The organism is Nitratireductor sp. StC3, assembly GCF_003015025.1.
Taxonomy (GTDB): domain Bacteria; phylum Pseudomonadota; class Alphaproteobacteria; order Rhizobiales; family Rhizobiaceae; genus Mangrovimarina; species Mangrovimarina alexandrii.
Genome location: NZ_PYBP01000001.1, coordinates 616514 through 672091, shown reverse-complemented (window position 1 = coordinate 672091; position 55578 = coordinate 616514). Strand labels below are relative to the sequence as shown.

Annotated in this window: 57 protein-coding genes and 1 tRNA gene (1 of these 58 running past the window's edge); 29 read left to right on the top strand and 29 right to left on the bottom strand. The window is 66.6% G+C overall.

Features of this window, described 5'->3' with window-relative positions; genetic code table 11:
• On the bottom strand, positions 1-99 hold the 5' portion of the coding sequence (locus C7T96_RS03355; protein WP_106569717.1) for an aldehyde dehydrogenase family protein. Its footprint begins 1374 nt before the window's first position; the window shows 99 of its 1473 coding nt (coding positions 1-99); the start codon lies at positions 97-99; its stop codon lies beyond the left edge, outside the window.
• Positions 100-163: 64 nt separating this feature from the next.
• The gene (locus C7T96_RS03350) at positions 164-1093 is read right to left on the bottom strand and encodes a LysR substrate-binding domain-containing protein (protein ID WP_106569716.1); all 930 of its coding nucleotides are present in this window, start codon (positions 1091-1093) and stop codon (positions 164-166) included.
• Positions 1094-1222: 129 nt separating this feature from the next.
• Between C7T96_RS03350 and C7T96_RS03345 the strand changes: the two genes are divergently transcribed.
• The 6 genes from C7T96_RS03345 to C7T96_RS03320 are packed head-to-tail and all read left to right on the top strand — an operon-like array spanning position 1223 to position 7453.
• Complete coding sequence (locus C7T96_RS03345; protein WP_106569715.1) at positions 1223-2293, top strand: ABC transporter ATP-binding protein; 1071 nt, start codon at positions 1223-1225, stop codon at positions 2291-2293.
• 50 nt (positions 2294-2343) lie between these two features.
• Positions 2344-3459, top strand: coding sequence for an ABC transporter substrate-binding protein (locus C7T96_RS03340; RefSeq protein WP_106569714.1), 1116 nt, complete (start codon positions 2344-2346; stop codon positions 3457-3459).
• Between the two features lie 4 nt (positions 3460-3463).
• A complete protein-coding gene (locus tag C7T96_RS03335) occupies positions 3464-4312 on the top strand; it encodes an ABC transporter permease (RefSeq protein ID WP_106569988.1) in 849 nt (282 codons plus the stop codon).
• Positions 4309-5130 (top strand): ABC transporter permease, encoded by an 822-nt coding sequence (locus C7T96_RS03330; RefSeq protein ID WP_106569713.1) that lies wholly within the window; start codon positions 4309-4311, stop codon positions 5128-5130. The genes C7T96_RS03335 and C7T96_RS03330 overlap by 4 nt, the downstream gene beginning before the upstream one ends.
• A 56-nt stretch (positions 5131-5186) precedes the next feature.
• On the top strand, positions 5187-6338 hold the full coding sequence (locus C7T96_RS03325; RefSeq protein ID WP_106569712.1) for a Xaa-Pro peptidase family protein: 1152 nt from the start codon (positions 5187-5189) through the stop codon (positions 6336-6338).
• Positions 6338-7453, top strand: a complete 1116-nt coding sequence (locus C7T96_RS03320; RefSeq protein ID WP_199190397.1) for a class II histone deacetylase — start codon at positions 6338-6340, stop codon at positions 7451-7453. Before C7T96_RS03325 ends, C7T96_RS03320 begins: the two co-directional genes overlap by 1 nt.
• A 59-nt stretch (positions 7454-7512) precedes the next feature.
• Here C7T96_RS03320 and C7T96_RS03315 read toward each other — a convergent pair whose 3' ends face one another.
• Together C7T96_RS03315 and C7T96_RS03310 are read right to left on the bottom strand one after the other, a co-directional pair.
• A complete protein-coding gene (locus tag C7T96_RS03315) occupies positions 7513-7872 on the bottom strand; it encodes a cupin domain-containing protein (RefSeq protein WP_106569711.1) in 360 nt (119 codons plus the stop codon).
• A gap of 15 nt (positions 7873-7887) precedes the next feature.
• Positions 7888-9321, bottom strand: coding sequence for an FAD-dependent oxidoreductase (locus C7T96_RS03310; protein WP_106569710.1), 1434 nt, complete (start codon positions 9319-9321; stop codon positions 7888-7890).
• A 133-nt stretch (positions 9322-9454) separates the two neighbouring features.
• On the opposite strand from C7T96_RS03310, the gene C7T96_RS03305 reads away from it, so the two are divergent.
• Entirely contained in the window at positions 9455-10285 is an 831-nt protein-coding gene (locus tag C7T96_RS03305; RefSeq protein WP_106569709.1) for an SgcJ/EcaC family oxidoreductase, read from the top strand.
• Between the two features lie 96 nt (positions 10286-10381).
• Here C7T96_RS03305 and C7T96_RS03300 read toward each other — a convergent pair whose 3' ends face one another.
• Entirely contained in the window at positions 10382-11080 is a 699-nt protein-coding gene (locus C7T96_RS03300; protein WP_106569708.1) for a cyclic nucleotide-binding domain-containing protein, read from the bottom strand.
• Positions 11081-11324: 244 nt separating this feature from the next.
• Here C7T96_RS03300 and C7T96_RS03295 point away from each other — a divergent pair, with 244 nt between their 5' ends.
• The 10 genes from C7T96_RS03295 to C7T96_RS03250 all read left to right on the top strand — a co-directional run bounded on the left by C7T96_RS03295 (position 11325) and on the right by C7T96_RS03250 (position 25046).
• Positions 11325-14063 (top strand): MFS transporter, encoded by a 2739-nt coding sequence (locus C7T96_RS03295; protein WP_106569707.1) that lies wholly within the window; start codon positions 11325-11327, stop codon positions 14061-14063.
• Between the two features lie 14 nt (positions 14064-14077).
• The gene (locus C7T96_RS03290) at positions 14078-17833 is read left to right on the top strand and encodes a nitrate reductase subunit alpha (RefSeq protein ID WP_106569706.1); all 3756 of its coding nucleotides are present in this window, start codon (positions 14078-14080) and stop codon (positions 17831-17833) included.
• Positions 17830-19368 (top strand): nitrate reductase subunit beta, encoded by a 1539-nt coding sequence (gene narH / locus C7T96_RS03285; RefSeq protein WP_106569705.1) that lies wholly within the window; start codon positions 17830-17832, stop codon positions 19366-19368. Before C7T96_RS03290 ends, narH begins: the two co-directional genes overlap by 4 nt.
• Positions 19368-20078: a nitrate reductase molybdenum cofactor assembly chaperone gene (gene narJ, locus C7T96_RS03280; protein ID WP_106569704.1), complete on the top strand. Its 711-nt coding sequence runs from the start codon at positions 19368-19370 to the stop codon at positions 20076-20078. The genes narH and narJ overlap by 1 nt, the downstream gene beginning before the upstream one ends.
• Positions 20079-20090: 12 nt before the next feature.
• Positions 20091-20810, top strand: coding sequence for a respiratory nitrate reductase subunit gamma (gene narI / locus C7T96_RS03275; protein ID WP_106569703.1), 720 nt, complete (start codon positions 20091-20093; stop codon positions 20808-20810).
• A 3-nt stretch (positions 20811-20813) separates the two neighbouring features.
• On the top strand, positions 20814-21722 hold the full coding sequence (locus C7T96_RS03270; protein WP_106569702.1) for a peptidylprolyl isomerase: 909 nt from the start codon (positions 20814-20816) through the stop codon (positions 21720-21722).
• 10 nt (positions 21723-21732) lie between these two features.
• Positions 21733-22311 (top strand): hemerythrin domain-containing protein, encoded by a 579-nt coding sequence (locus tag C7T96_RS03265; protein ID WP_199190396.1) that lies wholly within the window; start codon positions 21733-21735, stop codon positions 22309-22311.
• Positions 22312-22389: 78 nt separating this feature from the next.
• On the top strand, positions 22390-22932 hold the full coding sequence (locus C7T96_RS03260) for a DUF2478 domain-containing protein (protein ID WP_106569701.1): 543 nt from the start codon (positions 22390-22392) through the stop codon (positions 22930-22932).
• Positions 22933-23070: 138 nt separating this feature from the next.
• Positions 23071-24075 carry a tRNA dihydrouridine(20/20a) synthase DusA gene (gene dusA / locus C7T96_RS03255; RefSeq protein WP_245414045.1) on the top strand — a complete coding sequence of 335 codons (1005 nt, stop codon included), beginning with the start codon at positions 23071-23073 and terminating at the stop codon, positions 24073-24075.
• Between the two features lie 152 nt (positions 24076-24227).
• A complete protein-coding gene (locus C7T96_RS03250; RefSeq protein WP_245414059.1) occupies positions 24228-25046 on the top strand; it encodes a sulfite exporter TauE/SafE family protein in 819 nt (272 codons plus the stop codon).
• Positions 25047-25050: 4 nt separating this feature from the next.
• On the opposite strand, the gene C7T96_RS03245 is transcribed toward C7T96_RS03250, so the two are convergent.
• Positions 25051-25746: a TIGR02281 family clan AA aspartic protease gene (locus C7T96_RS03245; protein WP_106569698.1), complete on the bottom strand. Its 696-nt coding sequence runs from the start codon at positions 25744-25746 to the stop codon at positions 25051-25053.
• 3 nt (positions 25747-25749) lie between these two features.
• Positions 25750-25983, bottom strand: a complete 234-nt coding sequence (locus C7T96_RS03240; protein WP_106569697.1) for a DUF1289 domain-containing protein — start codon at positions 25981-25983, stop codon at positions 25750-25752.
• A 166-nt stretch (positions 25984-26149) separates the two neighbouring features.
• On the opposite strand from C7T96_RS03240, the gene C7T96_RS03235 reads away from it, so the two are divergent.
• Positions 26150-27148 carry a nicotinate-nucleotide--dimethylbenzimidazole phosphoribosyltransferase gene (locus tag C7T96_RS03235; protein WP_106569696.1) on the top strand — a complete coding sequence of 333 codons (999 nt, stop codon included), beginning with the start codon at positions 26150-26152 and terminating at the stop codon, positions 27146-27148.
• 4 nt (positions 27149-27152) lie between these two features.
• Here C7T96_RS03235 and C7T96_RS03230 read toward each other — a convergent pair whose 3' ends face one another.
• Complete coding sequence (locus tag C7T96_RS03230) at positions 27153-28673, bottom strand: HAMP domain-containing sensor histidine kinase (RefSeq protein WP_106569695.1); 1521 nt, start codon at positions 28671-28673, stop codon at positions 27153-27155.
• Between the two features lie 69 nt (positions 28674-28742).
• On the opposite strand from C7T96_RS03230, the gene C7T96_RS03225 reads away from it, so the two are divergent.
• The 4 genes from C7T96_RS03225 to C7T96_RS03210 all read left to right on the top strand — a co-directional run bounded on the left by C7T96_RS03225 (position 28743) and on the right by C7T96_RS03210 (position 31248).
• Positions 28743-29363, top strand: coding sequence for a thermonuclease family protein (locus C7T96_RS03225; protein ID WP_106569694.1), 621 nt, complete (start codon positions 28743-28745; stop codon positions 29361-29363).
• 49 nt (positions 29364-29412) lie between these two features.
• Positions 29413-30024 carry a glutathione S-transferase gene (locus tag C7T96_RS03220; protein ID WP_106569693.1) on the top strand — a complete coding sequence of 204 codons (612 nt, stop codon included), beginning with the start codon at positions 29413-29415 and terminating at the stop codon, positions 30022-30024.
• Positions 30024-30662: a uracil-DNA glycosylase family protein gene (locus C7T96_RS03215; RefSeq protein ID WP_106569692.1), complete on the top strand. Its 639-nt coding sequence runs from the start codon at positions 30024-30026 to the stop codon at positions 30660-30662. The genes C7T96_RS03220 and C7T96_RS03215 overlap by 1 nt, the downstream gene beginning before the upstream one ends.
• Before the next feature lie 97 nt (positions 30663-30759).
• Complete coding sequence (locus tag C7T96_RS03210) at positions 30760-31248, top strand: Lrp/AsnC family transcriptional regulator (protein ID WP_106569691.1); 489 nt, start codon at positions 30760-30762, stop codon at positions 31246-31248.
• A gap of 12 nt (positions 31249-31260) precedes the next feature.
• Here C7T96_RS03210 and C7T96_RS03205 read toward each other — a convergent pair whose 3' ends face one another.
• The 11 genes from C7T96_RS03205 to moaA form a co-directional block, all read right to left on the bottom strand.
• Complete coding sequence (locus C7T96_RS03205) at positions 31261-31986, bottom strand: DNA alkylation repair protein (RefSeq protein WP_245414044.1); 726 nt, start codon at positions 31984-31986, stop codon at positions 31261-31263.
• Between the two features lie 2 nt (positions 31987-31988).
• On the bottom strand, positions 31989-32858 hold the full coding sequence (locus tag C7T96_RS03200) for an NAD(P)-dependent oxidoreductase (RefSeq protein WP_106569690.1): 870 nt from the start codon (positions 32856-32858) through the stop codon (positions 31989-31991).
• Positions 32859-32912: 54 nt separating this feature from the next.
• A complete protein-coding gene (locus tag C7T96_RS03195) occupies positions 32913-33743 on the bottom strand; it encodes an ABC transporter permease (protein WP_106569689.1) in 831 nt (276 codons plus the stop codon).
• Positions 33740-34453, bottom strand: coding sequence for an ABC transporter permease (locus C7T96_RS03190; protein WP_106569688.1), 714 nt, complete (start codon positions 34451-34453; stop codon positions 33740-33742). Before C7T96_RS03190 ends, C7T96_RS03195 begins: the two co-directional genes overlap by 4 nt.
• A gap of 103 nt (positions 34454-34556) precedes the next feature.
• Positions 34557-35345, bottom strand: coding sequence for a transporter substrate-binding domain-containing protein (locus tag C7T96_RS03185; protein WP_106569687.1), 789 nt, complete (start codon positions 35343-35345; stop codon positions 34557-34559).
• Between the two features lie 160 nt (positions 35346-35505).
• Positions 35506-36024, bottom strand: coding sequence for a molybdopterin-guanine dinucleotide biosynthesis protein B (mobB, locus tag C7T96_RS03180; RefSeq protein WP_106569686.1), 519 nt, complete (start codon positions 36022-36024; stop codon positions 35506-35508).
• On the bottom strand, positions 36021-36644 hold the full coding sequence (gene mobA / locus C7T96_RS03175; protein ID WP_106569685.1) for a molybdenum cofactor guanylyltransferase MobA: 624 nt from the start codon (positions 36642-36644) through the stop codon (positions 36021-36023). The genes mobB and mobA overlap by 4 nt, the downstream gene beginning before the upstream one ends.
• 3 nt (positions 36645-36647) lie before the next feature.
• Complete coding sequence (locus C7T96_RS03170; RefSeq protein ID WP_106569684.1) at positions 36648-37865, bottom strand: multidrug effflux MFS transporter; 1218 nt, start codon at positions 37863-37865, stop codon at positions 36648-36650.
• A gap of 58 nt (positions 37866-37923) precedes the next feature.
• Positions 37924-38844: a DMT family transporter gene (locus tag C7T96_RS03165; RefSeq protein WP_106569984.1), complete on the bottom strand. Its 921-nt coding sequence runs from the start codon at positions 38842-38844 to the stop codon at positions 37924-37926.
• Positions 38845-38978: 134 nt separating this feature from the next.
• A complete protein-coding gene (locus C7T96_RS03160) occupies positions 38979-39452 on the bottom strand; it encodes a hypothetical protein (RefSeq protein WP_106569683.1) in 474 nt (157 codons plus the stop codon).
• 25 nt (positions 39453-39477) lie between these two features.
• Entirely contained in the window at positions 39478-40488 is a 1011-nt protein-coding gene (gene moaA, locus C7T96_RS03155) for a GTP 3',8-cyclase MoaA (RefSeq protein WP_106569682.1), read from the bottom strand.
• Positions 40489-40666: 178 nt separating this feature from the next.
• Between moaA and C7T96_RS03150 the strand changes: the two genes are divergently transcribed.
• Positions 40667-41011: a DUF971 domain-containing protein gene (locus tag C7T96_RS03150; RefSeq protein WP_106569681.1), complete on the top strand. Its 345-nt coding sequence runs from the start codon at positions 40667-40669 to the stop codon at positions 41009-41011.
• A gap of 18 nt (positions 41012-41029) precedes the next feature.
• On the opposite strand, the gene C7T96_RS03145 is transcribed toward C7T96_RS03150, so the two are convergent.
• The 3 genes from C7T96_RS03145 to C7T96_RS03135 all read right to left on the bottom strand — a co-directional run bounded on the left by C7T96_RS03145 (position 41030) and on the right by C7T96_RS03135 (position 43134).
• Positions 41030-41356: a hypothetical protein gene (locus C7T96_RS03145; RefSeq protein ID WP_106569680.1), complete on the bottom strand. Its 327-nt coding sequence runs from the start codon at positions 41354-41356 to the stop codon at positions 41030-41032.
• Between the two features lie 35 nt (positions 41357-41391).
• Positions 41392-41739 carry an SH3 domain-containing protein gene (locus C7T96_RS03140; protein WP_127597461.1) on the bottom strand — a complete coding sequence of 116 codons (348 nt, stop codon included), beginning with the start codon at positions 41737-41739 and terminating at the stop codon, positions 41392-41394.
• Positions 41740-41928: 189 nt separating this feature from the next.
• On the bottom strand, positions 41929-43134 hold the full coding sequence (locus C7T96_RS03135) for an MFS transporter (RefSeq protein ID WP_106569678.1): 1206 nt from the start codon (positions 43132-43134) through the stop codon (positions 41929-41931).
• 136 nt (positions 43135-43270) lie between these two features.
• Here C7T96_RS03135 and C7T96_RS03130 point away from each other — a divergent pair, with 136 nt between their 5' ends.
• Positions 43271-44107 (top strand): helix-turn-helix transcriptional regulator, encoded by an 837-nt coding sequence (locus C7T96_RS03130; RefSeq protein ID WP_106569677.1) that lies wholly within the window; start codon positions 43271-43273, stop codon positions 44105-44107.
• Positions 44108-44146: 39 nt separating this feature from the next.
• Here C7T96_RS03130 and C7T96_RS03125 read toward each other — a convergent pair whose 3' ends face one another.
• Positions 44147-44599, bottom strand: a complete 453-nt coding sequence (locus tag C7T96_RS03125) for a MarR family transcriptional regulator (protein ID WP_106569676.1) — start codon at positions 44597-44599, stop codon at positions 44147-44149.
• A gap of 48 nt (positions 44600-44647) precedes the next feature.
• Between C7T96_RS03125 and C7T96_RS03120 the strand changes: the two genes are divergently transcribed.
• Positions 44648-45559 (top strand): alpha/beta fold hydrolase, encoded by a 912-nt coding sequence (locus C7T96_RS03120; protein ID WP_106569675.1) that lies wholly within the window; start codon positions 44648-44650, stop codon positions 45557-45559.
• 22 nt (positions 45560-45581) lie between these two features.
• Here C7T96_RS03120 and C7T96_RS03115 read toward each other — a convergent pair whose 3' ends face one another.
• From C7T96_RS03115 to C7T96_RS03105, 3 genes are all read right to left on the bottom strand, one after another.
• Positions 45582-45977 (bottom strand): rhodanese-like domain-containing protein, encoded by a 396-nt coding sequence (locus tag C7T96_RS03115; RefSeq protein WP_106569674.1) that lies wholly within the window; start codon positions 45975-45977, stop codon positions 45582-45584.
• A 25-nt stretch (positions 45978-46002) separates the two neighbouring features.
• Positions 46003-46623, bottom strand: coding sequence for a L,D-transpeptidase (locus C7T96_RS03110; RefSeq protein WP_245414043.1), 621 nt, complete (start codon positions 46621-46623; stop codon positions 46003-46005).
• Positions 46624-46788: 165 nt separating this feature from the next.
• Positions 46789-48408 (bottom strand): fumarate hydratase, encoded by a 1620-nt coding sequence (locus C7T96_RS03105; protein ID WP_199190395.1) that lies wholly within the window; start codon positions 48406-48408, stop codon positions 46789-46791.
• A gap of 343 nt (positions 48409-48751) precedes the next feature.
• Here C7T96_RS03105 and C7T96_RS03100 point away from each other — a divergent pair, with 343 nt between their 5' ends.
• Positions 48752-50557 carry a L,D-transpeptidase family protein gene (locus C7T96_RS03100; RefSeq protein WP_245414058.1) on the top strand — a complete coding sequence of 602 codons (1806 nt, stop codon included), beginning with the start codon at positions 48752-48754 and terminating at the stop codon, positions 50555-50557.
• An 87-nt stretch (positions 50558-50644) separates the two neighbouring features.
• Here the strand turns inward: C7T96_RS03100 and C7T96_RS03095 are convergent, their stop codons facing one another.
• The 3 genes from C7T96_RS03095 to gph form a co-directional block, all read right to left on the bottom strand.
• A complete protein-coding gene (locus C7T96_RS03095; RefSeq protein ID WP_106569672.1) occupies positions 50645-51499 on the bottom strand; it encodes a polysaccharide deacetylase family protein in 855 nt (284 codons plus the stop codon).
• Between the two features lie 182 nt (positions 51500-51681).
• A tRNA-Val gene (locus tag C7T96_RS03090) sits at positions 51682-51756 on the bottom strand.
• A gap of 71 nt (positions 51757-51827) precedes the next feature.
• Positions 51828-52520, bottom strand: a complete 693-nt coding sequence (gph, locus tag C7T96_RS03085) for a phosphoglycolate phosphatase (protein ID WP_106569671.1) — start codon at positions 52518-52520, stop codon at positions 51828-51830.
• A gap of 167 nt (positions 52521-52687) precedes the next feature.
• Between gph and rpiA the strand changes: the two genes are divergently transcribed.
• From rpiA to gor, 3 genes are all read left to right on the top strand, one after another.
• A complete protein-coding gene (gene rpiA / locus C7T96_RS03080; protein WP_106569670.1) occupies positions 52688-53383 on the top strand; it encodes a ribose-5-phosphate isomerase RpiA in 696 nt (231 codons plus the stop codon).
• A 19-nt stretch (positions 53384-53402) separates the two neighbouring features.
• Positions 53403-53951 carry a DUF2059 domain-containing protein gene (locus tag C7T96_RS03075; protein ID WP_106569669.1) on the top strand — a complete coding sequence of 183 codons (549 nt, stop codon included), beginning with the start codon at positions 53403-53405 and terminating at the stop codon, positions 53949-53951.
• A gap of 156 nt (positions 53952-54107) precedes the next feature.
• On the top strand, positions 54108-55499 hold the full coding sequence (gor, locus tag C7T96_RS03070) for a glutathione-disulfide reductase (RefSeq protein WP_106569668.1): 1392 nt from the start codon (positions 54108-54110) through the stop codon (positions 55497-55499).
• Positions 55500-55578 lie beyond the last annotated feature (79 nt).

Sequence of the window (55578 nt, the reverse complement as noted above, 5' to 3'; positions counted from 1 at the left end):
CTGCGCGAAGCGCTCTTCGCGCGCCGGATCGACGACGTCGAGATAGGTTCCGCTGCGCGGCGCGCGGAAGGCGCCGTCGATGAAGAGATGGTGCGGCATGAAGTCTCCTTTGGATGGGCATGAACCGCGGTTCGGCGGCCAGGCTTGGTCCGGCGTCGGGTGCTCAGTCCGGGCCGTGATCGATGAAGCGCGGTGAGGGCAGGTTAAAGGCGGTGTTGAGGTTCGACAGCACGTCGATCTCGCGCTGCAGCCACTCTACAAAGGCCCAGGCAAGAGGCGATTCGCGCCGCGCGGGGGTGATGATGAAATAGGGATGCGGAGCCGGCACCTCCACGTCGAACAGCCGTACGAGCTGTCCGCGTTGCAGGGCCCCGCCGGCAAGGATCGTGTCGCTGATGGCGATCCCGACACCGTTGATGGCGGCATGCAGCGTGAGATAGGCGTCCGGCAGATACAGGTTCTTGGCGCTGGTCAGTCCGCTGAGCCCGGCGGCCAGAAAATAGCGCGACCAGTCGGTTCGGCTCAGTTCATGGATCAGGACATGTTTGGCCAGATCCCGCGGCCGGCGCAGCGGTTCGCCCTGATTGAGCAGCCGCGGGCTGCAGACCGGAAAATACTGAATGTTGCCCAGCATGGCGAGCCGAGACCCCTCGAAGCGGGAATCGCCGAAGGTGATGATCAGGTCGACCTCGTCTTCGCGCGCCTCGCTCAGCGGCAGAAGCCGCAGCGAGATCGCGCTGCTGTGGACCAGGAAGCGGTCGAGCATGGTGGCGATCCGCGACAACAGCCCCGGCGCGCAGGCAATCCGCAGGACGCGCGGCTCATTGTCCTCCGGTGCGCTGAACTGCAGATTGTCCAGGATCTCGAAGGCCGGGCCGATCTGGCGCATCAACTCGCGTCCTGCCTGGGTAAGTTCGGCACCGCTGCCGCTGCGTTCGAGCAGCTTGCAGTCCAACTCCTCCTCGAGCCTGCGCACCTGATGGCTTACCGCGCTGTGCGTCACGTTCAGCGTCTGTGCGGCACGGCCGACCGAGCCCTGCCGGCCGACAGCGTGGAACGCGCGCAATGCGGTCAGGGAGGGGGGATGGGTCATTCCGGGCGCAAATCATCATTTGTGACAAAAACTCACATAAAAACACGAAAAATTTTCGCTTGATGTGAGCATGACTCACGAACATGGATAGGACAAACCTATGGACGGATCAAGGGAAGCCCCCATTCGATGACTGCGCCTTTCGTGAAACTGGACGGGCTCGGCAAAATCTACGGCCGTATCGCGGCTCTGGACGACGTGTCGCTGACAATCCGGGAAGGGGAGTTCCTGACCTTTCTCGGCCCGTCTGGCTCTGGCAAGAGCACCACGTTGATGGCGCTGGCCGGCTTTATCGACCTCAATCGCGGCCGTGTTCTCTTGGAGGGGCGCGACATTACCGGCCTGCCGCCGGAAAAGCGCGATTTCGGCGTGGTCTTTCAGGGGTATGCGCTGTTTCCCCACATGACCGTGGCGCAGAATGTCGCCTATCCGCTGAAGATCCGGCGCGTCGCCGGCGCGGAGGCCGACACGCGCGTGCGCGAGGTGCTCGAGCGGGTCGGCCTGGCGGCGATGGCCGACAGGCCGGTGGCACGCCTGTCCGGCGGCCAGCAGCAGCGCGTCGCGCTGGCGCGGGCCTTGATCTTCCGGCCGAAAATGTTGCTGCTCGACGAGCCGCTTTCGGCGTTGGACCGGCGTTTGCGGCAGGAGATGCAGCAGGAACTGGCCAGGTTGCACCGCGATTTCGGCACCACCTTTTTGTTCGTCACCCACGACCAGGAAGAGGCGTTGGCGCTGTCGGATCGGATCGTGGTCTTCAACCAGGGCCGGGTCGAGCAGATCGGCACGCCGCAGGAAGTCTACGACCGGCCGGCCAACCGGTTCGTGGCCAATTTCCTCGGCGACATGAATCTGATTCCGGTCCGCGCCGAGGCGCGCGAGGGCGATGTCACGATCTGTCTTTCCGGAACCCGCCGGCTGCGGGTGCGCGAGGAGGTCGCGCCGGGGGCGCAGGGCTGGCTGGCGTTGCGCCCCGAACGCATGGGCCTCAGCGAAACGCAACCCGGCGGCAACGCGCTTCCGGCCACCGTCACCACCATCACCTATCAGGGTACGCATCTCATCCTTCAGCTCGAGGCCGAGGACGGGCTGGCGCTCGATGCACGGCTGGCGGTCACCGATCCGCTCGCCGCGCGGCTCGCCGCCGGCATGGCGGTCTGGTGCCACTGGCCCGAGGAGAGCGGTCACGTCATGACCGAATGAAGCGGGAGCCGACATGGCGACCGCGAACGATCAAAGAGAGGAGACAGGACATGAAGGAAAAGCAGGAATTTTTGGAGGACGCGCTGATGGTCGCGGCGGAGCGCATGAAGCGCGGTCGCCTCAGCCGCCGCGGCTTCAATGCCGGCCTGGCGGCGCTGATGGGCAGTGCCGTGATGGGCGCGGCGCGGCGCGCGCACGCCGACACAGGGCGGGTGGTGGTCGTGAACTGGGGCGGCGACGCCGTGCCGGGGTTCCAGAAAGCCTATGCCGGCTTCGGCGAGGCGTCGGGCCTGGAGCTTCTGGTCGATGGCAGCGGGCCCTCCGAGGGCGCGGTCAAGACCCAGGTCAACAGCGGCGCGGTGCGTTGGGACGTGTGCGACGGCGAGATGTATTCCGCCTACCGCCTCGGCCGTGACGAACTGCTCGAGGCGCTGGACTACGACGTGATCGACAAGTCGCTGATCGATTTCGGTGACGTGCACGACCACGGCGTGGCCAACTACACCTATTCCTACGTCATTGCCTTCGACACCGAGGCCTTCGGCGACCGCCGCCCGACCTCCTGGAAGGATTTTTGGGATGTCGAGACCTTCCCCGGCAAGCGTACTTTGTACCGCTGGATGAGCGCCAATCTCGAATGCGCGCTGCTGGCCGACGGCGTGGCACCGGAGGAGCTCTATCCGCTCGACGTCGACCGCGCACTGGCCAAGATCGAGGAATTGCTGCCGCACATCCTGACCCATTGGGCCACCGGTGCGGAATCGCAGCAGCTTCTGCGCGACGGCGAGGTCGCCATGGGGCAGGTCTGGAACACGCGCGCGGCCCTGATCAAGGAAGACACCGGCGGGCGGGTCGACTGGACCTTCGACGGCGGCATCATCTCGCCCTCGGTGTGGATGGTCCCCAAGGGCAATCCGGGCGGCGCCAAGGCGGCGATGGATTTCATCGCCTACGCACTGCGCCCCGAGGTGCAGGTCAAGCTGATGGAGGCCTATGCCATGGGGCCTGTCAGCGCTGCGGCGAACGATCTTTTGTCGCCCGAACTCGCTTTGGCCAACCCCACCTCGCCGGAAAATTTCGGCAAGCAGGTCCTGCTCAACAACAAGTGGCATGCGGACCATTACGGGGAGACGCTGGAGCGTTATCTCGCGCTGATCGGAGCCTGACTTGATGGCCAGCCCGACCTCCGAAACCCTGAAAATCTGGGTTTTCCTGATTCTGCCGCTGCCGGTGCTCGTGGTGCTGGGATATGTCGTCCCGACCGCGGGCGTGCTGGGCTGGAGTTTCACCCTGCCCGAGCCGGGGGTGCAGAATTATGCGGCGGTTTTGGAATCGCAACGTCTGCAGACCGTGATCTGGCGCACGTTGCGCATCTGTCTGCTGACCACCGTGATCAGCGTCGGGCTGGCCTATCTCATTGCATATCGCTGGCGTTTCGCCACACCGCGCGGCCGGCAACTGATCGAACTGGTCGTGCTGGTCTCGTTCTGGCTGTCGATGCTCATCCGCGCCTTTGCCTGGCTGGTGCTGCTGCGTGGCGACGGGGTCATCAACCAGACATTGCTTTGGCTCGGCTTGATCGAGGCGCCGCTGCCGCTGGTGCGCAACGAGTTCGGCGCGGTGCTGGGCATGGTGCATTTCATGGTGCCGTTCGCCGTGCTGCCGATGCTCAATTCCTTCCGCGAGGTCGACGACCGGGTATTGAACGCGGCCCGTTCGCTGGGCGCCACGCCGGGCCAGGTGCTGCGCGACATCTTCTTTCCGCTGACGCTGCCCGGCATGGCGGCGGCCTCCGGCATCGTCTTCATCTTTTCCCTGGGTTCTTTCGTCACGCCGGCGCTGCTCGGCGGCGGCCGGGCCGTGATGCTGGCCGAATATATCTATCTGCAGATGTTCCAGCTTTCCAATTGGGGCATGGGCGCGACGCTGGCCATCGTGCTGATGGCCATGGTGGTGGTCACGGCGCTGATCTTCGGACGCCTGTTCGGCTTCAAGAACATCGCGGGAGGGCTGAAATGAGCCAGGGTCGTCACTCCTGCTTGCGCCCGGGCCTGCTGCTCAGCCGGCTCGCCCTGGTTCTTGCCTGCGTCTTCCTGCTCTTGCCGATCCTGATCGTCATCCCGCTCTCCTTCGGCGATCAGCGTTATCTGGCCTTTCCGCAAAACGGGCCGTCGCTGCGCCACTACCAGGCGCTGACGGTCGATCCCTGGCTGGGCTCGATCCTGCAGAGCCTGTCGATCGCGGCGACGGTGGCGCTGGTCTCGACCCTGCTGGCGGCGATGTTCGTCACCGGGATCTGGCTCAGGCGTCGTTTCGGCACGCTGTTGACCGGGGTCGTTTTGCTGCCGATCATCGTGCCGCAGGTCGTTTCGGCGATGTCGTTTTATTATCTCGGCGCCCAATTGGGCTTGCTCGACAGCTTCGCCGGCGTCGCCTTCGGCCATCTGTTGATGGTGTTGCCCTATTCGGTCATCACCCTGCTCGTTGCCTATAATCGCATCGATCCGGCCATGTTCCGTGCCGCCCGTTCGCTCGGCGCCTCGGTCGGCAGGGCCGTCTACGACATCCTGCTACCCAATCTGCGTCTCGGCCTCGCCTCCAGCTTCTTCATGGCCTTCCTCATGTCCTGGGACGAGGTTGTGGTGACGCTGTTCATCAGCGGGCTCGACGTCATCACCCTGCCCAAGCGGATCTGGGACGGCTTGCGCTACAGCCTCGACCCGGCGATCGCCTCGGTCTCAACGACAATGGTGGCGCTGACCCTGATCGTCATGGTGGCGCGCCTGATACTGGCCGAGCGGACCGAGCGGGCGCGGCGCCTCGACCCCGACGATTGACGTCGGCCATCTCTTCCATCCTTACGCAACTGCTTTTTTCTGAAGGAGCACCAACGATGCTGACCGCGTTTCCCGCGCATACCTACCGCGCGCGTCTCGAAGCCGTGATGAAACGCATGGAGTCCCGCGGGCTCGATGCGCTGGTGGTCAACTTTCCCGACAACATCAACTATCTCAACGGTTTCGACAGTCTTGGCTTCCTCTGGTACCAGGCGCTCATCCTGTCGCCTAAACTGGCTGCGCCGGTCTTCATCACCCGCACCAGCGAGATTCCCACCACCTGGGAACTGTCCTGCGCTCAGGAGGCCGTCTTCTACGACATCGCCACCCAGGACCCGTTGGAGATCGTCGCCAACATCTTGAAGGATTGCGGGCTCGGCGCGGGGCGTATCGGCCTCGAAATGACCGCCTTCACCTTCACGCCGGCGCAGTACAACGCCCTGCGCGGTCATCTGCCGGAGGCCGACATGCAGGACGCCTCGATCGTGGTGGCCGAGGAGCGCCTGATCAAGTCCGACGAGGAACTGATGTTCCAGCGCAGCGCCGCGCGCATGGCCGACGTCGGCATGCGCGCGGCCTTCGAGGCGCTGCGGCCGGGCGTGTCGGAGATCGAGATATCGGGCGTGGTCGCCCAGGCTCTGGCCGAGGCCGGCAGCGAATACGCCGCCATCAGCCCGATGTGCGCCACCGGCCGCCGTTCGACCATGACCCACGCCATGCCGCATCGCCAGGTGATCAGCGAAGGCGACATCGTCATTCTCGAACATGCCGGCGTCTGCAACCGCTATCACGCCATCCTGATGCGCACCGCCGTGATCGGCAAACCCGCCCCGCGCGTCAGGGAGGTTGCCGACCTGTTGTCGGAATCCTTCCGCGCGGCCATCGACGCGGCCAAGCCCGGCACGCCGGTCGGCAAGGTCAACACGGTCTGCAACGAGATCCTCGACCGTCTCGACCTGTCGCGCACCCGCGTCCACCGGATCGGCTACAGCCTCGGTCTCGCCTATCCGCCGACCTGGCTTGAGGCGATGATGCTCGACGAAGCCGACGACCATGTTTTTGAAAAGAACATGTCCTTCTCGGTCGAGCCCAACCTGTCGCTTTACAGCGAGGGGTTCGGGCTCAAGCTGGGTGATACGGTGGTCTGCGGCGAGACCGGTTCGCAATCCATGTCCGAGCTGTCGCCCGACCTGGTGGTGATCGACTGATGGCCGGGGAGGCGAAGCTGGCCGTGTTCTGGCACCCCGCGGTGCTGGAACACGACACCGGGGAGGGGGTCTTCGAGGCCCCGCCTTCCGCGCTTCTGGCCGAGCAGGTGCGCCATCCCGAAAGCGCGCCGCGGCTCGCCAACATGAAATCGCTTTTGGAACGCGGCCCGGTGCGCGAGCGGATCGCCTGGCACGACGGCCGGCTGGCGACCGACGCCGAGTTGACGCTGTTCCACGCGCCGGCCTATCTGGACGAAATCCGCGCGGCCGATCGCGAGGGACGGCGTTTTTCCGCAACGACGCTGATGTCCAAAGGCAGTTTGCGCGGGCTGCTTGCGGCGGCCGGCACGACGGTGGCGGCGCTGGAACATCTGTGCGACACCGGTCAGGTCAGCATGGCGCTGATCCGCCCGCCGGGCCACCACGCCGCCCCGGCCATGGCGGACGGCTATTGCTTCTTCAACAATAGCGGCATCGCCGCGCGCGTGGCGCAGCGCCGCGGCCTGGCGCGCGTGGCGGTGATCGACTGGGACGTGCATCACGGCAACGGCACGCAGGAGGGTTTTTACAACGATCCGGACGTGCTCACCGTTTCGCTGCATATGGATCACGGCGCCTGGGGGCCGACCCATCCCCAGACCGGCGGCACCGAGGAGACCGGTCGCGGCGCCGGCATGGGCGCCAATCTCAACCTGCCGCTGCCGATGGGGTCCGGCGACAAGGCCTATCTGGCCGCCTTCGACCGTTTCGTCCTGCCCGCGCTCCAGCGTTTCGGCCCCGATCTGATCATTGTCGGCAACGGCCAGGATCCCGGCCAGTTCGATCCCAACGGGCGTCAGATCGTCACCATGGCCGGCTTCAACACGCTCGCGCGCCGGGCCCGGGCCGCGGCCGACAGGCTGTGCGGCGGCCGCTTGCTGGTCGTCCAGGAGGGCGGCTACAACCCCGCCTACGCGGCCTATTGCCTGCACGCCACCGCCGAAGGTTTCCTGGACCTGCCGTGCGGCCTCGCCGACCCGCTGGCCTTCATGCCGGAGCCGGATGCGCGCGTGGAGGCCGATATCGCAGCGCTCGCCGAACGCCTCGCCGCCAGCGGCTGGCGTTTCGATCCGTGAGCGGGCCGGGGCGAGCCGACGCGATCGCGCGGCCGGCCCCGTGCGGTCGCCTGACCGGCTCAGCGCAGGATGAAAAACACTTTGCGCACGAAACTCAGATTTTCCCATGTGCCGCGAAAGCCGCGCTCGACCACGAAACTGTCGCCGGGGCCGAAGCGTCGCGCCCGGCCTTCGGCGTCGGTCAGCCGCACCTCGCCTTCCAGGATATGGCAAAGCTCGTCATAGTCGCACACGCAGCGTTCCAGATGCGGCTCGGCTTCCCAGATGCCGGCCAGCGCACCGCGCTCGGGCGCGGAAAAATGCCGCCAGCTCGTGCTGCGATAGGGCGTGTCGACCGCCTTCGGGTCGTCGGTGAGCGTTTCCACCGGTGCGGTACGGCCGGGCTCGAAAGTCAACACATGGGTTGGCTGGTCGGTCATGGTGATGTGCTCCGTTCAGGAATCGAAACCGATGCCGAGCCGGTCGAGGCCGCGCAGCAACAGCGCGCGCCGGCCGGTCTCGTCCTCGCGCGCCAGCAGCGTTTGCACCAGTGCGACCGACAGCGCCCGCAACGGCTCGGGAGGAAAGGGGACCGGGCGGGTGGACAGCATCGCCAGGCGCGTGCGCTCGGTGCTCTGGCCGTCGAGATGGTCGAGCATGGTCAGCGCGGCGAACCGGCTCGCCGAGACGCCCTGGCCGGTAAAGCCCATCGCGTAGGCGATCCTGCCGCGCGCCGCCAGGCCGGCGAAGAAGGTCGTGCGCGCCGAGGTGTCGATCACCCCGCCCCAGGCATGTGTGAAGGGAACATCGGCGAGCGGCGGGAACGTTTCGGCGAATTGCCGCGCCAGGAGGTCGAAGCTCACCGGCCGCTGCGTGCGCGCCTCGTCGCGCGCCCCGCCGAAATGATAGATCGCGTCGTAGCCGCCCCACAGGATGCGGTTGTCGCGGGTCTTGCGCGCATAGTGGAACCGGTTGCCGGCATCGGCCACGCCGTAGCGTCCGAGCCAACCGATCGAGGCCAACTCGTCCGCGCTCAGCGGACGCGTCACGATGGCGTAATCGTAGACCGGGATTACCGCCCCGGCGAGACGGCGCAGCAGCGGTTTGGCCACGTTGGTCGCCAGCGCCACCCGCGCGCAGCGCAGCGCGCCCGCCTCGGTCTCCAGCACCACCGCTTCGCCGGTGCGTATCGCGCTCACCGCCAGCCCCTCGCAAATCTCCACGCCCTGACTGAGGGCGGTGTCGCGCAAGCCGGCGACCAGCTTCGCCGGGTTCAGAACGGCGTAGTTCGGTTCGAACAACCCGGCTTCGAACAGCGGCGAAACGAGCTTTTCGCGCAGGGCATCGCCTTCCAGCGCCATCGTCTCGATGCCGAACGCGGCACAGGTGCGCGCGGCCGCCCGCAGCCCCTCGCGCTGCCAGGGAAACTGCGCAACCGTCAGTTTGCCGCAACGTTCGAACTCCGCGTCGATGCCCAGCCGTTCCAGGTCGGCCTGGAGTTGGTCGAGATTGTCGCGTCCCAGCCTGACCAGTGTCTCGGCCTCGCGCGGCCAGCGTTGTTTGGCAACCGACGGTCCGTGCGAGATCGACGGCGCGCAAAATCCGCCATTGCGTCCGCTCGCCCCCCAGCCGCAGAAATCGCGTTCGATCACCACGATGCGCCAGTCGGGGTGGCGCCGCCGCGCTTCGATCGCCGTCCACAGCCCGGTGAAGCCGCCGCCGACGATCGCCAGGTCGCAGCGTTCCGGCAGCGGCGCCGCGCTGGCAGGCAGCGGGGCGAGCCCGCTATCATGCGTCCAGAACGGTGTCGCCAGGGCGCCGGCAAGGCCTGGGTGCTCGGTGCCGCGAACCAAGGCCGGTTCGGCGGCGAGGGCGGGTTTTTGGGTCATGGCGTCGGAGCTCGTGGCTGGACCTTGATGGCGCGTCTCTTGTCCGAGCTAGCCGCATCTCCGCCCGCCGCCAAGCGGCCAGGCGTGTCAGCGGTCCCGCAGCCCCGGCAATGCCGGCGACGGGGAGGCGCGCATGGAAGCTGACGCCGGACTGCGCGCCGACGGAGAGGAGACCGCACGATCCGCGCTGACGCGGCGCGTGGTCGCCGCCTATCGCGCGGCCTGGCGGCAACGCGACGCCGCCGCGATGGCGGCGCTGTTTGCGCCGGACGCCGTTTATGTCGACCATTTCCAGCGCCGCCGCGTGCCGGGGCCGCAGATCGAGGCCTATTTGCGCGCCGCCATGCCGCCGCCGCGCCGCGCCCCGCTTCAGCTTTACCGCGATCGATTGCGCGTCGACGGCGACACCGCCTTCTTGCGGTATCGCATGGCCATCCCGGACATGGCGGCACACGGCCAGGCCGGGATCGAGATTTGCGAGATTTTCGAGCTGAGCGGCGAGCGGATCGTGGCGGTCGAGGAAATGTGCAGTCTTGCCCTGCCGGATCTCGACGGCGGGCAGGCAGACCGACGCGCCGCTCCCCGGCCGGCCGCCTTGCGGCTCGGCCTGTCGCTGCCGCAGATCGGCGCGCTTGCCGCCGATCTCGACGACTATTTTACGGGAGACGGTCCGGTGCGCCGGCCCGATTTGCAACTGGCCGATGTGGCGCGCGAGACCGGCTACACGCGCAACCAGATTTCCTATTATTTCAACACGATCTTGGGCACGCGCTTTCTCGATTTCGTCAATGCGCGCCGCCTGGCGGTCTATGAGAGCTTGCGGCGCGCCAGGCCGCGAGCGCCGGCGGGCGGGTTGGCGAAAGCCGCCGGCTTTGGGTCGCTCTCGACCTTCTACCGGGTCCGCCAGCGGCTGCACGGCTCAGGCGCGCCTTGCCGTGCGACGGGAGAGGGGGATGCGCCGTGAGAGCCTGCCCGTCGCCCAGGCCGGACGCATTGATCCGGTCGGTGCGTCTCGGTGCCAAGCGGTCGCCACCGACGGGGAACGGTCGGCGCAGGCGGATCATGTTCCCCGGTCGTCGATCAGCGGGTTGGGTTTGGCCAGCGTCACCAAACCGTCGAGATCGTTCAGCCGCACGGCCGCTCCGTCGACGTCGACACCGTAGGGCTTGAGCGTGTTGAACGCGCGCGAAAGGTTCTCCGGCGTCATGCCGAGCAGCGAGGCGATGGTGCGCTTGTCGTAGGGCAGTTCGAGCGAGCCGGTCGCGCCCTGTTCGCTGTGATAGCGCAACAGCCGGTTGGCCAGGCGCTCGACGGCGGTGCGCAGCTTGAGGTCCTTGTGCTCCTTGACCACGCCGCGGTAGCAGCCGGCCAGGTCCTGGACGATGGCGCGCGCGAAGGCTTCGTCGCGCTCGAAGGCGGCGCGGACGTTCTGGGAGGGAATGAGCAGAATGCGCGACTTTTGCACCGTGCGCGCCGACATCAGATAGACCGCATCCTTCAGCACAGCCGCCAGGATGAAGGTGCCGACCGGCCGCACCAGCGCCATCGTCGTCTCCCGGCCGTTGGAACGGGCATAGAGCTCCACGCACCCGTCGGTCACGACATAGAGGAAGTCGGCCGGATCGCCTTCGGTAATCAGGTCGAGTTGGGCGGGAAAGGTCTGCAGATAGGCGGCCTGCATCAGCGTCTCGAAATTCGATTCGCCCATGCTTTCGAACAAGGGCAAAGACCGCATCTGGGGCAGGTCGCTGGTTCGCAAGCTTTCAATCCTTGATAATTGTCAAGCCGCCGATTGAACTAGTAGCAGCGGTCAATTCGCTGTTCAACCGGCCGGCTTGATGCAGGGTCGTGCACTTGTTGCCATTTGCCTGCGCGCGCTTTGTTTCTCATTGAACGGAGCCGCGGATTGATCCGGATCAACTGCGCCGGCCCCGATCACCCAAAACTTGATCCGTCGTTTCGAAATTGCGGCGCTTTCGTTCGCAGGAGAAGGGGACGGGATCATGCATTCGCTCTCAGGCGTATCGGCCGGACAACAGACCCGGATGCTCGGAATGAGCACGATCGCTTTCACCACGTGTTTCGCGGTCTGGACCATCTTTTCCATCATCGGCGTCAGGATCAAGCAGGAGCTTGGTCTCACCGACACCGAGTTCGGCCTGCTGGTGGCGACACCGATCCTGACCGGCTCCCTCAGCCGCATCTTCCTGGGCATTTGGACGGATCAGTATGGCGGCCGGATCGTCTTCACATTGGTCATGCTGCTGACTGCCGTTGCGGCCTGGCTTTTGTCCACCGTTTCCACCTACGGGATGTTTTTGGTCGCGGCCCTCGGCGTCGGTCTTGCCGGCGGGTCGTTCGCCGTCGGCATAGCCTATGTGTCGCGCTGGTTCCCCAAGGAGCGCCAGGGAACCGCGCTCGGCATTTTCGGGGTCGGCAATGTCGGCGCCGCCATCACCAATTTCGGGGCGCCGTTTCTTCTCGTCGCCATCGGTTGGCAGTCGACGGCAAAGGTCTATGCCGTGGTGCTGGCCATCATGGCGATTGTCTTTTTCCTGTTCACCAAGGAGGATCCCGCGACCGCCGCGCGCAAGGCGAGTGGCGAAAAGGCCCGTTCGACGCTGCTGGAGCTCGAGCCCCTTCGCAATCTCCAGGTCTGGCGTTTCGCACTCTATTATTTCTTCGTCTTCGGCGCCTTTGTCGCGCTGGCGCTGTGGCTGCCGCGTTATCTCGTCGGCGTCTACGGCCTCGACATCAAGTCGGCCGGCATGATCGCTGCCGCCTATTCGGTGCCGGCTTCGATCTTCCGCGCCTATGGCGGTCACCTGTCCGACAAGCACGGTGCGCGCTCGGTGATGTACTGGACCTTCGGCGTGTCGGCGGTGCTGACCTTCATGCTGTCCTATCCCGATACCGACTATATCATCCACGGCACCCAGGGCCCGATCCAGTTTTCCACCAGCATGAGCCTGGCGCCCTTCGTCGTGGCGATCTTCGTGCTGGGCTTTTTCATGTCGCTCGGCAAGGCGGCGGTCTACAAGCACATTCCCGTCTACTATCCCGACCATGTCGGTGCGGTGGGCGGCTTGGTCGGCATGATCGGCGGCCTTGGCGGTTTCGTCCTGCCGATCGCCTTCGGCGCCATGCTCGATCTCACGGGTGTGTGGACGACTTGCTTCATGCTTTTGTTCCTCATCGTGGCCGTGGCGATGGTGTGGATGCACTTCTCCATCCGCGCGATGGAGCAGAAGGCCCTTGCCGAGGGCGTGGTCGATCTTCCCCAGCTTCCCGAGATGCAGCCGATCCACGAGGGCGAAAAACACGCCGGTCTGGCCGGCGTGCTCGACGACTGGCGGCCCGACGACGACGCCTTCTGGAACGACCGGGGACGCCGGATCGCGCGCCGCAATTTGTGGATTTCGATCCCGGCCCTGCTTCTGGCCTTCTCGGTGTGGATGGTTTGGTCGGTCGTCGTCGCCAAGCTGCCGGGAATAGGTTTCGACTACTCGACTGACCAGCTCTTCTGGCTCGCCGCCCTGCCTGGCCTGTCGGGGGCGACGCTGCGCATCTTCTATTCCTTCATGGTGCCGATTTTCGGCGGCCGCCTGTGGACGACGTTGTCGACGGCCTCGCTGCTGATCCCGGCTTTCGGCATTGGCTATGCGGTCCAGAACCCGGACACGCCGTATCTGATCTTCCTGGTTCTGGCGCTGCTGTGCGGTTTGGGCGGCGGCAATTTCGCCTCTTCCATGGCCAACATCTCCTATTTCTTCCCCAAGAAGGAGAAGGGCAACGCCCTGGCGCTCAACGCCGGCCTCGGCAATCTGGGCGTCAGCGTCATGCAGTTCCTGGTGCCGGTCGTCATCTCCACCGGAACTTTCGCCTTCGCCTTCGGCGACGGACAGACGGCCACCGACGGCTCGATGATCTGGCTGCAGAATGCCGGTTTCGTGTGGGTGCCGTTCCTGATCGTGGCCACGATCGCCGCCTGGCTCGGCATGAACGACATCGCCGCCGCGCGGGCCTCCTTCGCCGAACAGTCGATCATCTTCTCGCGCCTCCACAACTGGGTGATGTGCGTTCTCTACACCGGCACGTTCGGCTCCTTCATCGGCTATTCGGCGGGTTTCCCCTTGTTGATGAAGACGCAGTTCCCGGATGTGAACGCCTTGTCCTATGCCTTTCTCGGGCCCCTTGTCGGTGCTCTCAGCCGTGCCGGAACCGGCTGGGTGTCCGACCGGTTCGGCGGCGGCCGCGTGACTTTGTGGACCTTCGCCGGCATGATCGTGGCGGTCTGGGGCGTGCTGCAGTTCCTGCCCGAGCAGGGTGTCGGGGGCAATTTCTGGGGGTTCTTCGCCTGCTTCATGGCGCTGTTCTTCCTGACCGGCGTCGGCAACGCCTCCACCTTCCAGATGATCCCCTCCATTATGCGCCTGGAAGTCCCGCGCCTGATGCCGGAGCTGGGCGAGGCCGCCCGCCTCAAGCAGGCCGAGCGTGAATCGGCGGCGATCATCGCCTTCACCTCGGCCATCGCCGCCTACGGTGCGTTTTTCATTCCCAAGGCCTACGGCACGTCGATCACCATGACCGGTGGGCCCGAGATGGCGCTGTGGGGCTTCCTGGTCTTCTACGTGGTCTGCACCGTCCTGACCTTCATCTTCTACACGCGCCGCGGCGGCCTCTTATACGCCGCGGAACGAACCCCGGCGACGCCGGCAACCCAACCCACGCCGGCCGAGTAAGGAGCGCGAAAGCCATGTCACATCTTCTCGATCGCCTGAATTTCCTGGCGCGCAAGAACACCGGCACCTTCTCGCAGGGGCACGGCGTGACCACCAGCGAGAACCGGGACTGGGAGGAGGTCTACAGAAAGCGCTGGCAGCACGACAAAGTCGTGCGCTCCACCCATGGCGTGAACTGCACCGGTTCCTGTTCGTGGAAAATCTACGTCAAGGGCGGCATCGTCACCTGGGAAACCCAGCAGACCGACTATCCGCGCACCCGGCCCGATTTGCCGAACCACGAGCCGCGCGGCTGCTCGCGCGGCGCCAGCTACTCCTGGTACATGTATTCGGCCAACCGCGTGAAATACCCGCTGATCCGGTCCCGGCTGCTGAAACTGTGGCGCCGGGAAAGAGCGGTCAAGACACCGGTCGGCGCCTGGGCCGCGATCCAGGAGGATCCGGCCAAGCGCGCCGACTATATCAAGGTCCGCGGCCTCGGCGGCTTCGTGCGCGCCGAATGGGACGAGGTCAACGAGATCATCGCCGCTGCCAACGCCTATACGGCGAGAAAATGGGGCCCCGACCGGGTGATCGGGTTTTCGCCGATCCCGGCCATGTCGATGGTGTCCTACGCGGCCGGCTCGCGCTACCTGTCGCTTCTGGGCGGCGTGTGCATGTCCTTCTACGACTGGTATTGCGACCTGCCGCCGGCATCGCCCATGACTTGGGGTGAGCAGACCGACGTGCCGGAATCGGCCGACTGGTACAATGCCGGCTTCCTGATGCTGTGGGGGTCGAACGTGCCACAGACGCGCACGCCCGACGCCCATTTCTACACCGAGGTCCGCTACAAGGGCACCAAGTCGGTCGTCGTGTCGCCGGATTATTCGGAGGCTGCGAAATTCTCCGACCTGTGGCTGCATCCCAAGCAGGGCACCGATGCCGCACTCGCCATGGCGATGGGCCACGTCATCCTGCGCGAGTTCCATCTCGACCGCCAGGCCGAGTATTTCGAGGATTATTGCCGCCGCTACACCGACCTGCCGATGCTGGTGCGCCTGGTCGAGAAGGATGGCCGCTACGTTCCAGACCGCATGCTGCGCGCCGCCGATTTCAAGGGCGGGCTCGGCGAGAAGAACAATCCCGAATGGAAGACCGTCGCCATTGACGGCAAGACCAAGAAATGCGTCGCGCCGGCCGGCTCGATCGGTTTTCGCTGGGGCGAGAAGGGCAAGTGGAATCTCGAGGCCAGGGACGGCAAGGGCAAGGATGTCGAGCTCGACATGAGCCTGATCATGGACGAGGATCACGACGAGGTCGCTGCCGTCGCGTTTCCCTATTTCGGCAATCGTGAGCACGATCACTTCCAGGGCACTGACCATGACAGCGTGCTTGTCCGCTCGGTACCCGCCAAAAAGATCAGGCTGGCCGAGGGCGAGGCGCTGGTCGCCACCGTGTTCGACCTGTTCGTCGCCAATTACGGGCTCGATCGCGGCCTGAACGACAAAAGCTGCGCCACGTCCTACGACGACGACCAGCCCTATACCCCGGCCTGGGCCGAAAAGATCACCGGCGTGCCGCGCGCGCAGATCATCGCGGTGGCGCGCGAGTTCGCCGCCAACGCCGAAAAGACCAATGGCCGGTCGATGGTCATTCTCGGCGCCGGCCTCAACCATTGGTACCACATGGACATGAACTACCGGGGGATCATCAATCTCCTGGTCATGTGCGGCTGCGTCGGCCAGTCCGGCGGCGGCTGGAGCCACTATGTCGGCCAGGAGAAGCTGCGCCCGCAGACCGGTTGGCTGCCGCTCGCCTTCGGTCTCGACTGGGGCCGGCCGCCACGGCAGATGAACTCGACCTCGTTCTTCTACGCCCATACCGATCAGTGGCGCTACGAGACGCTGAAGGTCGACGAGATTCTGTCGCCGACGGCGCCCGAGGGTCCGTGGGACGGCACGCTGATCGACTACAATATCCGCGCCGAGCGCATGGGCTGGCTGCCCTCGGCACCACAGCTCAAGGCCAACCCGCTCGACATCGCCGCCGCCGCTGCCAAGGCGAAGGAGGAGCCGAAGGACTATGTCGCCGCCCAACTCAAGGCCGGCACGCTGGAAATGGCCTGCGCGGATCCCGACGACGAGGCCAACTGGCCGCGCAACCTGTTCGTCTGGCGGTCAAACCTGCTCGGCTCGTCGGGCAAGGGGCACGAATATTTCCTGAAACACCTGCTCGGCACGTCGCACGGCCTGTTGGGCAAGGACCTCGGCGAGGAGGGCCGCCAGCGGGGCACCGACGTCGTGTGGCGCGACGAGGCGCCGGAAGGGAAGCTCGACCTTTTGGTCACGCTCGATTTCCGCATGTCCACCACCTGCGTCTATTCCGACATCGTGCTTCCGACCGCCACCTGGTACGAGAAGAACGACTTGAACACCTCCGACATGCATCCGTTCATCCACCCGCTCACGAGTGCGGCCGACCCGGCCTGGGAGGCCCGCAGCGACTGGGACATTTTTAAGGGCATCGCCAAGGCGTTTTCCGAGGTCGCGCCGGAAGTGCTCGGCGTGGAAAAGGATGTCGTTCTGGTGCCGATCCTGCACGACACACCGGGCGAGCTCGCCCAGCCGTTCGACGTCAGGGACTGGAAGAAGGGCGAGGTCGACCCCGTCCCCGGCAAGACCATGCCCGCGGTCGCTGTCGTGGAGCGCGATTATCCCAATCTCTACAAGCGCTTCACCGCGCTTGGGCCGCTGATGGACACGCTCGGAAACGGCGGCAAGGGCATCTCGTGGAATACCGAGCACGAGGTCGAGCTGCTCGGCCGCCTCAACGGTGTCGTCACGGAGGAGGGCGCCACGAAGGGCCGCCCGCGCATCGACAGCGACATCGACGCGACCGAGGTGATCCTGTCGCTGGCGCCCGAAACCAATGGCGAGGTGGCGGTCAAGGCCTGGGAGGCGCTGTCGGCCAATACCGGCCGCGACCATTCCCATTTGGCGGTGCCGAAGGAAGACGAGAAGATCCGCTTCCGCGACATCGTCGCCCAGCCGCGCAAGATCATCTCCTCGCCGACCTGGTCGGGGCTTGAATCGGAAAAAGTCTGCTACAATGCCGGCTACACCAATGTCCACGAGTTGATCCCGTGGCGCACGCTGTCCGGTCGCCAGCAGCTCTACCAGGACCATCTGTGGATGCGCGCGTTCGGCGAGGCGTTGTGCGTCTACCGGCCGCCCATCGACACCAAGACGATCAATCCGGTCATCGAGGCCAAGTCGAACGGCAAGCCGCAGGTGGTGCTGAATTTCATCACGCCGCACCAGAAATGGGGCATCCACTCCACCTATTCCGACAATCTGATGATGCTGACGCTGAACCGCGGCGGCCCGGTGGTGTGGATCTCGGAGGTGGACGCGGCCAAGGCCGGTCTGGTCGACAATGACTGGGTCGAGGTCTTCAACGCCAACGGCGCCATCGTCGCCCGGGTGGTCGTGTCGCAGCGCATGAAGGAAGGCACCATCTTCATGTATCACGCCCAGGAGAAGATCGTGAACACGCCGGGGTCGCAGATCACCGGCCAGCGCGGCGGCATTCACAACTCGGTGACCCGCGCCATCACCAAGCCGACCCACATGATCGGCGGCTACGCCCACCAGGCCTACGGCTTCAACTATTACGGCACGGTCGGTTCCAACCGCGACGAGTTCGTCGTCGTGCACAAGCTGGACAAGGTCGACTGGCTCGAAGGCCCGTACGTTGAACCCGCTGCACACAAGGAGGCGGCAGAATGAAAGTTCGTGCGCAAATCGGCATGGTGCTCAATCTCGACAAATGCATCGGCTGTCACACCTGTTCGGTCACCTGCAAGAATGTGTGGACCAATCGAGAGGGCGTCGAATACGCCTGGTTCAACAATGTCGAGACCAAGCCGGGCATCGGTTATCCCAAGGAATGGGAAAACCAGAAGAAGTGGAACGGCGGCTGGACGCGCAAGGCGAACGGCAAGATCGAGCCGAAAATGGGCGCCAAATGGCGCATCCTGGCGAAAATCTTCGCCAATCCGGACCTGCCGGAGATCGACGATTATTACGAGCCGTTCGACTTCGACTATGGCCACCTGCAAACGGCCGGCGAAAGCCGGGCCTCGCCGACCGCGCGTCCGCGTTCGCAGATCACCGGCGAGCGGATGGAAAAGATCGAATGGGGCCCCAACTGGGAGGAAATCCTCGGCGGCGAGTTTTCCAAGCGGTCTGTCGACACCAATTTCGAAGGCGTCGAGAAGGAGATCTACGGCGAGTTCGAAAACACCTTCATGATGTATCTGCCGAGGCTGTGCGAGCACTGCCTCAACCCGACCTGCGTGGCGGCCTGTCCCTCTGGCGCGATCTACAAGCGCGAGGATGACGGCATCGTCCTGATCGACCAGGAAAAATGTCGGGGCTGGCGCATGTGCGTCTCCGGCTGCCCCTACAAGAAGATCTACTACAACTGGTCGTCGGGCAAATCCGAGAAATGCGTGTTCTGCTATCCGCGCATCGAGGCCGGGCAGCCGACCGTGTGTTCGGAGACCTGCGTCGGGCGCATCCGCTATCTCGGCGTCGTGCTCTACGACGCCGACCGCATCGCCGAGGCCGCCTCGACGGCCGACGAGCGTGATCTCTACGAAGAACAGCTGAAAGTCTTTCTCGACCCCAACGATCCGGCCGTGATCGCCCAGGCGCGCGCGGACGGCGTTCCCGATGCTTGGCTGGAGGCCGCCAGGAAATCGCCGGTCTACAAGATGGCGATGGACTGGAAGGTCGCCTTTCCGCTGCATCCCGAATACCGGACCCTGCCGATGGTCTGGTACATCCCGCCGCTTTCTCCGCTCCAGTCGGCGGCGGAGGCCGGCAAGATCGGCCTCGACGGCGCCATGCCGGACGTCCGCTCGCTGCGCATTCCGGTCCGTTATCTCGCCAATTTGCTCACCGCGGGCAAGGAGGCGCCCGTCGTCTCGGCGCTCGAGCGCATGCTTGCCATGCGCGCCTATATGCGCGCCAAAACGGTCGACGGCGTCATCGACGAGGCCGTCGCCGACAAGGTCGGCCTGACGGGAGAGATGATTGAGGAGATGTACCACGTGATGGCGATCGCCAATTACGAGGACCGCTTCGTCATCCCGACCTCGCATCGCGAGGTTTCCGAGGATGCCTACGACGTGCGCGGTTCCTGCGGCTTCTCCTTCGGCAATGGCTGTTCGGGCGGGTCCAGCGAGACCGATTTGTTCGGCGCCAAGCGCACGCGCACCGTGCAGACGCCGACCGACCTTTTCAAGGAGCGGGTGTGATGAACAAGACCCTCAAGATCGTCTCGCTGCTGCTCGCCTATCCGAGCGCCGAACTGCACGCGGCTTTGCCCGAACTGAAGGCGGCGTTGGGCGAGGCCGGCCTCGACGCCAGGCGCGGCCGGTTGCTCGAACGTCTCATCGACGACCTCGCCGCGTGCGACCTCTACGACGCCCAGGAGCGTTACGTCTTCCTGTTCGACCGGACCCGCTCGCTGTCGCTTCATCTGTTCGAGCACGTGCACGGCGAAAGCCGCGACCGCGGCCAGGCCATGGTCGACCTGCTGGCCATGTACGAGGCCGACGGTTTCGAGATCGATGCGAAGGAATTGCCCGACTACCTGCCTTTGTTCCTGGAATATCTGTCGGTCAAGCCGGCCGACGAGGCGGGGGAGCTGCTCGGCCAGACGGCGCATATCCTTGCCGTGCTGCGCGAGCGGCTGAAGAAGCGCAAATCGATCTACGCCAATGCCTTCGCCGTTCTAGAGGCGCTGACGCGGGCAAAGCCGGATGCCGGGCTCACCCGTGACCTTCTGGCGATGCCGGAGGACGACCCGGCCGATCTGGAGGCGCTCGACCGCGTCTGGGAGGAGGAGGTCGTCACCTTCGGCGGCAATGCCGGCGAGGGCGCCTGCGGCCCCGACCGGCTGCAACGCCAGGTCCGTGCCGCGCGCCGCAATCCCGCCGGCGCGCCGCAAGCGCCGAACGCCTGAGAGGAAACCGCCATGCCTGATTTCTTCAACACGCTGCTTTTCGGGATCTATCCCTATATCGCGCTTGCGGTGCTGATCCTGGGCACCGTCGTGCGCTACGACCGCGAACCCTACACGTGGCGGTCCGGCTCTTCGCAATTGCTGCGCCGCAAGCAGCTCGTCTGGGGCTCGGTGCTGTTTCATGTCGGCGTTCTGGTGATCTTTTTCGGTCACCTGTTCGGGCTGTTGACCCCGATCGCCATCTTCGACGCGCTTGGCATCAGCCACGGCGCCAAGCAGCTGCTGGCCATCGTCGCCGGCGGCGTCGCCGGCATCATGGCGATTGTCGGCGCGACGCTGCTCGTCCACCGCCGCCTGTTCGATGCGCGCGTGCGCGCCGCGTCGAGCCCGACTGACACCATGATCATCGTGCTTTTGTGGATCCAGCTCGCGCTCGGCCTGCTGACGATCCCGATCTCGCTGCAGCATCTCGACGGCGAGGAGATGGTGAAATTCATGAACTGGGCGCAGGGCATCTTCACTTTCAACGGCGCCGCGTCGGCCTACGTCGCCGATGCCTCCATCATCTTCAAGCTTCACCTGGTGCTCGGCCTGACGATCCTGCTTTTGTTCCCGTTCACGCGCCTGGTGCACATGCTGAGCGTCCCGCTGCGCTATCTGTGGCGGCCGGGTTACCAGGTGGTGCGCGAGCGCAACCGCCGCGCGGCCCAGACGCGCCTACCCGCGGAGTGAACCATGACGACGCTTTATCGCAATCCCTCGCTCGACAAGCCGGAGACGGCCCAGGACGGCGGCGACACCAGCTACCGCGAGCCCGACGCGCGGGTTCCGGCCAAGGCCGCGCCGGTCATCGCTGAGATCGCCGTCAACGGTGTCGCGATCCCCGAAAACGATGTTTTGGCCGAGGCGCAGAACCATCCGGCCGAAAATCCGGGCGCGGCCCTGCGCGCCGCCGCCGAGGCGCTGGTGGTGCGCGAACTGCTCTGGCAGGAGGCGCAGCGCCTCGGGCTCGACAGCGCGCCCCGGCGCGACGAGGCCGGTCGGGCCGAGACGGCGCGCGATGCCGCCATCCGCGTCCTGATCCAGCGCGAGATCCAGGCGCCAAGCGCCTCGGCCGCGGAATGCCGGCGCTATTATGAACGGCATCCAGAGAAGTTCGTCACGCCAACGCTGCTGGAGGCTCGTCACATCCTTGTCGCCGCGCCGCCAAACGACCGCGAGGCCCGTGCCGCCGCGCGCGGCCGCGCGGAGGCGTTGTGCGCGGCGCTTGGCGAGGAGCCGGCGCGGTTCGCGGTCCTGGCCGCCGAGCATTCCGATTGTCCGTCGCGCCAGCAAGGTGGCAATCTCGGCCAGCTGACGCGCGGCAGCACGGTGGCCGAGTTCGAAGAGGCCGCGGCGGACATGCGCGAGGGCGAGATCTCGGCCGCGCCGGTGGAAAGCCGTTTCGGCTTCCACGTCATCGCCCTCGACCGGCGCATCGAGGGCGAGGCGCTGCCCTTTGAGGCGGTCGCCGGGCGCATCGCCGCCTGGCTCGAGGCCTCTTCCTGGTCGAAGGCGGTATCGCACTATATCGCCGTGCTGGCCGGACAGGCCGAACTGCGCGGCATCGCCTTGAACGCGGCCGAGGGACCGTTGCTTCAATAGGGAGGACGCAATGGACACGCATGACGAATCCTTGCGCATGGCGTTGGAAACGCTGGCATCGCCGCCCCCGGCGGACCAGCTTGCCGCACCGCTGGACTATCTGTTCGCCGAACATTTCCGCCAGCGCATATTGTGTTGGATGGTCGACCGCGTCGCCGACGCGCCCGAAACGGACCGCGCGTGCGCTGGCGCCATCCTGCGCTTCCTGCGCGAGGATTTCGGCATCCATGTGCTCGACGAGGAGGAGGATTTGTTTCCGCTGATACGCCGGCGGGCCGAGCCGGAGGATCGCGTCGAGGATGTGCTGGACGAACTGAGCCAGGAGCACGCCTCCGACCATCTTGACGCGACGGCCATCGTCGCGGGACTTTCGGCGCGGCGGACCACGCGCCTCGCGGCGGCCTTCCGTGGCCTGCTGCACCGCTTCGCGGCCAATGAGCGCCGGCATCTGATCGTGGAGAACGCGATCGTCCTGCCGCTCGCCCGCGCGCGGCTGACCCTTGACGATTTGGGCAGTCTCGGCCGGCGCATGGCGGCGCGCCGCGGCGTCGACTATCCGCAAAATGCCGGTGCCGCGCGGCCTGCCTGACCGCGATGTCCGCCGGGCGGCGGACACCTGTCTTGCCGCTCGACCGTCGACCGGCGCAATCGGCTGAGGAGACCTGCCATGACCGATCAGACCATTGCTGTCGCCGCGGTCCGGTTCGCGGCCGGCGAACACATCGACGACCTGCTCGAAAGCGTCGCCCGTGCCGTCGGGGCGCGCGGCTTCCGGGTGGCGGGGTACCTGCAGCGCGAGACGCCGGACGGGCCGGGCTGCTGTGGGGTGACGTATCTGGAAGACCTCGCCGGCGGCGCGCGCACACGCCTGTCCCAGCCGCTCGGCGCCGGCGCGCGCGGCTGTCGCCTCGATCCGCAGGCGCTGGCCGAGGCCGCCTGCCGGCTGGAGGCGACGATCGGCCCGCGGACCGACCTCGTCGTGCTGAACCGCTTCGGCAAGGCGGAAGCCGATGGGCACGGATTTCGCGACGTGATCGCGGCCGCCTGCGAGCTCGGCGTACCGGTGCTGACGGCCGTACGCGAGCCCTATCGGCCGGTCTGGAACGCGTTCACGGACGGCCTCGGCGCGCTGCTTTCGCCCGAGCCTGCCGGGGTCGCGCGCTGGGCGCTGGACACCGTCCGCGCCCGCCGGTCGCCGCGCGCCGCCTGACGCCTTGCCGGCCGCCGATCCCGTCCCGACCCGTCTCCGGGCGCGATCCCGCCGCCGCGCTGGCGAACCCGGCTTGCGGCTGCTATAGCGGCTGCGATCGCACGCAAGCCCGTTGTCGACGGGACAAAACTTGGAAACATGCCAGCGACTATGAAAGCTGCCGGCCAAAAACTCGCCGTCGCCCCGATGATGGATTGGACGGATCGTCATTGCCGCTATTTGCACCGGCAACTGACCCGCCGCACCGCGCTCTACACCGAAATGGTGGTGGCCGATGCGGTTCTGCACGGCGAGCGGACGCGGCTGCTCGGGTTCGATCCCGCCGAGCACCCCGTCGCCCTGCAGCTCGGCGGCGCGCAGCCGCAAAAACTCGCCGAAGCGGCCGCGATCGCGGCCGGGTTCGGCTATGACGAGGTCAACCTCAATGTCGGCTGCCCGTCCGACCGCGTCCAGTCGGGCACGTTCGGCGCCTGTCTGATGAAGGAGCCGGCGCTGGTCGGCGCCTGCGTGGCGGCCATGAAGGCGGCCTGCGCCGTGCCGGTGACGGTCAAATGCCGGCTCGGCGTCGACGACCAGGACACCGGCCCCGCGCTCGACGCGCTCGCCGATGCCGTCTTTGCCGCGGGTGCGGACGCGCTGTGGGTGCACGCCCGCAAGGCCTGGCTGAAGGGGCTGAGCCCGAAGGAAAACCGCGACGTGCCGCCGCTCGACTATGCGCGCGTCTACCGCCTCAAGCAGCGCCTGCCCGACCGTTTCATCGGCATCAATGGCGGCATCGCCACGCTGGACGAGGCCTTGGCGCATCTTTGCCATGTCGACGGCGTCATGCTCGGCCGCGCCGCCTATCACCAGCCCGCCCTGCTGGCCGAGGCCGACCGGCTGATCTTCGGCGAGACGCGCGCGCCGGTCGCGCTCGGCGACGTCGTGGCCGCCATGGCCCGCTACGCGGCCGCCCATATCGACGGCGGCGGCCGGCTCGCCCATGTCACCCGCCACATGGTCGGCCTGTGCCACGGCCTGCCGGGGGCGCGCCGTTTCAGGCAGATCCTGTCGAGCGAGGCCACCCGGCCGGGCGCCGGCCCCGAGGTGCTGTTGCGCGCCTTCGCCGCCGTCGACCGGGAGGCGGCCGACAAGGCCGCCTGAGCCGCGCGCTTGCCGACCGAAACCCGCCGATGCCGCCCGTGCCGCTTCGTGGCCCGGGCCCCGCAGGCCGAGAGGCCGGCGAAGGCGACAACGCTATTTTGGATCGCGGCCCGCGCGGCTGGACGATCGCACGGAGACTGCGCGTGAACGAACTGCCGATCGGCGATATTGTCAGCCTGGCCCTGGGGGCGGCCGCGGCCGGGGCCGCGTCGGGCCTGCTGGCCGGGCTGTTCGGCATTGGCGGCGGTGCGGTGCTGGTGCCGATCTTCTACCAGGCGCTCGGCGCGCTCGGCGTCGACGAAGCCGTGCGCATGCATGTCGCGGTCGGCACGTCGCTCGCCATCATCGTGCCGACCGCGCTGCGCTCCTTCCAGGCCCATTTCGCGCGCGGAGCCGTCGACGTCGCGCTGTTGCGCAGTTTCGTCTTCGCCGTTCCGGCCGGCGTGGTGGTGGCGAGCCTCGTCGCCGCGTCGATCTCCAGCGCCGGCTTGCGGCTGGTGTTTGCCGCCATCGCGCTCGCCGTCGGTCTCAGGCTGCTGTTCAACCGCCCCCACTGGCGCTTGGGCGACCGGGTTCCCGAAAACCCCTGGCGGGCGCTGATCGGTTTTCTGATCGGGCTCTCCTCGACGCTGATGGGCATTGGCGGCGGCGTCATGAACAACACCTTCATGACGCTTTACGGCCGTCCGATCCACGAGGCGGTGGCCACGTCGGCCGGCGTCGGCGTGCTGATCGCGATTCCCGGCTCGATCGGTTATGTGTGGGCCGGCTGGGGCAATCCGCTGCTTCCGGTCGGCTCGACCGGCTTCGTCAACTGGATCGCGCTGGCGCTGATCTTTCCCGTCACCATTGCCACCGCGCCGCTCGGCGTCAGGCTGTCGCACGCGCTTGAGCGGCGCCATCTGGAAATCGGCTTCGGCCTGTTCATGCTGGTGGTGGCGGCGCGCTTCGCCTGGAGCCTGCTGGGCTGACGGTTCAGTCGCGCAGGATCATCACGTCGCCGCGCACCTCGAAGCCAGCCAGCGTTTCCAGAAAATTCATCCCGAGCAGGCTTTGCCCCAGCGCGCCGGGCGCCGCGACCAGCACCGCAAGCCCGTTGCGTTCGATCGGGCCGAGCGTGATCGTGCCGACCGAGGTCGCCGCCGCGCGCGCGACGCCGTTGGCGGTCGAGACCGGGACGCGGAAGGAAAGCGCGGCGACATCGATGCCGGCCCGGCCGGCATCCGCGGCCGTCAGCACGATCGAACTGGCCCCGGTATCGACGACGAAATGCACCGTGGCGCCGTCGACTTGGGCACGGGCGCCGAAATGGCCGTCGCCGCGCTTGTCGAGCCTCACCGCGCTGCCGCCCTCGATCGACATTGGGCTGCCGGGCACGATGCCGGCGGTGATGCGGCTGGCGACATCCTGCAGCTCGTAGCGATACTGGTAGCCGGCCACCAGCACCAGGATGATGAGGAGCCACACCGCGACATTGCGGGCGATATCGCCGAGCTTCATGCGCGTGGCGATGATGGAGGCGGCCAGAACGAGGCCCCACACGCCCAGATAGAGCGTGCGCGCGAACGCGTCGTCGTCGAGGCCGAACACCGTGCCGCGGTCGCCGCTGGTCACCAGCAGGATGAGCCCGCCGCCGATAAGGGCGATGATGAGCCAGAACAGTCGCGACACGGCTCAGTCCGCCGCGCCGCGCGCGCGCGCCAGGCGTGCGCGCTTGGTCTCGCGCCGCGGCTTGCGTTCGACCGTCTCCAGCCGGGCCGGCAGTTCGGCCATCACCTGGCGGCGCGCCTCGGCCGTCATCGCGATCCATTGGGCGATCTCGTCGCGCGTGCGTCCGCAGCCGAAGCAATAGCCGGTCTTGAAGTCGATAGAGCAGACCAGGATGCAGGGCGATTCGATCGCGGCCATCAAAAGTCCTTTCCAGTCTCACCGCAGATGGGACAGTTTTCCGGCCCGCGCAAGGGCGTTTGCGCCCGCCTTTGTCGCGGGCGCGGCCGCGATGCGGCGTTGGCGGCCATTGTTCCGCGCGCGCCATGGGGTTATGCCGGCTCCCGGATTACGATTTGAGGCTTTCATGACCACCGGCTTGCCCTTCGACGATTTCCGCAACCTGCTGCGCGGCCTCGCGCGCGCTGACGAGGGACCGGCCGATGCCGTGCGCGCGCGCCTCGACGAACTGGCGCCGGCCGGCTCTCTCCGCGCGCTGGGCGAAATCGCTGCCTGGCTCGCGCGCGCCAGCCAGAGCATGCCGCCGGTGGTGAGCCGCCCGCAGCTTGCGCTGTTTGCCGGCACGCACGGCCTCGCCCGCCACGACGTGTCGGCGCGCGCCCCGTCCTGGACCGCGGCCATGGTCGAGCATTGCGCGGCCGGCGGTGCGGCGATCAACCAGGCTTGCCTGGCCGACGATGTCGCTCTCAAAGTCTTCGACCTGGCGCTCGACCTGCCGACCGGCGACATAAGCCGCGACGCCGCCTTCGACGAGCGCGGCTGCGCGGCCACCATGGCGTTCGGCATGGAGGCGGCAAGCGCGGAGACCAGCCTGCTCGTGCTTGGCGATTTCAGCGTCGGCGGGGCGGTTGCCGCCGCCTGCGTGCTGGCCGCGCTGCAGGGCGGGAGCGGTCGCGACTGGGTGCCGCTCCTGGTTCAGGCCGGCGAGGCGAGGACGGAGCCGGCCCGGGCCGTCATCGACGCCGCCCTCGCGCATCACGCCGGCCATCTGCGCGATCCGCTCGAAGCGCTGCGCCGGCTCGGCGGTCGCGAGATCGCGGCGATCGCCGGGGCGATCGTGTCGGCGCGGGTGCAAAACATTCCCGTGATCCTCGACGGGCTCGCGGCCGTTGCCGCCGCCGCCGTGCTGCACGCGCTCAACGCCGAGGCGGTAACGCATTGCCGCCTGGCCGCGTCGGCTCCCGATGGCCTTTTGGCCGGCGTCGTCGGGCGGCTTGCGATCGAACCGGTGCTTGCCGCCGGCAACCTTCCCGGCGGCGGCATCGCCGGCACGCTTGCCGTCGGCACGGTCAGGACGGCGGCGCTCTGCCTGTCGGGCCTGCGCCCGATGCCCGTGCCCGCCTGAACGCTCAGGCCGCGCTCGCCTTGCCGGCCCGAGGACGGGCGGCGGCGAGCGGCGCCATGACGCGAGCGGCCGGAAAGATGGCGGTCGCCTCGGTGCCCAGGCGCAGCTTGGACCGCAGCTCGAACCGCCCACCATGGATTTCCAGCAGGCCCTGGACGATCGGAAGCCCGAGCCCGGTGCCCTGTTCGGCGCTCTTGATGGCGATCGAGCCCTGACCGAAGGCCGACAGGACCACCGGGATCTCCTCGGCCGGGATGCCCGGGCCGTTGTCGCGCACCGAAATATATTGTCCGCCGCCGGTGGTCCAGCCGGCACGGACCCGGATTTCGCCGCCGGTCGGCGCGAATTTGATCGCGTTCGACAACAGGTTCAAGGTGATCTGGCGTACGGCCCGTTCGTCGGCAAAGAGCGGCGGCAGCGCGGGCTCGAACTCGCGCGCGATGTGCAGGTCCTTGTTGCGCGCCTTGAGTTCGACCATGTTGCAGCAATCCTCGACCGTGTTGGCGATGTCGACCGGCTCTTCCTTCAGCTTGTAGCGTCCGGCCTCGATGCGCGAAATGTCGAGGATCTCATTGATCAGCGCCAGCAGATGGTGGCCCGAATCGTGGATGCTGCGCGCGTAGTCGCGATAGGTCTCGTTCTCGAGCGGCCCCAAAACCTGTTCAGCCATCACTTCGGAAAACCCCAGTATCGCATTGAGAGGAGTCCGCAATTCATGGCTCATGGAGGCCAGAAACCGCGACTTGGCGAGATTGGCTTCCTCGGCGCGCCGGCGTGCCTCGTCGGAGATCGACTTGGCCGTCTCCAATTCCGCGATCAGCCCGTCCTTTTCGGTCCGAAACGACAGCAGCATCACCGCCGAGCGGTGCAGATGGCCGGCGATGTAGGAAAAGAACGGCAGCGAGGCGGCCAGAAGCCCGGCCATGGCGGCGTCGACCGGATTCCACAAATTGACCGCGAGCCCGATATAGGCCACCACCGGCAGGCCGAACGTGGCCAGCAGCGCGCCGCGCAGCGCATAGGCCAGGATCGCCGTGGCGGCGACGGCAAACAGCAGCACCACGCCCTTGACGGTCGCAAACTGGTCGATCTGACAGCTCTCGCAGCTCAACAGCGCGAACCAGGTCCAGCACAGTCCGGTCACGGCATGGGCGCCCAGCAGCAGAATACGCACCGACGCCACGTCGATGTCGCCCGCCTCCCTTTTGGCGATATGGGCCGCGAACAGGCCGAGCCCGGCATAGGCGACCGCCGTCAGCACCGCCCAGAACGCCACTTGCGGTCCCATCCCGGCGACAAGGCCGGCGGCGGCGACGACGCCCGCCAGCACCGGCAGCACGGCGGCACGGCCGGTCAGCGCACCGGCATGCAGGCGCAGCATTTCCCGGTCGAAGGCGGGATTGCCGGGTTGCTGGGACAGCCGGTCGCGGGTTTCCCGCACCGTGCGCGCAAGGTCGGCGTTGCGGTGGGCCTTGGTGCGGTCCACAATGTTCTTGTCCGCCATGGTGGAGCGTCTTGGCGCCATCGCAACCGGGTTTTCCAAATTTGGATCGACAGCGGAGAATTACTTCCGAATGGTTAAGAGTCCCTTCCGGTGACCAGATTGCTGCGCCGCCTGCCGGTGGCGAAAACCGGGCGTCGCCGCGGGACGCGGCCGCTGCGCCGGCTGTTCGACATCGCGCTGACGGTGGCGCTTTTCGCGGTTGTCGCCGTGCTTGTTGCCCGGCTGGAGGAAACCGCCACCGTCGAACGGCGCGGCCAGGCCTCGGTCGGTGACGGCGACAGCCTGACGCTTGCGGGCCGGCGCATCCGGCTTGTCGGCATCGATGCGCCCGAACTCGCCCAGTCGTGCCGGCGCGACGGCGCCGACTATGCCTGCGGGCGCGCCGCGCGCGACGCGCTGCGCGCGCTGGTTGGCCAGCACGCGGTCGTCTGCCGTGGCCACGAAACCGATCGCTTCGGCCGTCTTTTGGCGGTTTGCCACGCCGGCGACACCGAATTGAACCGCACGATGGTCGAAAAGGGCTGGGCGGTGTCCTACGGGGATTATGGCGGGGCCGAAAGGCGGGCGCGGGCCGAATCGCGCGGCCTGTGGGCCGGGCAGTTCGAGCGTCCGCGTGCCTGGCGTGCCGTTCACGGTCGCGCGAGCGACATCGAAATCGGCCTTGCGGAGCGTCTGCGGGCTTGGGTCGCGGCGCTGTTTGGTGCAGGCTGACGCCACGATCGCATGGCGGCCGTGCGCAATTTTTGCCGGGAGGTGGAAGGTGAAGCTTTATGATGGCGGACGCGCGCCCAATCCGCGCCGCGTCAGGGTTTTTCTGGCCGAAAAGGGCATCGAGGTTCCATGCGTGCCCATCGACATGGGCGCGATGGGCCATCGCGACGCGGAAGTCACCCGCCGCAACCCGCTGCAGCGTCTGCCGGTATTGGAGCTCGACGACGGCACCATCCTGACCGAGTCGATCGCGATCTGCCGCTATTTCGAGGAGCTCCATCCCGAGCCGGCGCTGTTCGGCCGTGGCGCCCTCGGCAAGGCGCAGGTGGAGATGTGGCAACGCCGCCTGGAACTGAATTTCCTCTTCACCGTCGGCCAGGCCTTTCGCCACATCCACCCGGCGATGAAGGAATGGGAAGTGCCGCAGATCGCCGAGTGGGGCGAAGTCAACAAGCCGCGCACCGTGCAATTTCTGGAAATCTTCGACCGCGAGCTTCAAGACCGCGAATTCGCCGCCGGTGACGACTACTCGGTGGCCGACATCACCGGCATGATCGGCATCGATTTCATGAAACCGGCGCGCATCGCGCTACCCGAGGAGTTGCGCAACGTGCGGCGTTGGTACGAGACGGTGTCCGCCCGGCCGAGCGCGCGGGCGTGATGCCGGCCGATCCGATCACCGAGCTCGACCGGCTGGCGGGCGAAATCCGCGCCTGCCGGGTCTGCCGCGACCAGCCCCAGGGGCGGCCGCTGCCGCACGAGCCGCGCCCGGTCGTCGTCGCCTCGTCGACGGCGCCGGTGTTGATCGCCGGGCAGGCGCCGGGGCTTCGCGTGCACGAGACCGGCATTCCGTTTAACGACCGCTCCGGCGACCGGTTGCGCGACTGGCTCGGCGTCTCGCGCGAGGCGTTTTACGATCCCTGCCTGTTTGCGATCGCGCCGATGGGGTTTTGCTTTCCCGGCTACGACGCCAAGGGCAGCGACCTGCCGCCGCGCCGGGAATGCGCGCCGGCCTGGCATGGCCGGCTGATGGAGTTGATGCCGCAGCTCGAACTGGTCGTGGCGGTCGGCCAGCACGCGCAGCGTTGGCATCTGCGCGCCGCGCGCCGGACTACGCTGACGGAAACGGTTGCCGCCTGGGCGGAGATCTTTGCCCGGCCCGGGCGCCCAAAAGTCCTGCCGCTGCCGCATCCGTCCTGGCGCAATACCGGCTGGCTCAAGCGCAATCCCTGGTTCGAGAGCGAGTTGCTGCCCGTGTTGCGGCGAGAAATCGCAACCCGCATCGGACCGACGAAATAGAACGCGCCCTGTCGATTTTCGTGTTGGGGGAGAAAAAATTACTTGAACGGCGGCGAAATAGGCGTAAATTCGGAAAAAATTTCCGACAGGAGCCGTCATGGACCGTCTCGACAAGAAAATCCTGCGGCTGTTGCAGGAAGATTCCACCCTCGCCGTCGCCGACGTGGCCAGGAAGGTCGGCCTGTCGACCACGCCGTGCTGGCGGCGCATTCAGAAATTGGAGGAGGAGGGGGTCATCCGGCGCCGGGTGGCGATCCTCAATCCCGACAAGGTCAACACCCGGGTCAATGTCTTCATCTCGATCCGCACCAATTCGCACAGCCTGGAATGGTTGCGGCGCTTTTCCGAGGTGATCCAGGAGTTTCCCGAAGTCGTCGAGTTCTATCGCATGAGCGGAGACGTCGACTATCTGCTCCGGGTTGTGGTGCCCGACATCGCCGCCTACGACGCCTTTTACAAGAAGCTGATCGCCAAGATCGAGATCCGCGACGTGTCGTCCTCCTTCGCCATGGAGCAGATCAAGTACACGACCCAGCTTCCGCTCGACTACATGGTGCTGGACAAGGAGAGTGCCAGCGCCGCGTGAGGTTTTTTGCCATTATCGCGCCGGTTGCCGCGTTTTCTGCCGCAACCGGTCCAGCGTCTTTTGTGCGCTCAGTTCGCGCAAGGCGTCCTTGCCGACCCAGCGCCTGGCGCGATCGTCCGCCGCGGCAAGGCGCTGCGCGACGGCAAACGCCGCCTCGTGCAGCAAAAGCGAACGCTTGCCGGTCTGGCGCAGCGCCCAGCTCACCGCCTTTTTCACGAAATTGCGCTCGTCGTGCGCATGGCGCTCGACCAGCTCCAGCCAGGCCAGAAAACCCGTGTCGGGCTCCTTTTTCAGGTGGACCGCCGCCCAGGCGATCATGGCAAAACCGGCGCGCCGTACGAATTCGCGCCCGTCCTCGGCGAACTCCGGTACCAGTTCGCCGGCAAGTCCGGCCTCGACGAACAGGGCGGCGGCGTGGTCGACCACCTCCCAGGAGGTGAAATCCTTCGCCCAGTCGCGCGCCTGCCCGGCCGTGACTTTTTTCGGTTCGGCGGTGAAGCAGGCCACAAGGCGCGCCTCGCGCCAGCCACTTTGCCACAGTGCCAGCGCGCGCGCCTGGTCGCGCCCGATCGTGCGCGCGAGCGGCCGCAGGACCGCGTTCGGAATACCGAAGGCGGTCTCGGTCGCGATCCCGAACCGTGCCATGCCGGCGCGGTTGTCGGCCGAGGCGAGCGTTTGCAGATGCGCGACGACGGCCGCGGCGTCGGAGGTTGGCGAGGGCGGCGCGGCGCCCGCCACGCCTACCGCTCCAGCCGCGCCAGCAGGGACGAGGTATCCCAGCGCCGCCCGCCCATGTCCTGGACGTCCTTGTAGAACTGGTCGACCAGCGCCGTGACCGGCAGCTTGGCGCCGTTGCGCTCGGCTTCGGTAAGGCAGATGCCCAGGTCCTTGCGCATCCAGTCGACCGCGAAGCCGAAATCGTAGCTGCCCTGGTTCATGGTCTTGTGGCGGTTTTCCATCTGCCACGAGCCGGCCGCGCCCTTGGAGATCACGTCGACGACCTTTTCGACGTCGAGGCCGGCCTTCTTGCCGAAATGGATGCCTTCGGCGAGGCCCTGCACCAGGCCCGCGATACAGATCTGGTTGATCATCTTGGTCAGCTGTCCGGCTCCGGCCGGACCCATCAGGCCGACCATTTTCGCATAGGCCTTGATCACCGGCCGCGCCGTGTCGAAAGTCGCCTGCTCGCCGCCGACCATCACGGTCAGAACGCCGTTTTCGGCCCCGGCCTGTCCGCCCGACACGGGCGCGTCCAAAAAGCCGAAACCGGCTTTTTCGGCCGCCTCGGCCAGGTCGCGCGCCACTTCGGCCGAGGCCGTCGTGTTGTCGATGAACACCGCGCCGGCCTTCATCGCGGCAAAGGCACCGTCCTGGCCGAGCGTGACGGCGCGCAGGTCGTCGTCATTGCCGACGCAACAGAAGACGAAATCCTTGCCCGCCGCCGCTTCGGCCGGCGTTGCGGCATGTGCGCCGCCATGCTCGTCGACCCATTTCGCGGCTTTCTCGGCCGTGCGGTTGTAGACGGTGACGTCGTGGCCGCCTTTGTTCTTCAAATGACCGGCCATGGGATATCCCATCACGCCGAGACCCAAAAATGCGACTTTGGCCATCTGGCCCCTCCATTATCCGTGTTTGTGTCAAAAAAATCCGCCGAACGCGCCGGTTCACCGCTGCAAATGCCGGGTCAGCCTGGCCTCGACCACGCTCCACACATTGCGCAATGTCTCCACGATAACGAGATAGAAGATCGCCGCCCAGATATAGGTCTGGAAGTCGTAGGTGCGCGAATAGGCTCGGCGCGTTTCGCCCATCAGGTCGTAGACAGTCGCGAGCGCGACGATCGCCGAACCCTTGATCATCAGGATGATCTCGTTGCCGTAGGGCCTGAGCGCCACGATCAGCGCCTGCGGCAGGATGATCTTGTAGAGCGTCTGGACCCGGTTGAGGCCGAGCGCGGCCGCGCCTTCCCATTGCCCCTTCGGCACGCTCTCGACCGCGCCGCGCAAAATCTCGGCCTGATAGGCGGCCGTGTTCAGCGCAAACGAGAACACCGCGCAGTTCCAGGCCTCGCGGAAAAAGCCCCACAGGCCGACCGCCTCCAGTTGCGGGCGGAACGAGCCCAGTCCGTAATAGATCAAAAAGAGCTGCGCGATCAGCGGCGTGCCGCGAAACACGTACACATAGGCGAAGGCGATGCGGCTGATCAGCTTGTTCTTCGACATCCGTCCGATGGCGACGGGGATCGACAGCGCCGCACCGATCACCAGCGAAAGACCGACCAGCGACAGCGTGGTCAGTAGGCCGGAAATATATTTGGGGCCGTAGCGCTCGACCTTTTCCGGCGCCCAGGCCTCCACCAGGTACCACACCATCAGGACGCCGGCGACGAGCCAGAAGGCAAGCACCAAATTGCCCGCGATCCGCTCGCCCGTCCAGGTTCGGGGCAGGGCGGGCGGCCGCTCCGAAGCTTCGAGGCGCTCCTGCAGCGCCGTCATCGCACCGTCTCCCCGCGCTTGCCCGCCGCCTCGACCCGGCCGATCACGACCGACGACAACAACGCCAGCACCAGGTAGAGCAGCGCCGCCAGGCCGAAGAACAAAAAGGCTTCCTTGGTGTTGCGCGCCGCGATGCCGGTCTGGCGCAGAATGTCGGTCAGCCCGATCGCCGAGACCAGCGCCGTGTCCTTGAGCAGGATCATCCACAGATTGGACAGGCCCGGCAGCGCGATGCGGATCAGTTGCGGCAGGATCACCAGCCGCATGACCTGGTTGCGATGCAGGCCGAGCGCATAGCCGCCCTCGTACTGGCCGTTCGAAATCGCCCTGAATGCCGACAGGAACACCTCGCTGGCATAGGCCGAAAACACGAAGGCGAGCGCGATTACGCCGGCCAGGAAGGCGTTGATTTCCACGCCGGCTTCCACGCCGAGCGTCTGGAACAGTTGCTGGATGCCGATCTGCAGCCCGAAATAGACCAGAAACAGCGTCAGCAGTTCCGGCAGGCCGCGAAAAATGGTGGTGTAGATGTCGGCTGCGGTGCGAAAGCTCCATTCTCGGCTCTGCTTGGCCAAGGCGACCAGGAAGCCGATCAACAGTCCGACCGGCAGGGTGGCGAGCGCGAGGCTTATCGTGGTGACGACGCCGATGGCGATCTCGTCGCCCCAGCCCTGGTCGCCGAAGCTCAGCAAGGTCAGGTAGTTGTCCATGTGCCCCGCCCGCCTGCCGCGGGTCCGGCGCGATCGCCGGCCGTGCGGAACCGGATCGCCGGGCGCCCATCTGGCCGCCCGGCATGGTGGCGTTTAGGCGGCATCAGTCGCCGTAAACGTCGACATCGAAATATTTGTCGTTGATTTCCTTGTATTTTCCGTTTTCGCGGATCGCCAGGATGGCTGCCGAGAACTTGTCGGCCAGGTCGGTCTCGCCCTTGCGCACGGCCACGCCGGCGCCCTGGCCGTTGATCACCGGGTCGGGCGTCAGCGTGTCGAGGATCTTGCAGCACGCGCCGTCGTCGGTCTTCAGCCATTCCGACAACACGATGACGTCGTCGATCACCGCGTCGATGCGGCCATTGGCGATGTCGAGCTTGTATTCGTCGGGCGTCGGGTAGAGCTTCAGGTCGGCCGAGGGCAGTTTTTCCTCGGCGTAGTTGGAATGGGTGGTGGAGGATTGCGCGCCGAGCGCCTTGCCGGCCAGCGCCGCGTCGGTGGCTTCCGTCAGCGCGCTGTCCTTGGGCACGGCGATCGCCGGCGGGGTGTTGTAGTACTTGGCGCTGAAATCGACCTTTTCCTTGCGCTCGTCGGTGATCGACATCGAGGCGATGATGGCGTCGAACTTGCCGGCCTGCAGGGCGGGGATGATGCCGTCCCAGTCCTGGGTGACGAACTCGCAATCGGCCTTCATTTCCTCGCACAGCGCCTTGGCGATATCGATGTCGAAGCCGACCAGTGAGCCGTCGGCCTCGAGATTGTTGAACGGCGGGTAGGCGCCTTCCGTGCCGATCTTGAGTTTCATCATCTCCTGGGCATGGGCGCCGGTGCCCAGGGAAAGCGCGAGCAGGGCGGCCGAGGCGGCAATCGCCAGACGCTGTTGGATACGCATAATGTTCCTCTCTGTCTGTTTGTCGTTGCTTGCGGCTTGCGGCCGCTTGTCGTTTCCGGCGGGTGCCGGAACACCCGTGAAAACCGGATATTCCCACTGTTTTTGCCGGGAATGCAACCGCAAAGCGCGATGCGGCGGTTCTGCGTCGAAGCCCTCGGGCTCAAGCGCCGCGCGCGGTCAGGCCGGTGCACCTTTCGACGAAATCGGCGATCGCGGCGATGTCGTCGAGACGGAACACCGGCACGGTTTCTCCCGAGACCGGGTGGTCGGCGGCGATGGCGACGATATTGGGGCTCGAGGCGGTCAGCGGCTCGCGGTTGCGCGCCTCCAGGCGCCGGGTCTCGAGCTTGGGGTGGGCGTCGTGCTTGTAGCCTTCGACCAGGATGAGGTCGCAGGGCGCGAGCTTGGCGAGCACGTCGGCCAGATCGGGCTCTTTCTCGTCGCGCAATTCGTGCATCAGCGCCCAGCGCCGGCCCGACACGATCGCCACCTCCATCGCCCCGGCCTCGCGATGGCGGAAGGAATCCGTGCCGTGCCGGTCGATGTCGAAGACGTGATGGGCGTGCTTGACGGTCGACACGACATGGCCGCGCCGGCCGAGTTCGCTGACCAGCGCCGCCGTCAGCGCGGTCTTGCCCGAATTTTTCCAGCCGGTGATCCCGAAAACCCGTCTGGTCATTGCGCCTCGTCCGCGATCAGCCGCTCGGCGATGGCCAGGTCGCCGGGCGTGTTGATGTTGAAAAACGGGTCGATCTCCGCGCCGTTGCGCTTTTGCACGGCGAATTCGACGATATCGATGCTGCGCGACCGGCAAAAGCCTGAAACGGAGGGTTTTTCGGGCCCGTTCAGGAACGCCGCCATCTCGTCGGCCAGCACCGTCGGCCACAGGCCGAACACCGGATGCGTCCGGCCGCGCGAGGCGGCGAGCGCGATCCGCTGCGGGTGCCCGGCCGCAGCCAGCCGGGCGACGAGATCGGGCGGGAAGAAGGGCGTGTCGGTCGCTGTCGTGACAAGCCGGTCGAAGCCGGCGCTGGCTGCCCAGACCAGGCCGGCATGGATGCCGGCGAGCGGTCCGCGCTGGCCGGCAACAATGTCGCCGATCACCGGGCGGCCGAAGGCGGAAAAACGCTGCGGGTCGAGATTGGCGCTCACCGCGACCGCCTCAACCGCCGGTGCGAGACGCTCCAGCACATGCGCGATCAGCGGTTTCCCGGCCAGTGTCAGGAAGGCCTTGTCGGAGCCGGCCATGCGCGAGGAGCGGCCACCGGCGAGCACCAGCCCGGCGAGGCGGCGCTCCATCGCTCACGCGCCCCCGAGCGGCCCGGCGACGCGGTCGACCCACATGCCGTAGAACGTGGCCACGATCGCCGCGGCGGCCGACAGCGCCATCACCCACAATAGCGGCATGGCGCCGCTTGCGGGCGACAGCAGCGCGCCGGCGACCACCGCCAGCGCGGCGCCGCCGCCGATCTGCATCGAGCCGCCGAGACCGGAGGCCGAGCCCGCCAGGCGCGGGCGCACGCTGACGATGCCGGCATTGGCACTCGGCAGGGTGATGCCGTTGCCGAGCCCGACCATGGTCGCCGGTCCGAACAGCGATAGCGGGTGTACGTAACCGAGGCCGAACAGGACCAGCGACACCACCATGCCGATCAGGGTCACGACATTGCCGGCAAGCATCATCGGCCCGATCCCGACCCGGGCGCCGAAACGGCCCGACAGGAAGTTGCCGCTCATGTAGCCGACCGAGATCAGCATGAAATAGAGCCCGTATTCCGACGGGCTGAGTTTCAGGATTTCCGTGGCGACATAGGGACCGCCGCCGAGAAAGGCGAAGAACGAACCGGTGGTGAAGGCGGCCGTCAGCGCATAGGCCCAGAAGCGGCGCGAGCGCAACAGTTCGGGATAGGCGCGGAACTGCGCCGAGAAACTGGGCGACAGCGCCTTGTTGGTCTCGTTGAGGTCGAGATAGACCACGCAGATCGACACCAGGCCGAAACCCAGCGTCAGCACGAAGGTGGATTGCCAGCCATACCATTCGTCGAGCAGGCCGCCGATCGCCGGCGCGATCATCGGCACCAGAGACATGCCCATGACGATATAGGCGATCTTGCTGACCGTTTCCTCCGTGCGCACCGTGTCGCGCACGATGGCGCGCGACAGCACCATGCCGGCCGCCGAAAACGCCTGCAGCACCCGGCAGGCGAGCAGGATTTCGATCGTCGGGGCAAACAGCGCCGCGACGGTGCCGATCAGGAAGATCGCGAAGCAGGTCAGCATCACCGGCCGTCGCCCGAACCGGTCCGAGGCCGGGCCGATGAAAAGCTGCAGCACGGCGGTCGCGCCGAGATAGAGCGACACCAGGAGCTGCACCACCGCATAGTCGGCCGAAAAGTGCCGCGCGATACCGGGCAGGGACGGTAGGAAAATATTCATCGCCAGCGGCCCGGTCGCCGTCGCGATGACGAGGGTGAGGATATGCGGCGAGCGAACCCCCGTCAGCTGGCGCCGGTCGCTCATGCCGGCCTCCGCCTAATCGCGGCCGGGGCGGGGACGCCTGGATCGCGCATCGCCATGCTCAAAGACCGTCCGGGCTCATGGTCGGCCCCGTGCTTTCGGCGGCCGGCTTGCGCGGGCCGCGCACCTGCTCGCGATAGAGCGTGAACAGGCCCGAGCCCACGACGATCACCGCGCCGGTGATCATGGCCGCGTCGGGCACGTCGCCGAACACCGCGTAGCCGAGCACCAGGGCCCATAAAAGCCCGGTGTAGCGATAGGGCGCCACGAACGAGATCTCGCCGGTGCGCATCGAGATGATGACGCACTGATAACCGACCAGCACCATGATGGCGGCCACGGCGAGCGTGCCGAACTGGCCGCCGTCGAGCGGCGTCCAGCCGCCCAGCGGAACGACCAGCAGGCCGCCGACGATGGTCACGCCGAGCGCGCTCAACGTCGAGACCAGAAGTGTCGGCACGCCGGCGTCGATGCGCCGGGTTGCGAGGTCGCGCACGGTGCAAAACATCACCGACAGGAGCGCGAGCAGCGAAAACGCGCTAAACCCCTCGAAGCCGGGTCGGATGATGATCACGACGCCGGCGAAACCGGCCAGGATCGCCGTCCAGCGGCGCCAGCCGACCGGTTCGGCAAACACCAGGGCCGCGCCCATCGTCACCGCGAGCGGCAGCACCTGCAAAACCGCCGTGACATTGGCCAGCGGCAGGCGCTGAAGTGCGAGCAGGAAGGAGACCGTCGCGCCGATTTCGGCCGCCCCGCGCAGCAGGACCATCGGGTTGCGGACGCCGGAGAGCTTGCTTGCCACGCCCGCGCGCCAGGCAAGCAGGGCGATCAGCGTCGTGGCCACCATGCCGCGCACCAGCATGATCTGGCCCATGTTGAGCTCGGTGCTGACCAGTTTCACCACGGCGTCGTTGACCGTGAAGGCGGCCATGGCAATGGCCATGGTGAGCGCGCCGCTCAGATTGGGGGAAAGATGCAAGGCCATGTCCGGAACAGTTCTTCACCGGATTACGCACAGCCCCGCGCAAACGCAACCGCAAACCACTGGTCCAGAAGCGTCGATCGCGCCCGCTTCCGGGCAGGCGGCGCCAAAAGCCGTTGCCGGGTGTGCCGTTACGGTCCTTTCAGGCTTTTGCCCATGGCCGCGATATGGGGTTCGTAGACCGGCTTGAGCGCGCGCGGAAACCTCAACAGCATGGCGTGGATGACGTTGTCGGCGCCGAACTCGAACCGGTCGTAGAAAATATCGTTCTCCACGTAACCCGACAGCACCACCCAATTGTCTTTCACGCGCCGGTAGGTCACCTCGAAGCCCTCGCGCCCGGCGGGCTCGCTCGCCTGGTCGGCAAAGGCCTCCGGCGAGGCCTCGAGCGCGTTGTTGAAGGCGTAGACGGCCAGGCTCGCCCCGTCCTCGGAAAGCCAGGTCATGCCGTCGCCGTTCTGCGGCGGTTCCATCGCTTGGCGAAACAGTTCGGCGGGAAAGGTGATCGAGGTGCCGAAGCGGGAATTCTTGTAGGTCAGCGTGTCGGCGAGGGCGGGCAGGCACGCGAGGCCGGCGATGAGACACAGAACAAGGCGCATCGTCATGGCCGGACCTCCCTTCGCGCGCACGCTATCCCCCCGTCACGCTCATATGGCGCGAGACCGAGGGGCGGTTGGTGCGGCGGTCGATGACGAAGTCGTGACCCTTGGGCTTGCGCCCGATGGCCGCGTCGATCGCGGCATGCAGGAGTTCGTTGCCCTCCGAGGCGCGCAGCGGCTGGCGCAGGTCGGCGGCGTCCTCCTGGCCCAGGCACATATACAGCGTGCCGGTGCAGGTCAGCCGCACCCGGTTGCAGCTTTCGCAGAAATTATGCGTCATCGGCGTGATGAAGCCGAGCCGTCCGCCGGTCTCGGCAACCTCGACATAACGCGCCGGCCCGCCGGTCTTGAACGGAATGTCGGTCAGGGTGAATTCGTTTTCCAGCCTGGCGCGCAACAGCGACAGCGGCAGATACTGGTCGGTGCGGTCGGCGTCGATCTCGCCCATCGGCATGGTCTCGATCACCGTCATGTCCATGCCGCGCCCATGCGCCCAGCGCATCATGTCGGGGATCTCGCCGTCGTTGAAGTCTTTCAGCGCCACGGCGTTGATCTTGACCTTGAGCCCGGCCCGCTCGGCCGCCTCCAGCCCGTCCATCACCTTGCCGAAATGGCCCCAGCGGGTGATGGCGCGGAACTTGTCGGGATCGAGCGTGTCGAGCGAGACGTTGAGCCGCCTGACCCCGCAATCGGCCAGTTCGTCGGCGAAACGGGCGAGCTGCGAGCCGTTGGTGGTCAGCGTCAGCTCCTCGAGCGCGCCGCTCTTGAGATGACGCGACAGTTCGCGCACCAGATGCATGATGTTCTTGCGCACCAGCGGTTCGCCGCCGGTCAGGCGGAGCTTGCGCACGCCCTTTTCGACGAACGCCGTGCACAGCCGGTCGAGTTCCTCCAGCGTCAACAGATCCTTCTTCGGCAGGAAGGTCATGTCCTCGGCCATGCAATAGGTGCAGCGGAAATCGCAGCGGTCGGTGACCGAGACGCGCAGATAGTCGATCCTGCGTCCGAACGGGTCGATCATGGGGGCGGTGCTGGCGGTCATGCTGTCGGTCCTGCCTCGCAAATGGTCCGGCCCGCTCTTGCCTGGCGCGGCCCTGCGGCCTTGGTAACATTTTCGCTGTATCTGGTGCAATATATCGACTTGATGCCGCGCCGCGATGGTGGGATAGCGACATCGATGACCGCGGAACGGACACACCGGCGGCAGCGGAGAATTGATCATGGCGGCCCCGAAAGAACTGCGCGTATCCAGGGACCGGCGCGTCCTGACCGTGACCTTCGCCGACGAGAGCCACGCGCTCGGCGCCGAGATGCTCAGGGTCCTGTCGCCTTCGGCCGAGGTGCAGGGCCATTCGCCCGAGCAGCGTGTCACCGTCGGCGGCAAGAAGGACGTCGCCATCAGCCGGCTCGAGCCGGTCGGCAATTACGCTGTGCGCATCGTCTTCGACGACGGCCACGACACCGGCATCTTCACCTGGGCCTATCTCGACACGCTCGGCCGCGAGAAGGAGACCCGCTGGCAGGCCTATCTCGACGAGCTCCGGCAAAAAGGCCTGGCGCGCTGATCGAGCAACCGGGCCGGGTTAGCCGAACACGGCGAAGCCTTCGACCAGAACCCTGTGCGCGGCGGCATACAGAAACGACGCCCCGGCAAAAAGCATCACCGCCGAGGAGGTCGTCTCGGTCAACAACAGCGCGCGCATAGCGTCCGCCGGGCCGAGCGCCGCGCCCACCCGCTCGACCGCGCGCATGCGCAGCCAAAGCAGGACGGCGATCCCCAGAAATAGCGCCGCCACGACCAGATTGATCGCTTGTGCCATGCGCATCGCAAGGCCGCTTGCGGCCGTCAGCAGCGCCAGAAACAGCCACGCTGCCGCGGCCAGGCGTGTCAGCCATTGTGTCGTCCTCACGAAGCGCTCCGTCTGCCTTCTGCGCTTTGCCTCGCTCAGGGGCAGTCGCTGGGGGCGAGATAACGCCGCTTGGCCCAGCCGGTCACGGTGCGGTCGCCGTCGTAATGGGTGACGCGGCACCAGCGGCTTGGCAGCGGCCGACTTGTCGGCGTGCACGCGCCTTCGCCGGCGATGATACCGTGATTGCCGGGCCGCAGCATATCCACGATCGCGGACTTGGCCGAGGCCCGGCTGCGCAGGTTGAGCACGTCCCAGCTCTCGACATTGACCACCTGGTAGCAGCCCGGTCCCGAGGTGGCCAAGGCGCCGGGAGCGCCGGCCGCCAGAACGAAAAGCCCGGCAAGTGCGCCGGCAAGTCCGATTGTGTGACGCAACGATGTCATCGTGCTGGAACCTCCGTGGCGGATCGCGGGCGCAGCCCGGATCATAGCCGCCATCGCCGCGGTCCGCCAGCCTGAGCGCAACGCGCGGGCACAAGTGCCCGTCGACGGAGGCGTCCTGGCGGCGCGTCGTCGTCCAGCGTCGTGCCGCGCGCGTTTTCGCCGATAGGTGCCGTTTGGACCGGCTTCGCCTTAGGCGCGCGCTCCTTTCAGGTTGGGCAGGAAGATCGCCAACAGCCCGAGCAGGGGCAGGAACGAGCACACCGTGTAGACATAGCCGATCCCCTTGGCGTCGGCGACGACGCCCAGCACCGCCGCGCCCAGCCCACCGAGACCGAAGGCGAAGCCGAAAAACAGCCCCGCGACCATGCCGACCCGGCCCGGCAGCAATTCCTGCGCGAACACCACGATCTGCGGGAAGGCCGACGACAGGATCAGGCCGATCAGGATCGTCAGCACCGGCGTCCAGGCATAGCTGGCATAGGGCAGGGCGAGCGTGAAGGGCAGAACGCCCAGGATCGAGAACCAGATCACCGTCTTGGAGCCGAACCGGTCGCCGATCGGCCCGCCGAGGATCGTCCCGGCCGCCGCCGCGCCCAGGAAGATGAACAGCAGGACCTGCGATTCCTGCACCGACACGCCGAAGCGCTCGATGACGAAGAACGTGTAATAGCTGCTGATCGAGGCGAGATAGACATGTTTGGAAAACACCAGCACGATCAGCACGGCCAGCGTCAGCACCACCCGCCGGCGCGACAGGTCGAGCGTCGTCGGTGCGGCCGGTCGCGACGCGGCCCGTTTTTGATAGGCCGAATACCAGCCGCCGACGCGCCATAGGATCACCATGCCGATCATCGCGGCCACCGAGAACCAGGCGACCGAGCCCTGGCCGCGCGGCACCACGATGAAGGCGGCCAGAAGCGGGCCGATCGCGGTGCCGAAATTGCCGCCGACCTGGAACAGGGCCTGGGCGAGCCCATAGCGCCCGCCCGAGGCAAGCCGCGCCACGCGCGAGGATTCGGGGTGAAAGATCGCCGATCCGAGCCCGACGAAGGCCGCGCCCAGCAAAAGCAGGCCATAGCTGCCGGCGGTTGCCAGAAGCAGCAGCCCGATCATCGTCGAGCCCATGCCGGCCGACAGCGAATAGGGCATCGGCCGCTTGTCGGCGGCGATCCCCACAAGCGGCTGCAGCAGCGACGCCGTGACCTGGAAGGCGAGCGTCAGCAGGCCGATCTGCCAGAAATCGAGGCCGTAATCGTCTTTCAGCATCGGATAGAGCGCGGCCAGGAGCGACTGCATGACATCGTTGAGCAGATGGCAGAAGCTGACGGCCAGAATCACCGCGTAGACGGTGCGCTCGGGCGCGAGCCGGGCGGGGGTGGCGATGGTATCGGCCAAGACGAACTCCTTCCGGCTATCGGCACGGCACCGTGGCCGAACGGTTATAGTGCGGCTGGGTGTGACCTTCTTTGCTGGTTTGGTCTATTTGTTTTGCGAGTGGGCCAGCAATGGGCCGCGACGGGAAGGACGAACCATGCGCGACGCCGCGCCCTCTGCGACTTCTGGAGCGCATAGTCTGCAACGCTACGACGATGACCGGCGGGCTCTGATCGAGCGCGCCGACAGCGCGGTCGTGGCGTTGGCGAGCGCCTATCCCGATGGGCACCATGTGGCGGCGCATCGGCACGGCCGCTCGCAACTGCTTCACGTGCGCGCCGGCGTCGTGCTCGCCGTCACCGATGCCGGCCGCTGGATGGTGCCGGCCGGCCAGGCTTTATGGATTCCCGCCGGCATCACCCATGCCGTCGACATGCTTGGCGGCGTGCGCATGCAGTCGGCCTATGTCCGGCCGGCCGCGATCGCCGGCCTGCCGGCGTCGCTGCGCGTCGTCGCCATGACGGCCCTGATGCGCAGCCTGATGGGCGAAGCGGTCGCGATCGGCGATGCGCAAGGCGCGCGCGGCCGCGACGCGCTCTTGCTCGACCTGATCCTGCACGAGATCCCGCGGCTTGCGGAATTGCCGCTCGGTCTGCCGTTTCCCAGCGACCGGCGTTTTGCGGCGCTGTGCCGGCGTTATCTCGACGCGCCGACCCCGGCCGTGACCATCGACGACTGGGCGCGCGAGACCGGCATGAGCCGGCGCAGCTTCACCCGGCGCTTTCAGCGCGAGACAGGGCTCAGCCTGTCCGTCTGGCGCCAGCAGGCGAGCCTGTTCGCCGCCCTGCCGCGTCTGTTCGACGGCGAGCCGGTCACCACCGTCGCGCTCGATCTGGGTTATGACAGTGTCGCCGCCTTCACCACCATGTTCAAGCGCATGCTGGGCACCTCGCCGCGCGCCTATTTGTCGGTCAACGCGCCGGCGGTCTCGTGACGGCCGGTCCGCGGCCACGGGCACCCGGCGCGTCCCGCCTCACGCCTCGGCCAGCGTTTCCACGATGCGGCGCATCTGCTCGCCCAGGGCGTCGCACTCGGCCGGCGAGGATTGCGCCATAACGGTGTCGATCAGCTCGGTATAGATCGCGAGCGCCTTTAAAAGTCGCTCCTCGCCCGCCGGTGTCAAATAGAGCCGCATGACCCGCTTGTCGGAGGAATCGCTTTCGCGTCGCACCAGGCCCTGCGATTCGAGCTGCGGCAGCAACATGGTGATGTTGGAGCGTCCCACCAGCAGCCGGCGCGCCAGATCGTGCTGCGACTGGCCCGGATGGCGGTAGAGATTCATCAGCATGTCGAGCTGCGCGAGTTTCAGATCGAGCGGCGCCAGCGCCTTCGACAGCGCGCGCACCACCGCCTTTTCGGCGCGCACCACGGCGATCCAGTTGCGAAAGCGCGGGTTGTCCCACGGCAGGTCTTGTTTTTTGTTCATTCTTGAACTAATAATGTTCATGGTTGAACTAATTCACGGTGGCCCACCATGGCATCATTTCCGTTGACTGTCATCCGTACCGCCTTTCGCATCGCCGACCATATCGCGCCCTGGATCGCCGGCCGCGCCGCCTTCGCGCTTTTCTGCCGTACCCCGCATCCGAACCGGGTTTCGCCCGGGGAGCGGCGGGCGCTCGACCGGGCGGCGCCGTTCATGGCCGAGGCGCGCCTGCACCGGCTGACGACCCCATCGGGCTGGGTCGCCGCGCATGATTTTCGTCCGCCGCCCGGCGTCGAGCGCCGCCGCACCGTGCTTGTCATCCATGGCTGGCGATCGCGCAGCGATCACATGGCGGCGATCGTCGACGCCCTGCGCCGCGACGGCGCGCGGGTGATTGCCCTCGATCTGCCGGGTCACGGCAAGTCGAGCGGCCGCCGGCTCGACATGGCCAACGCTGTCGCGGCGGCGGCGCTCGCCGGGGCGTGGTTCGGTCCCTTCGACGCCGTCATCGGCCATTCCTTCGGCGGCGCCGTCGCCGTCAACGCGCTTGTCGGCTCGGTCAGGAATGTCGAAAGACTGGCGGCCGAGCGGTTGGTCCTGATCGCGGCGCCCAATTCCATGCCGTCCTTCTTCGCCGAGTTCGGTCGTATGCTCGATCTCGGCCCTCGCACCCAGACCGCGTTGTTCGCGCATGTCGAGAGGCTGACCGGCCGTCCGCTGGAAGACTATGTCGGCGCCGACCAGCTCGCCCGCCACCCATGCCCGACCCTTGTCCTGCACGCGCCCTGCGACAAGGAGGTGCCGGCCGAAAACGCCAAGGCCTATGGCCGGGCGGGCAAGCATGTGCGCCTGGTTTGGGCGCCCGGCCTCGGCCACCGCCGCATCCTGGCCGGCCCCGGCGTGCTGGCCGAACTGACCGGCTTCGTCGCCGGCATCCGCGAACCGGCGCTGGTCAACTGATATTGCGACCGGCTCGGGCGCGTTAGCCCTTCGGCGTGCCGGGCTCGTGCGGCAGGCCGGCTTCTTTCCACGCGCTGAAACCGCCCGTGACATGGCTGACCCTGTCCAGCCCCATGTCCTGGGCGGTCTTGGCCGCCAGCGCCGAGCGCCAGCCGCCGGCGCAGAAGAACACGAAATGCTTGCCGGAGGAAAACAGCGCCTTGTGATACGGGCTTTCGGGGTCGATCCAGAATTCCAACATGCCGCGCGGGCAGTGATGCGCACCCGAAATGCGGCCCGCGCGTTCCAGTTCGCGCGGGTCGCGTATGTCGATGAAGGCGACGTCGTCGCGGGCCAGTAGCGGCGCCGCCTCGGCCGGCGCCAGCGCCTCGACCACCGCATTGGCCTCGTCCAGAAGCGCCTTGTAGCCCTTTTTCATCACTGCCTCCCGTAAACGGCGCCGCTCAGCGCACCACCACCACCTTGGTGCCGACCCCGACCTGCTCGTAAAGATGCTTGACGTCGTCATTGGCCATGCGGATGCAGCCCGACGACATCGCCTGGCCGACCGTCCAGGGCTGGTTGGTGCCGTGGATGCGGTAGAGCGTCGAGCCGATATAGAGCGCGCGCGCGCCGAGCGGGTTGTTGGGGCCGCCGGGCATATGGGCCGGCAGCTTGCGGCCCTTACGCGCCTCGCGCCGGATCATTTGCGGCGGCGGCGTCCAGCCCGGCCATTCGGCCTTGCGCGAGACGCGGTTGGTGCCCGCCCAGGTAAAACCCTGGCGGCCGACGCCGACGGCGTATTTCAGCGCCCGGCCATTGCCGAGCGTATAATAGAGCCGCCGCTCGGACGTATTGACGATGATCGTGCCTTTGCCGTGCGGTCCGTCATAGCGCACCGTCTCGCGCGGGATCGGCGATTTGTCGGAATTCCTGGTGCCGTGCTCGACGCGCGGCTGTCCGCCGCGGATGATGCGCGCGAACAGGCTTTCGGCCGCAGCCGTGCCGACCAGCGGCGAGCCCGGCGCCGCCATCATGAAAGCCGCGGCCAGCGCCGCCTTGATCCCAAGCCCGATTTTACCCATGTCACCCATCCCAATGAAAGTCGGTACGCCACGCACCCGCTTCGCCCGTGTGCCGCATCATGGGATGGCGGCCCGAAAGGTCAAGCAGCAGCGCAAGCGCACAGTCCGAACGCCCCGGCGCCACTATCGCCGCGGCCGGTAAGCAAATCGTTGCGATGCCGGCCTTCAGCCGAGATTGAGTTCCTTGAAGAAGTCGTTGCCCTTGTCGTCGATGACGATGAAGGCGGGGAAGTCCTCGACCTCGATGCGCCACACCGCCTCCATGCCGAGTTCGGGATATTCGAGCACCTCGACCTTCTTGATGCAGTCCTGGGCCAGGCGCGCGGCTGGCCCGCCGATCGAGCCGAGATAAAACCCGCCATGGGCCGCGCATGCCTCGCGCACCTGGCGCGAGCGGTTGCCCTTGGCCAGCATCACCATCGACCCGCCGAAGGACTGGAACTGGTCGACGAAACTGTCCATGCGCCCGGCCGTCGTGGGCCCGAACGAGCCCGACGCGTAGCCCTTCGGCGTCTTGGCCGGGCCGGCATAATAGACCGGATGGTTTTTCAGATAGTCGGGCATCGGCTCGCCCTTTTCCAGCCGCTCGCGGATTTTCGCGTGGGCGAGGTCGCGCGCCACGATTATCGGCCCGGTCAGCGAAAGTCGTGTCTTGACAGGGTGTTGCGACAGGTCTTTCAGGATCTCGTCCATCGGCCGGTTGAGGTCGATGCGCACCACATGCGCCGTCAGCCTGTCCTCGTCGATGTCGGGCATGTAGCGCGCCGGGTTGGTTTCCAGCTCCTCCAGGAAAATGCCGTCGCGCGTCACCTTGCCCAGCGCCTGGCGATCGGCCGAGCACGACACGCCGAGGCCGATCGGCAGCGAGGCGCCGTGGCGCGGCAGGCGGATGACGCGCACGTCGTGACAGAAATACTTGCCGCCGAACTGGGCGCCGACCCCCATCTGCTGGGTGAGCTTGTGGATTTCGGCCTCCATCTCCAGGTCGCGGAAGGCGTGGCCGGTGTCGTTGCCTGCCGTCGGCAGGCCGTCGAGATAGCGCGTCGAGGCGAGCTTGACGGTTTTCAGGTTCATCTCCGCCGACGTGCCGCCGATCACCACCGCCAGATGATAGGGCGGGCAGGCGGCCGTGCCGAGAGTGAGGATTTTTTCCTTCAGAAAGTCGATCAGCCGGTCATGCGTGAGCAAAGACGGCGTCCCCTGGTAGAGAAACGTCTTGTTGGCCGAGCCGCCGCCCTTGGCCACAAACAGGAATTTGTAGGCGTCTTCGCCTTCCTGGTAGAGCTCGATCTGGGCCGGCAGGTTGTTTTTGGTGTTTTTTTCCTGAAACATCGACACCGGCGCGAGCTGCGAATAGCGCAGGTTCTTCTTCTCGTAGGCGTCGAGCACGCCGCGTCCCAGCGCCTCGGCGTCGCCGCCTTCGGTCCATACCCGGCGCCCCTTCTTGCCCATGATGATCGCGGTGCCGGTATCCTGGCACATCGGCAGCACGCCGCCGGCCGCGATATTGGCGTTTTTCAACAGATCGTAGGCCACGAAGCGGTCGTTGTCGGTCGCCTCGGCGTCTTCCAGGATCGCGGCGAGCTGTTTGAGGTGGCCGGGCCGCAGCAGATGGTTGATGTCGGCGAAGGCCGTTTCCGCCAGAAGCCGCAGCCCCTCCGTCTCGACGGTCAGAATCTCCTGGCCGCGAAACCTGTCGAGGCCGACATGCGCCTCGGTCAGCTTGCGATAGGGCGTCTGGTCGGCGGAAAGGGGGAAAAGGTCGGCAAGCACCGGATCGCTCATACGCATGTTCCTCGCTTCGGCTGGGAAAGGGTGTCGGCCGGTTTATTGTCGCTGCGGGATAAAATGTCCATGCGAAGCGTTGCCGCTCCGGCAGGCCGCGCTTCGGCGACCGCGCCTGTGCGAAAAATATAACAGAAATTTTATCGCCGGCGGGCCAAGGCAAGGCCATTTGCTGTTGCCATACTGCGCCGCTAGGGTTCGACTCGCCGACAATCGGCCGGTCGGGGACCGGCGCGCCGGAACGTGTGGGCAGCCGGACTGGACAACGAAACAACGGGCAGGGCTAATGCACAACAACCGCCGTCAATTGCTGGCCTACCCGGCCTCTTTTCTGGCCGCCGCCATGATGCTGGCGCCCGTGCCGGCCGAGGCGCAGAACTTCTTCGAAAGGCTGTTCGGCGGCGGCATCAAGGAGCGGCGCGCGCGCGACGTGCGTCCCGAGCCGCAACAGCGCACGAAACCGAAAAAGCGCGTCAAACGGGTCAAGATTTCCGCGCCTTCCTATTATACCTACCGTCCCGACAAGCTGGTGAAAGTCTCGTTTTCGAGCCTGCTCGAGGCCCCGCGCGAAACGCGCTTCGAGCCGTCTCTGGACAATGGTCTTTTCGACGAGGCGATCGGCGGGCTCGACGATTTCGACCTGCGCGGCTCCCCGGACGTGGCTGCGGCGCTGGCTGCCTATTACGGTGAAAACCGAGCCTTCATCTGGGTTTCCGGCTTCAGTCCCAACGGCCGTGCGGCCGAGGCCGTGCGGGTGCTGGGCGAGGCCGCAGACTTCGCGCTCGAGCCGGCCGACTACGCCGTGGCGGTGCCGGCGCCCGGTTTTTCCATGGATGCGATGGCCGCCCGCAAGGCCGAGCTGATCCGCTTCGAGATGGCGCTGTCGGCCAGGGTGCTGCGTTACGCGCGCGACGCCTGGTCCGGACGTGTCGATCCCAACCGTCTGTCAGGCTATCACGATTTTCCCGAAAAACCGCTCGACCTGAAAAAGGTGCTCGACCGCCTCGCGCATAGCCGAGACGTGCGTGCCTATCTGGAGGCGCGCCATCCGCGGAACGAACGCTTCGCGGCGCTGCGCGTCGAACTGGAGGCGCTGCGCGCGAGCGCGGAAAACGACATCGTCGTCGATGCGAAACTGCTGCTGCGGCCTGGCAAGTCGAGCCCCGAACTGCCCAAAATGCTTGCCTTGTTCGCGCGCGAGACGGACGAGGCTTTCCGCGCCGAACACGCCGCGCTGTTGGAACGCCACAAGGAGAGCGAACTTTACGCCGACGAACTCGTGCCCGTGGTCAAGGCCGCGCAGGACTTCAAGGGGTTGCGGGACGACGGCATCATCGGTCCGCGCACGGTCCGCGCCTTTGCCGGCGAATCCAAGGCCGCGCGCATCGCCAAGGTCGAATATGCGCTCGAAAGGCTGCGCTGGCACCCGTCCGCCCTTGGCAGTCCGCGCGTCTTCATCAACCAGCCGGCCTTTACAGCCTCCTATGTCGAGGCCGGCCGCGAGAAACTGTCGATGCGTGTGGTCGTGGGCAAGAAATCCAACCAGACCAATTTCTTCTACGACCAGATCGAGCAGATCGACTACAACCCCTATTGGGGCGTGCCGCAATCGATCATCGTCAACGAGATGCTGCCCAAACTCTACCGCGACCCGGCCTATCTCGACCGGGCCGGCTACGAGGTCACCGATGCGCGCGGCCGGCGTATTGCCTCATCGGCGATCAATTGGGGGCAATATGGCGGCAAGGTGCCGTTCAACGTGCGCCAGCGTCCGGGCTCCCGCAACGCGCTCGGCGAGCTGAAGATCCTGTTTCCCAACAAGCACGCCATCTACATGCACGACACGCCGTCCAAGAACCTGTTCCAGCGCGACACCCGTGCCTTCAGCCATGGCTGCGTGCGCCTGGCCGACCCGCGCGGCATGGCCGCCGCGGTGCTCGACAAGCCGCTCGACTATGTCGCGGCCAAGATCGGCGCCGGCCATTCTTCCGAAAAGATCACCCGCACCATTCCGGTCTATGTCGCCTATTTCACCGCCTGGCCCGATCAGGACGGCCAGGTCGCCTATCATGGCGACGTCTACGACCGCGACCGGTACCTGCAAAAGGCGCTCGACGCGATCGCGGCGGTGCGCCAGCCGGCCGGTTGAGCCGCGCCGTCGTCAAGCCGCACAACCGTCCCCGAGATCGCGCGGAGCGTGGCAGATCGGGCGCGGCGGGCGCAAAAGGCCCTGCGATCAGTCCGTTTTTGCCGAGGCGACCAGCAGGCCGCCGCCCGCGCCGGGCTTGAGATGCACCACCTTGTAGCCGCCGGCCTTGAGGTCGGCGAGCAGGCCCGGCAGCATCGCCGCCGTGCGCGGGTGGATGTCGTGCATCAGGATGACGCCGGAGCCGCGCTGGCGCAGCCGGGTCAGCGTGCGGGCGCGGATCGTCTGCGGCCCGCTCTTGAAATAATCCTTGGAATCGATGCTGGCGTCGATCACCACGATGCCCTGGGCGGCGAGGCTGTTGCGCAGCGCGGCGGTCGAGGCGAGATAGGGAAAGCGGAAGAACGGCGCCGCGCGGTAGGAGCCGAGCGCGGCCGCCACGCTCTTGCGGCCACGCTCGATCTGCGCCTGCGCGCTGGCGTGGCTGAGGCTGGCGAGATTGGCGTGGCCCTGCGTGTGGGTGCCGACCGTGTGGCCGCGCGCGGCGACCTTGCGCGCCGTGGCGGGGTAGGCATTGGCCATCTGCCCGACCATCAGGAAGGTCGCCTTGACCCCGAACCGGTCCAGTATGTCGAGCACCCTGTCGGTGCGGCCGGGGATAGGTCCGTCGTCGAAGGTCAGCACCACTTCGCCCGGCCGCAGGGCGATGTCGGCGACGCGCGCGACCCGGATCGTGCGCCCGGCCAGCCCGCCAAGCGCGCGCGGCAGCTGGTCGGGCCTCAGCATGGCGATCTGCGGGCTCTGTTCGGTGTCGGCCGGCGCGCGTTCCTCCGCGAAGGCGAGGCCGGGACGTTCGCCGGCGGCGAGTTTTTTCGGCGCGTTGGCGCAGCCGGACAACAAAAGCGCGGCCACGACGCCGCCCACAACCGCCAAACCCGAACGCATGATACGCAACCCGTACTGTTGAACGCCGTCAAAAATGCACGCACAGGGTTAAGAGAACGCTAAACCGAGCGGCCGGTTAACCATGGCGGGTGACGGATTGTCGTTTCCGCCGCGCTCCGACGTCACGCGAGCTCGCCCGCCGGGGCGGGGCAGGAGTTTTGGCTGAATTCGTCCGAGGAAAATGGTGGGCGCGACAGGGATTGAACCTGTGACCCTTCGCGTGTGAAGCGAATGCTCTCCCGCTGAGCTACGCGCCCGCAGGGGCCTGGGCCCCGCGACAGGCGGCGATATAGAGGCGGAGGCTTTGCAAAGTCAAGCGCGCTGTCGCTCAGCCGTCGAGCGTGCCGTGGATCAGCCGTTGCGCGAGCGCCGGCGTCAGCTCGTCGAAATGCGAAATCACCCGCGACGGCTCCAGCGCGCGCACCGGAATGTCGGAATAGCCGTGCTCGACGGCGACCACCGGAATGCCGGCCGCCTTGGCCGTGGCGATATCGTTGCGCGAATCGCCGACCATCACGGCGCGCTGCGGGTCGGCGCCGGCGAGCGCGATGGTTTCGGTCAAATGGCGTGGGTCCGGCTTGCGGAACGAAAACCGGTCGGCCCCGCACACGGCCGAAAAATGCCCGCCCAAGGCCAGCGCCTCCAGCAGGCGCTCGGTCATCGCCTGCGGCTTGTTGGTGCACACCGCAAGCGAAAATCCGGCCTCCGCCAGCCGCTCCAGCGCGGGCGTCGCGCCGTGATAGGGCAGGGACGTGCCCGGGATCGTGTCGGCGTAATGGGCCAGAAACGTCGCAACCATCGACGCCGCGGTCTCCGGCTCGAGTCGCACGCGGCGCTCGGCGTGGACGCGCTCGATCATCGCCTTGCCGCCGAGGCCCGCGAAGGCGCGCATTGCGGCCGGATTGACCGGGGCGAGCCCGTGACGGGCGAGCGCGTGGTTGAGGCTGGCGATCAGGTCCGGCGCGGTGTCGATCAGCGTGCCGTCGAGATCGAACACGATGACGGGGGACGGGCGCTTCATGGCGGCGGGCTCCTCGCTGTCGGCCGGCGGGCTTGGCGAAACCCGGCGATAGCCCGTGCCGATATCGCCGACAAGGCAATTCGTCGCGCTTGGCGCGCGGCCGTGCTCTTTGACCAGCGGGTCGGAAGTGCTAGATCAGCGCCACAACGGGCTGACAGGCTGGATTCATGGACGCACGATTGCTCAAGATCGAGGCGGCGCGCGCCGCGCTCGCCTATGTCGAGGACGGTGCGACCATCGGTATCGGCACCGGCTCGACGGCGGAGGAGTTCGTGCGCCTGCTTGCCGCGCGCGTCGCCGACGGTTTCACGGTCGTCGGCGTGCCGACCTCCGAGCGCACGGCGCGCCTGTGCGGCGAGCTCGGCGTGCCGCTGACCACGCTCGACGCCGCCCCCCGCCTGTCGGTCACCGTCGACGGAGCCGACGAGGTCGGTCCCGACCTTGCCCTGATCAAGGGCGGCGGCGGCGCGCTGCTGCGCGAAAAGATCGTGGCGGCCGCCTCCGACAGCATGGTGGTGATCGCCGACGACACCAAGCTGGTCGAGATGCTGGGCCGATTCGCGCTGCCGATCGAGGTTAATGTTTTCGGCCTCGCCGCGACCCGGATCGCGGTCGAGAAGGCGGCAAGCCGGCTCGGCCTGTCCGGCCCGGTCGCGCTGCGCGGCGGCCAGACGCCTTTCGTCACCGATGGGGGGCACATGATCCTGGATGCATCTTTTGGCCGCATTCCCGATCCAAGAGCGCTTTCTGAAGCGCTCCACGCCATCCCCGGCGTGGTCGAACACGGATTGTTTCTCGATCTCGCAAGCGTTGCTATCATTGCCGGCGAAAACGGCGTGAGCACCATCAAAGCCACCCGATAGAAAGGGAGTTCTGTCAGTGATGACATCTATGTTCCATGCCCGCCGCCTGGCTGCCGCCTTCGGGGCGAGCCTTATCCTGGCCGCGGCACAGCCGGCCTTCTCGCAGGAAGTGTCCGAGAGCCATCTCAAGGCGGCGCGCGCCGCCATCGATTCGCTCGGCGCGACGGAAGAGTTCGACCTGATCCTGCCCGGTGCCGCGCAGTCGCTGAAGGGCGAGCTGATCCAGAAGGATCCCAACCTTCAGGACGTGATCGTGGAGACCGTCGACGAGGAGGCGCTCAAGCTTGCCCCGCGCCGCGGCGATCTCGAACGGGAGGCCGCGCTTGCCTATGCGCGCAACTTCACCGAGGACGAGCTTAACGCCATCGCCACCTTCTACACCTCGCCGGGCGGGATCGCGTTCAAGACCAAGTCGCCGCTGGTGACCCGCGACGTGCTTCAGGCCGCCGACATCTGGCAGAAGGGTCTGGCCCGCGATCTGGCCGTGGCGGTCAACGAGGCGCTGAACGAGAAGGCCGAGGCGGCCGACAACGCCGCTCCCGCCGAACCGGCCGCGGCGTCCGACTGATTTTGCCCGCCGACCATCCGGCGCATTGCGTGCGGCTTTCGCCGCGCCGGCGCCGGATTTTCCCGCTTTGCCCCGCTTTCGCAGCATAGGCGGCGTTCCCGTCGTGCGCCCGCCGGTGTAAGGCGTTCCCAACCGATCTGTTTCGAGGCAGTTTTTATGGCCAGCTATGACTACGATCTGTTCGTGATCGGCGGCGGTTCGGGCGGGGTTCGCGCGGGCCGCGTCGCGGCCTCGCTCGGCAAGAAGGTGGCGATCGCCGAGGAATACCGCTACGGCGGCACCTGCGTCATTCGCGGCTGCGTACCCAAAAAGCTGTTCGTCTACGCCTCGCAGTTTCCCGAGCATTTCGAGGACGCGGCCGGCTATGGCTGGAGCGTGCCGGAGGCGCGCTTCGACTGGCCGACTTTGATTGCCAACAAGGACAGGGAGATCGCGCGGCTGGAAGGGCTTTACCGCAAGGGGCTCGACAATGCCGGCGCCGAGATTTTCGACTGTCGGGCCGAACTGGTCGATCGCAACACCGTGCGCCTTGTCGGGCTCGACCGCACCGTCACCGCTGCCACCATCCTGATCGCGACCGGCGGCCAGCCCAATCCGCATGCCGCTTTGCCGGGCCACGAACTGTGCATCTCCTCCAACGAGGCCTTCCATCTCGATGCCCTGCCGCGCTCTATCGCGATCGCCGGCGGCGGTTATATCGCGGTCGAGTTCGCCAATATTTTCCACGGGCTCGGCGTGGAGACCACGCTGGTCTATCGCGGCAAGGAGATTCTGGGCCGTTTCGACATGGATCTCAGGCGCATGCTGCACGAGACCATGGAGAAAAAAGGTATTCGCATCCTGTGCCATACGATCTTCGACCGGATCGAGCGGCGCGCGGACGGCCGGCTCGACGCCCATCTCCATGAAGACGGCCATCTGGTGGTCGACACCGTCATGCTGGCGCTCGGCCGCACGCCCAACACCGCCGGCCTGGGGCTCGAGGCGGCCGGTGTCGCTGTCGGGCCACGCGGTGAGATCCCGGTCGACCAGTTCTCGCGCACCAATATCGACAATATCTACGCCATCGGCGACGTCACCGACCGGGTGCAGCTCACCCCGGTGGCGATCCACGAGGCGATGTGTTTCGTGGAAACCGTCTTCAAGGACAATCCCACCCGTCCCGACCACGACGACGTCGCCACGGCGGTGTTTTCCCAGCCCGAGATCGGCACGGTCGGCCTCGCCGAGGACGAGGCGGTCAAGCGCTTCCGCCATGTCGAGGTCTACAGGGCAAGCTTCAGGCCGATGCGCCACACGCTGTCGGGTCGCGACGAAAAGATGATGATGAAGCTGGTCGTCGACGGCGAAAGCCGCCGCGTCGTCGGCGCGCACGTGCTGGGACCCGATGCCGGCGAGATGGCGCAGATCCTCGGCATCGCCGTCAAGGCGCGGCTGACCAAGGAGGATTTCGACCGCACCATGGCCGTTCACCCCTCCGCCGCCGAGGAACTGGTGACCATGTACCAGCCGAGCTATCGCGTGCGCGACGGCGAGCGGATCGACTAAGGGCCCCTCCAGGCGGATCGAACGCCGGTTCGCCGTTCAAAAGCGTGTCGGAACAATAAGTTGGAGCCGTTTTCTGATT

Bases quoted from the DNA above. Each gene is read 5' to 3' on its own strand.
- C7T96_RS03335 (WP_106569988.1), top strand. From the start codon at position 3,464: ATGGCCAGCCCGACCTCCGAAACCCTGAAAATCTGGGTTTTCCTGATT.
- C7T96_RS03075 (WP_106569669.1), top strand. From the start codon at position 53,403: ATGACATCTATGTTCCATGCCCGCCGCCTGGCTGCCGCCTTCGGGGCG.
- C7T96_RS03305 (WP_106569709.1), top strand. From the start codon at position 9,455: ATGGAAGCTGACGCCGGACTGCGCGCCGACGGAGAGGAGACCGCACGA.
- C7T96_RS03130 (WP_106569677.1), top strand. From the start codon at position 43,271: ATGCGCGACGCCGCGCCCTCTGCGACTTCTGGAGCGCATAGTCTGCAA.
- C7T96_RS03100 (WP_245414058.1), top strand. From the start codon at position 48,752: ATGATGCTGGCGCCCGTGCCGGCCGAGGCGCAGAACTTCTTCGAAAGG.
- C7T96_RS03270 (WP_106569702.1), top strand. From the start codon at position 20,814: ATGACGACGCTTTATCGCAATCCCTCGCTCGACAAGCCGGAGACGGCC.
- C7T96_RS03330 (WP_106569713.1), top strand. From the start codon at position 4,309: ATGAGCCAGGGTCGTCACTCCTGCTTGCGCCCGGGCCTGCTGCTCAGC.
- C7T96_RS03345 (WP_106569715.1), top strand. From the start codon at position 1,223: ATGACTGCGCCTTTCGTGAAACTGGACGGGCTCGGCAAAATCTACGGC.
- C7T96_RS03200 (WP_106569690.1), bottom strand. From the start codon at position 32,858: ATGGCCAAAGTCGCATTTTTGGGTCTCGGCGTGATGGGATATCCCATG.
- C7T96_RS03190 (WP_106569688.1), bottom strand. From the start codon at position 34,453: ATGGACAACTACCTGACCTTGCTGAGCTTCGGCGACCAGGGCTGGGGC.
- C7T96_RS03120 (WP_106569675.1), top strand. From the start codon at position 44,648: ATGGCATCATTTCCGTTGACTGTCATCCGTACCGCCTTTCGCATCGCC.
- C7T96_RS03315 (WP_106569711.1), bottom strand. From the start codon at position 7,872: ATGACCGACCAGCCAACCCATGTGTTGACTTTCGAGCCCGGCCGTACC.
- C7T96_RS03350 (WP_106569716.1), bottom strand. From the start codon at position 1,093: ATGACCCATCCCCCCTCCCTGACCGCATTGCGCGCGTTCCACGCTGTC.
- C7T96_RS03340 (WP_106569714.1), top strand. From the start codon at position 2,344: ATGAAGGAAAAGCAGGAATTTTTGGAGGACGCGCTGATGGTCGCGGCG.
- C7T96_RS03310 (WP_106569710.1), bottom strand. From the start codon at position 9,321: ATGACCCAAAAACCCGCCCTCGCCGCCGAACCGGCCTTGGTTCGCGGC.
- mobA (WP_106569685.1), bottom strand. From the start codon at position 36,644: ATGGAGCGCCGCCTCGCCGGGCTGGTGCTCGCCGGTGGCCGCTCCTCG.
- C7T96_RS03160 (WP_106569683.1), bottom strand. From the start codon at position 39,452: ATGACGATGCGCCTTGTTCTGTGTCTCATCGCCGGCCTCGCGTGCCTG.
- C7T96_RS03150 (WP_106569681.1), top strand. From the start codon at position 40,667: ATGGCGGCCCCGAAAGAACTGCGCGTATCCAGGGACCGGCGCGTCCTG.
- gor (WP_106569668.1), top strand. From the start codon at position 54,108: ATGGCCAGCTATGACTACGATCTGTTCGTGATCGGCGGCGGTTCGGGC.
- narI (WP_106569703.1), top strand. From the start codon at position 20,091: ATGCCTGATTTCTTCAACACGCTGCTTTTCGGGATCTATCCCTATATC.
- C7T96_RS03265 (WP_199190396.1), top strand. From the start codon at position 21,733: ATGGACACGCATGACGAATCCTTGCGCATGGCGTTGGAAACGCTGGCA.
- C7T96_RS03290 (WP_106569706.1), top strand. From the start codon at position 14,078: ATGTCACATCTTCTCGATCGCCTGAATTTCCTGGCGCGCAAGAACACC.
- rpiA (WP_106569670.1), top strand. From the start codon at position 52,688: ATGGACGCACGATTGCTCAAGATCGAGGCGGCGCGCGCCGCGCTCGCC.
- C7T96_RS03140 (WP_127597461.1), bottom strand. From the start codon at position 41,739: ATGACATCGTTGCGTCACACAATCGGACTTGCCGGCGCACTTGCCGGG.
- C7T96_RS03115 (WP_106569674.1), bottom strand. From the start codon at position 45,977: ATGAAAAAGGGCTACAAGGCGCTTCTGGACGAGGCCAATGCGGTGGTC.
- narJ (WP_106569704.1), top strand. From the start codon at position 19,368: ATGAACAAGACCCTCAAGATCGTCTCGCTGCTGCTCGCCTATCCGAGC.
- C7T96_RS03235 (WP_106569696.1), top strand. From the start codon at position 26,150: ATGACCACCGGCTTGCCCTTCGACGATTTCCGCAACCTGCTGCGCGGC.
- C7T96_RS03210 (WP_106569691.1), top strand. From the start codon at position 30,760: ATGGACCGTCTCGACAAGAAAATCCTGCGGCTGTTGCAGGAAGATTCC.
- C7T96_RS03195 (WP_106569689.1), bottom strand. From the start codon at position 33,743: ATGACGGCGCTGCAGGAGCGCCTCGAAGCTTCGGAGCGGCCGCCCGCC.
- C7T96_RS03170 (WP_106569684.1), bottom strand. From the start codon at position 37,865: ATGAGCGACCGGCGCCAGCTGACGGGGGTTCGCTCGCCGCATATCCTC.
- dusA (WP_245414045.1), top strand. From the start codon at position 23,071: ATGCCAGCGACTATGAAAGCTGCCGGCCAAAAACTCGCCGTCGCCCCG.
- C7T96_RS03240 (WP_106569697.1), bottom strand. From the start codon at position 25,983: ATGGCCGCGATCGAATCGCCCTGCATCCTGGTCTGCTCTATCGACTTC.
- mobB (WP_106569686.1), bottom strand. From the start codon at position 36,024: ATGACCAGACGGGTTTTCGGGATCACCGGCTGGAAAAATTCGGGCAAG.
- C7T96_RS03185 (WP_106569687.1), bottom strand. From the start codon at position 35,345: ATGCGTATCCAACAGCGTCTGGCGATTGCCGCCTCGGCCGCCCTGCTC.
- C7T96_RS03215 (WP_106569692.1), top strand. From the start codon at position 30,024: ATGCCGGCCGATCCGATCACCGAGCTCGACCGGCTGGCGGGCGAAATC.
- C7T96_RS03110 (WP_245414043.1), bottom strand. From the start codon at position 46,623: ATGGGTAAAATCGGGCTTGGGATCAAGGCGGCGCTGGCCGCGGCTTTC.
- gph (WP_106569671.1), bottom strand. From the start codon at position 52,520: ATGAAGCGCCCGTCCCCCGTCATCGTGTTCGATCTCGACGGCACGCTG.
- C7T96_RS03260 (WP_106569701.1), top strand. From the start codon at position 22,390: ATGACCGATCAGACCATTGCTGTCGCCGCGGTCCGGTTCGCGGCCGGC.
- C7T96_RS03125 (WP_106569676.1), bottom strand. From the start codon at position 44,599: ATGAACAAAAAACAAGACCTGCCGTGGGACAACCCGCGCTTTCGCAAC.
- C7T96_RS03095 (WP_106569672.1), bottom strand. From the start codon at position 51,499: ATGCGTTCGGGTTTGGCGGTTGTGGGCGGCGTCGTGGCCGCGCTTTTG.
- moaA (WP_106569682.1), bottom strand. From the start codon at position 40,488: ATGACCGCCAGCACCGCCCCCATGATCGACCCGTTCGGACGCAGGATC.
- C7T96_RS03320 (WP_199190397.1), top strand. From the start codon at position 6,338: ATGGCCGGGGAGGCGAAGCTGGCCGTGTTCTGGCACCCCGCGGTGCTG.
- C7T96_RS03295 (WP_106569707.1), top strand. From the start codon at position 11,325: ATGCATTCGCTCTCAGGCGTATCGGCCGGACAACAGACCCGGATGCTC.
- C7T96_RS03105 (WP_199190395.1), bottom strand. From the start codon at position 48,408: ATGAGCGATCCGGTGCTTGCCGACCTTTTCCCCCTTTCCGCCGACCAG.
- C7T96_RS03325 (WP_106569712.1), top strand. From the start codon at position 5,187: ATGCTGACCGCGTTTCCCGCGCATACCTACCGCGCGCGTCTCGAAGCC.
- narH (WP_106569705.1), top strand. From the start codon at position 17,830: ATGAAAGTTCGTGCGCAAATCGGCATGGTGCTCAATCTCGACAAATGC.
- C7T96_RS03230 (WP_106569695.1), bottom strand. From the start codon at position 28,673: ATGGCGCCAAGACGCTCCACCATGGCGGACAAGAACATTGTGGACCGC.